Origin of the sequence: Thioclava sp. ES.031 (genome assembly GCF_002563775.1) — a bacterium.
GTDB lineage: Bacteria > Pseudomonadota > Alphaproteobacteria > Rhodobacterales > Rhodobacteraceae > Thioclava.
The window spans coordinates 1225332-1280914 of the sequence record NZ_PDJO01000001.1 but is presented as its reverse complement, the minus strand read 5'-3'; the positions used below and the strand labels follow the sequence as shown (position 1 = coordinate 1280914).

The following is a 55583-nucleotide window of genomic DNA, read 5'->3' as shown; positions in this document are numbered from 1 at the left end:
GCGGAACGCGGCCCCGCCTTGCCCGGGCACGTAGTCGATCGTGCCGCCGAGATTGGTCATGATTTCGCGGCAGATCGCGAGGCCGAGGCCCGCACTGCCGGCGCGGCTTTGATCGGTCAGGCGGGCGAATTTCTCGAAGATCAGCTTCTGGCTCTTCTTCGGAATGCCCGCGCCGTTGTCGATGAAGTCGATCTGCACCCGCTTGCCCCGGCGCTTCACCTCGATCCGCAGCACCGCCTTCTCGGCATCGCAATATTTCCGCGCGTTCGAGATCAGGTTGATCATGACCTGCACCAGCCGGTCGGCATCGGTGAAGATCGGCATGTGCTCGGTCGGGAAATCGCGCTCGACCCGGAAGGCGCGGTCGGGCCGGGTCGAGGAGGCCGATTGCACCGCGCGGTTGATCAGATCGTGCAGATTGGCGACCGAGACGTTGAGCTGTGCGCGGCGGTTCTCGAGCACGGAGAGATCGAGCAGATCGTCGAGCAGACGCGTCAGGCGGCGCGCTTCCTCGTGGATGATCTCGGCATATTGCGCGCGCATCGAATCCGGCAGATCGGGCTCCATCAGGATTTCCGAGAAGGCGCGGATCGAGGTCATGGGCGTGCGCAGCTCGTGGCTGATCTGGCTAAGGAAGCTATCCTTCTGCACCGACAGATCCTGCAGCTTGTCATTGGCCTCGCGCAGCGCGCGCGCTACCCGCGCGAGCTCCTCGGATTTCGCCTCGAGCCGCGCGGTGTATTCCTTGGCCTCCGCCGTCTCGCCCGCCACGGCGATCAGATCCTGCATCGACACGGAGGTGCCCCCGGTGAGCTGCGCGATCATCGCATGCGCCGTCGAGGCCCCGACTGAGCCCGCCAGTTTCCGCTCCAGCCGGGCAAGGAAATCGGGCGTGGTGTCGGGCAGGAACCCGGCCTTGCCCTGCCCCGCCGCCTGCGCCTGAAAGAAATGTTGCGCAGGCTCGGCGCCCAGAATCCGCTGCGACATCGACAGCAGGTCTTCGGCCTCCGCGCCGCCTTGCACCCAAGAGCGCGCGGCGGGGCTTTGATCGTAGATATTGACGAAGGCCACGCCCTGCAGCCGCTCCATCGGGCCGGGGAAAGACAGCATCGAGAAGACCAGAAAGGCCAGCGTGTTGAACAGCAGCGACCAGAACAGCGCGTGCAGCAGCGGGTCGAGCCCCGCGATCCCGAATAGCGCATGCGGACGCAGCCATTCGAACCCGAACAGCCCGTGATCCAGAACGATCTGCGGTATCAGCCCGGCATCGCCGACCGAGGGCAGAAAGAGCGTATAGGCCCAAAGCGCGAAACCGATCACCAGCCCCGCCGCCGCCCCCACATGGGTCGCGCCGCGCCAGAAGATGCCGCCGATCAGCGCCGGCAGAACCTGCGCCGCGCCCACGAAGGCGATCAGGCCGATCGCCGCCAGCGCCTCGGAGCCGCCCGACATCCGGTAATAGGCGTAACCCATCGCCAGCACCGCGATGATCGAGACCCGGCGCGAGGCCAGAACCAGCCCGCGCACATCGCCCTGGGCGCGCGGGCCTTCGCGGCGTAGCGCCAGCCACAGGGGCGTCACGATATGGTTCGAGACCATCGTCGCGAGCGCAATGGCAGCGACGATCACCATCGACGTCGCCGAGGAAAACCCGCCGAGGAAGGCCAGCAGCGCCAGCTTCCCCTGCCCCTCCGACAGCGGCAGCGTGAGCACGAACAGATCGGGATTCGCGCCCTCGGGCATCCGCTCCAGCCCCATCACCGCGATCGGCACGACGAAGAGGCTCATCAGCATCAGATAGGCCGGAAACGCCCAGCTTGCGGTCGCGAGGTGCCGCTCGTCGACATTCTCCACGACGAGCACCTGAAACATCCGCGGCAAGGTCAGGATCGCGGCGGCGGAGACGAAGGTCAGCCCCGCGAAGCGTCCCGGATTGAGATCCCATTCCGCGATCTTCGAGGCGTCGATCCGCGAGAGCATGTCCATCGGGCCGCCGCCCAGCCCCCAGACGACGAAGACGCCCACCGCGACCAGCGCGACCAGCTTCACCACCGCCTCCAGCGCAATCGCGGTGACGACGCCATGGTGCCGCTCGTTCGCGTCGAGGTTTCGCGTGCCGAAGAGGATGGTGAAGATCGCGAGCCCGCCCGCGATCCACAGCGCCGTCGCGCCTTGATCCGGCAGCGCCCAGCCCTCGGGCGTGCCAGCCGCAAAGACGCCGAAGCTCAGCGTCACCGATTGCAGTTGCAGCGCGATGTAGGGCGTGGCGGCGGCGACCGACATCAGCGTGACGATGACGCCCAGCGTGTTCGACTTGCCGTAGCGGCTGGAAATCAGGTCCGCGATCGAGGTCACGCGATGGGTGCGCCCGATCCGCACCAGCTTGCGCAGCACCCACCACCAGCCGACGAAGACCAGCGTCGGGCCAAGGTAGATCGTCAGGAATTCCAGCCCCGAGCGCGCCGCGTAGCCGACCGCGCCGTAGAAGGTCCAGGCGGTGCAGTAGATCGACAGCGAGAGCGTGTAGATCACCGGCGAGCGCAGGAAGCGCAAACGGCGGCGCTGCGCGCGGCGTTCGGCCACGAACGCCACCGAGAAGAGCACGATCACATAGGTCAGGCAGACCGCGACGAGATTATTGAAGGGCATCTCAGCCCTCCGGCGGCGGCGCGTCCGACGCGCGGCTGGCGGTTGCGGCGTCGGTTGGGCCCTCGGCCTCGCCATTGCCTTCGGGCACGTCCTCTGCGTTGAGCACCGGGCCAAGCCCGCGGGAGATGGCGAAAGCCGCGAGGATCAGCACGATCCAGACCGCGAAAAGGTAGAGCCCGCCGCGCCCGGTATCGGGCACCGGGGTCTGCGCCGGATGCCACAGACCCGGCATCATGATCAGCACCAGCCCGACAATCGGCAAAAGCCGCGCCGCATCCATCAGGCGGCGGCGGCGATAGGAACGGCGGGCAAGAAAGAGCGGCTGGCCCGTCTGCGGCATCAGGCGGGCTCCCGGCGCGCAGCGCCCCCGCCGGTGATCGCTTCGAGCTGGTCGAGCACGTCGCCATTGGCAAATGGCTTGGCGAGGAAGGCTGTCGCACCGGCGCGGGTCGCGGCATCGCGGTCTCGCCCCTGCCCGCGCGCGCTGAGCATCAGAACGGGCAAATCGCGCAGCGCGGCATCCGCACGCATATCGGCAAGGATTTCGAGACCGGAGCGCCCCGGCAGCATCAGATCAAGGATGATTGCGTCGGGCGGATCGCCGGTGATGCGCGCAATTGCCCGCGCGCCGTCTTCGAGCACCGACACCGTCCAGCCCGCACGCGTCAGGATGAACCGGATCGCCTCCGCGATATGCGGCTCGTCCTCGATCAACAGCACCTGTCTTTGCGCCATAGCCATCCCCCTCACCCGACTATCGCCACCGTGTCGCGCCCTGTCAAACCCTCACGCCCTCCCCGCCGACGCATCCGCGACGATCGAAGGCTCGCGCCGCCCCGGACACTCGCCGCGCGGACAGATCCGGCACGACGCACCGATCGGGCGCGCCGGTGCATCAGCGCTCTGTGCAGGCGCTGGCAGGATCAGCATGGTGGCGCGCATCAGCACCGGACCGTCGAACCCCGTCGGGCGCGGCTCGGAGACGGCATAGGTCAGGAAGCGTTGCGGCAAGCGCCCCGCCATATCGACCAGCGCCCGGATCGGCTGCATCGGCCGTGCTAGCGCCTCATAGAGCGGCCAGAGCGGGCAGGCGGCGGCGAAGCGCGGCAGCAGAAACCCGGGGGCTGCGCGGCGGAAGGTCAGCGTGCCCGAGCCGTCGCAGATCACCAGCCCCGGCTGCCCCAAACCCGGCGCGCCTGCTGGCAGGGCCGCGAGCCGCCGCAACACCTGCGCGAGCGGCGCCGCGAAGCGCGCCGCCAGCGCGCCCGGATCGGGGCCGAGCTCGGCCAGCGCCGCCAGCACCGGATCGAGCGGCAAGGCACGCGCATCGGCGGCCTGCCACTGCAGATGGCTGCGGGCCAGCTCCCGCGCCGCGGCAGAGGCCAGTTCCGGTGCGCCCGCAATCAGCGCCTCCGGGTCGGTCCCCGCACCCTCCAGTTCCGGGAAATGCCAGCCGCGCGCTTCGAGCCACGCCTCGAGCTGCTCTTGCGGCGAGGACAGGCCGGTCTCGGCGGTTTCCATCTCGTCGAGATAGCCGACCAAAGCCTCCGCCGTTCCCGACAGGCGCAGGCTTTCCTCCTGAATCGTGTTGAGAAACCGCGCGCGCCATTCCGGCTCGATATCCTCGGTCTCGACAAGGATCGCGGCGGTGGAGCGCAGCGAGGTCACCGCCGAGAGTACCTCATGCAGCGAGGTCAGCAGGAACGGGTCCTGCGCCATGCGCTCGGCATAGGTTTCGACCACGCGCTCCAGCTCCGCCAGCCGCGCCTGACGGTTCACCAAGAGCGCGGCCCATGCGGGAAAGCGACCGACGAATTCCTCGATGCGGTCGAGATCGGGCGCGGCTTGGCTAGCGGTGCCCGCGCCATTGCCGTTACCTGTCTCGGCCAGTTCCAGCGACGCGACCGCTTCGCGCAGCCCTGCGAACAGCGCGCCCTCCGCCCCCTCGCCCAGCGTGACCGAATCGACGCCCATCGCGCCCGCGATCCGCTCGATCAGCGCATCGCTGACCCGGCGGCGATTATGCTCGATCAGGTTGAGATAGGCCGCCGAAATGCCGGAGGCCCGCGCCAGTTCGGCCTGCTTCAAGCCAAGCGCATTGCGCCGCTCGCGAATGCGGGTGCCGGTCAGCGGGGAACGGGCCATGTAAACTCCTCCTGCACCCGTTTTTACAAACAAGTGCAGAAGAAGAAAATAGTTTTACAGCGGTTTACAGGGCCTCAGCAGGGTCCCGTTCCAGAGGGTGTGACCGTGGCCATGCCCGACATACCCCCGACACCCGGCTCGCATTCCCCGATATCGCGTTCAAGCTGCGCACAGCCTGCAAGCGCGACCAGTGCGACGACGGCTCCAAGCTGTGCGGCGGTTGCGAAAAAGCGGTTTTTCATGGCTCTCTCCAATTCTCGGCATGGGACGATTTCCCTACGTGTCATTCTACATTCCCGGCCTGTTCGCTCTATGATCGACGTCAATTTCCGGCCCGATTTGACAGCTCCGCCCGATGCGCCATCATCAATGCGGCAGCGCAGCATAGCGCGCGGCAATTTGCGGAGACCCGAATGGAGCCCGAGACGATCGAGACCGAACTGGCCAGCGCCATCGATACGGCACAGAAATTCCTGCCGGACTGGGCCGTGGCGCTGATCGCCTATGCGACGGCGGCGCTGATCGCGTTGCTGCTGTTTAGGGTGTTGTTCACAGCGCTCAACCGCGCGGTGGCCGATCGCGATCTGTTCTGGCGCTCGCTGGTTGCACGCGGGGCGCAGCCGATGCGGTTGATCCTGCTGATCGCCGCGCTTGGCTTTGCAAACGGGCTCGCGCCCGCCAGCGCCGCAGTCACCAGTGCAATCACCCATATTCTGTTGGTCGCGCTGATCCTGTGCCTCGCCTGGATCGCCTATACCGCGCTCTACATCTGGACGACGATCCACCTGCGGCGCTTCAAGCTCGACGCGGAAGACAACCTGCTGGCGCGCAAGCACGTCACCCAGACCCGCATCCTGATGCGCGTGGCCAAGGTGATGATCGTGATCCTCGCGGTCGCAGCCGCCCTGATGACCTTCCCCGCCGTGCGCCAATATGGCGTGTCGCTTCTGGCGGCGGGCGGGGCCGCGGGTATCGTCGTGGGCCTCGCGCTGCAGCCGGTTCTCAAGAACCTGTTCGCAGGCATCCAGCTTGCCCTGACCCAGCCGATCCGCATCGACGATGCGCTGATCGTCGAGGGCGAATGGGGCAATGTCGAAGAGATCACATCCACTTACGTTGTCATCCGCATCTGGGATTGGCGGCGGCTCGTGGTGCCCTTGAGCTATTTCATCGAGCAGCCCTTCCAGAACTGGACCCGCGAAAGCGCCGATCTGATCGGCACTGTCATGATCTATCTCGACCACACGGCCGACGTCGCCGCGATCCGCGCGAAGGCCGAAGAGATTACCCGCGCCGATCCGCTCTGGGACGGGAAGGTCTTTGCCCTGCAGGTGACCGATTTCCGCGAGCGGGTGATGGAGGTGCGAATCCTCGCCTCCGCACGCAACGGGCCGCGCACCTTCGATCTGCGCTGCCATATCCGCGAGGAGCTGGTGGCGTGGATTCAGGCCAAGATGCCCCTCGCCCTGCCCCGCACCCGGGCCGATCTCTCGCCAGCGGAGGCTGCATTCCTCGGCGCGTCCTCCGGCGAAGCCGCACCTTCCGAGGCACGATCCGGCGAGATGCCGTCCACATAAGCGCTTGCCCCATCCGTCTTGCGTGAAGCCTGCGCATCCCGGCGCTAATCGAAGGCCCCGAAATGCGCCCCGTAATTCACGGCCCGGTTGGAGCAGGCAGCCATCGCGTCGACGAGCCATTGGCGATCTGGCACGGGTCTGCCAATGAGATGGTGCCCGAGCGCGTCTTCGCCCTTCGCGATATTGCCCGCGACATCGCCGCTGAAATTCAGTAGGCGTTGCAGCCAGAAATCCTGCGCCTGCGCGATATATCCCCCACTTCCGCCGCCCGAGAGCCCGCGTACTACGGCAAGGCAATAGGCCGCCTCGATCGGCTGGGTCGGCGTGTCGAAGAGATAGCTCGGCGGGGCCGCGAACTGGCTTTTCCAGGCAAGGAAGAACAGTCCACCGGCAACCCCGATCACGAGGACCGCGTAGAACGCGGTCAGGGCCGGGTGTGTGCGCTGCTGGCGCCTGCGGGCCCGTGCGCGGGCTCGCGCACGTTGCGCGGTCATTGATCGATCGGCCATGCGAATGCCTCCTGCCGCTCAGCAAAACCGATTCCTCTTAAGAAACCCCGAACATGAAAAAGCCCCCCGGCGCACCGGAGGGCTTCGTGTTTCGCGAGAGCGTCTCTCTTATTCGAGGCCAGCCTTGTCGGTCACCTCATGGGTCCAAGCGCCTTCCGGCTTCTTGGTGATGACCGGGTCCGAACCGCCCGACATCAGAACGTCGACGGTGCGCTCGTAATCGGCGGGGTCGAGCGTGCCGTTCGAGCCAGCGGTCAGCTTGGCGACCTCTTCCATCATGCCCTCTTGGTGCTCCATCGTCTGCGCACCGGTCTCGTCATTGTCGAGAATGATCTGCGCAGCTTCCTTGGGATGCTCCTCGGCGTATTTCCAGCCTTCCATCGAGGCCTTCACGAATTTCGCCATCTTGTCGACGAAGGCCGGGTCCTTGAGGTTCTCTTCGAGCACGTAAAGGCCGTCTTCGAGCGTCGCGACGCCTTCGTCTTCATACTTGAAGGTCACCAGCTGGTCGGGCTGAATGCCCGCTTCGAGCACCTGCAGATACTCGTTATAGGTCATGGTCGAGATACAGGCCGCCTGCTTTTGCAGCAGCGGATCGACGTTGAAGCCCTGCTTGAGCACGGTCACGCCATCGTCGCCGCCCTCGGTCGAGATGCCGAGATGGTTCATCCAGCTCAGGAACGGGTATTCATTGCCGAAGAACCACACGCCCAGCGTATGGCCGGGGAAGTCCTCGGGGGTCTTGATGCCGCTTTCCTTGAGGCAGGTCAGCATCATGCCCGACTTCTTGAAGGGCTGAGCGATATTCACGAGCGGCAGCCCTTTCTCGCGGGCCGCCAGCGCCGCCGGCATCCAGTCGACGATGACATCCGCGCCACCGCCTGCGATCACCTGCTCGGGCCCAATATCGGGGCCGCCCGGCTTGATGGTCACGTCGAGCCCCGCATCCTCGTAGAAGCCCTTGTCGAGCGCGACATAGTAGCCCGCGAACTGGGCCTGCGTGACCCATTTCAGCTGCAGCGTTACGTCCTCGTTGGCCCATGCGGCCCCCGCCATGGTGAGGCTTGCGGCCACCCCTGCGATCAGTTTCTTCATCTTTTACTCCACTGTTGGCCCCGGATCTTTACGCCCGGGATTTTAGGTTTTTCTCAGGCTCTTCCTTGCCCTTACGTCCGGGCCCGTTGCGACGGGTGCCAGAAAGTCACCAGCTTCTCGATCAGGGCGACAAGCCCATAGAAGCCCGAGCCCGCGAGGGCCGCAACGGTAATTTCCGACCACACGAGCGGCAGATCAAGCTGCCCCACCGCGGTCGAGATGCGAAAGCCCATTCCTTTCGTCGGGCTGCCGAAAAATTCGGCAACGATCGCACCGATCAAAGCCAGTGTCGTCGCGATCTTCAACCCGTTGAAGAGAAACGGCATCGCCGCAGGCAGACGCATTTTGAAAAGCCCCTGCCAATAGCTTGCGGAATAGGTCGCCATCAGGTCGCGCTGAAGCGCATTCGTGGCCGCCAGACCCGCCACCATGTTCACGAGAACGGGGAAGAAGACCATGACCACGACGACCGCCGCTTTCGACTGCCAGTCGAAGCCGAACCACATCACGAGGATCGGCGCGATCCCGACGATCGGCAGGGCCGCGACGAAATTCCCGATCGGCAGCAGCCCGCGTTGCAGGAAGGGCGAGCGGTCGATCAGGATCGCCACCACCACCGCCGCGCCGCAGCCGATGATATAGCCCGACAGCGCGCCTTTCAGGATCGTCTGCACGAAATCCTCGCGCAGCACATCGGTCGAGGCCATCAGGCTCGCCGCGATCTGGCTCGGGGCGGGCAGGATCACCGGGCTGATATTCAGCCCGCGAACCAGACCTTCCCACAGAAGCAGGAGGGTGATGCCGAACAAAGCCGGGATCAGGAAACGCGCCCAACGCTCCGAGCCGTGATGGCGCGCAAGCCAGGTATTGAGCGCCCAGGCCGCCAGCCAGAAGACGATTGCGAAAATAAGCCAGCTCATTGCACCATCCCCATCCGCTTGAGGGTGATTTGTTCGATGATGCCGACCACCACCACGAGGATCGCCGCGAGCGCTGCCGCTGCGAACAGAGCGGACCAGATCTGCACCGTCTGCCCGTAATAGCTGCCCGACAGAAGCCGCGCGCCCAGCCCGCGGGTCGCGCCCGCCGGCAGTTCGGCCACGATCGTGCCGACGAGGCTCGCCGCCACACCCACTTTCAGCGAGGCGAAGAGGTACGGCATCGACGACGGCAGCCGCAGCTTCCAGAAGGTCGCGCCCTGGCTCGCATTATAGGTCTTCAGCAGATCGAGCTGCATGTGATCGGGCGCGCGCAGCCCCTTCACCATGCCGACGAGCACGGGGAAGAAGCTCAGGTAAGCCGCGATGATCGCCTTGGGCAGCAGCCCGGTGATCCCGAGGCTCGCGAGAACCACGATCACCATCGGCGCGATGGCGAGGATCGGGATCGTCTGGCTCGCGATTGCCCAGGGCATCACGCTCAGGTCCATCGCCCGGCTATGGGTGATGCCCACCGCCAGCAGAATGCCCAGACCGGTGCCCAGCGCGAAGCCCGCAAGCGTCGCCGAGAGCGTAATCCAGCCGTGGAAGACGAGGCTGCGCTTGGAGGTGATCTTCTGCCCGGCCACACCTTCCCACAGCCCGACAGCCACCTGATGCGGGGCGGGCAGAACGGGGCGTTTCTGGGTCAGCGTGTCGGTGACAAGCTCGGAGAACGTGACCTCTTCACCGGCGCGTGCCGCCTGATCGTAGGTCCATTGCGAATTCATCCAGACGGTGGCTGCGTACCAAAGCAGCAGGATCGCGGCCAGAACCGTCAGAACGGGTGCGATCATCTTCATCAGACCGCCCTCCACGTCGGCTTGGCCGAACGCGCCTTTGGCGAGGCCCAGAGCGGCGCGCAGTCCCGCCCGGTCCGGGTGTCGGTCATGCGGTCATTCATCATAGGCATGCCCCGCCCGAAGCCCCTCGCGCACCCGGTGCGCGATCTGCAGGAATTCCTCGCTGTCGCGGATGTCGAGCGGACGCGGCCCTTTCGGCAACGTACTCTCGATCACCTCGTGGATGCGGCCCGGACGGGGCGACATCACGACGATCTTGGTCGACAGATAGACCGCTTCCGGGATCGAGTGGGTCACGAAGCCGATCGTCTTGTTGGTGGCCGACCAGAGCTTGAGAAGCTCTTCGTTGAGCTTGTCGCGCACGATCTCGTCGAGCGCGCCGAAGGGCTCGTCCATCAGCAGGATCTCGGCGTCGAAGGCCAGCGCCCGCGCGATCGAGGCGCGTTGTTGCATGCCGCCCGAGAGCTGCCAGGGGAACTTTTTGCCGAAACCTTCGAGGTCGACGAGCGAGAGCACTTTTTCAACACGCTCTTCCTGCTGCGCCTTGGAATAGCCCATGATTTCCAGCGGAAGCTTCACATTCCCCGCGATCGTACGCCAAGGATAAAGACCCGCCGCCTGGAACACGTAGCCGTAGCTGCGCGCCTTGCGGGCTTCCTCCGGCGAGATGCCGTTCACGGTGAGCGAGCCGCCCGTGGGCGTCTCCAGTGCCGCGATGCACCGCAGGAAGGTCGTCTTGCCGCAGCCCGAAGGGCCGATGAAGCTCACGAATTCGCCCTTCTCGATATCGAGATCGATATCTTTCAGCGCGTGAACCGAACCGTCCCCCGTCTGGAAAGTCAGATTGAGCCCGCGGGCCTGAATTACCGGTGCTGCCGTCATCCGCGCCTCCACAGGGTTTTATCCGCAATCTCGACGCTGTTGCCCGCCGGGTCGCGCAGGTAGATCGACCGCGCTCCGTTCGGCCAATAGAAGTCGGCCTCAATCTCCACGTTATTGTCCCTCAAATGTCGTTCCCATTCGTTCAGTTGTTCCGCCTCCGCCGCGAGACATACATGCCCCGGTCCGACCGCGCCATGCGGTGGAACGGGCAGCGCCGCCTCCGGGTCGGGTGGCTCCCGCGTGGCCTGAGCGATGAAGGTCAGGATCACGCTGTCGCCACAGCGGAAAAAGACATGCCGCCCGTCGCGACGGGTTAGCCGCTCGAGCCCCAGCAGCCCGCCGTAGAAGGCTTCGGTCGCGTCGAGATCCTCGACATAGACCGCAGCCTCCAAAACGCCGGAACTGACCGGGGCCGCCATGAAGCCTTATACCCCGGTCGCCGGGATACCGCTGCGTTCGACCGGACGCGGCGCGGTGAGCTCTTTCCAGGTGGACAGAGCCTTGGTCACCGGCATGCCTGGATCGCGCGCGACGAATTCACCGTGGCCCTCGGGCGTCTGGATCTTGCCATCGGCCCAGGCGACGACACCGCGGCTGAGCGTGTAGCGCGGCAGACCCTTGACCTCTTTGCCCTCGAACACGTTGTAATCGATGGCAGATTGCTGGGTCTTGGCCGAGATCGTCTTGGTCGCCTCCGGATCCCAGACCACGAGATCGGCATCCGCACCAACCAGAACCGCGCCCTTCTTCGGATAGACGTTGAGAATCTTCGCGATGTTGGTCGAGGTCACGGCCACGAATTCGTTCATCGTGATCCGGCCGGTCTCGACCCCATAGGTCCAGAGCATCGGCATCCGGTCTTCCAAGCCGCCGGTGCCGTTCGGGATCTTGGTGAAATCGCCCACGCCATAGCGCTTCTGCTCGGTCGAGAAGGCGCAGTGATCGGTCGCGACCACCGAGAGCGAGCCCGAGGCGAGACCAGCCCAGAGGCTGTCCTGATGCTGCTTGTTGCGGAAGGGCGGCGACATCACGCGGCGCGCGGCGTGGTCCCAATCCTTGTCGAAATACTCGCTCTCATCGAGCGTGAGGTGCTGGATCAGCGGCTCGCCCCAGACGCGCTTGCCCTGCATCTTGGCGCGGCGGATCGCCTCGTGGCTTTCCTCGCAGGAGGTGTGCACGACATAAAGCGGCACGCCCGCCATATCGGCGATCATGATCGCGCGGTTGGTGGCCTCGCCCTCGACCTGCGGCGGGCGCGAATAGGCGTGACCTTCGGGGCCGTTATTGCCATCGGCCAGCAGCTTCGCGGACAGCTCTGCCACGACATCGCCATTCTCGGCATGGACCAGCGGGATCGCGCCCAGCTCGGCGCAGCGCTTGAAGCTCGAATAGAGCTCGTCATCGTTCACCATCAGCGCGCCCTTATAGGCCATGAAGTGCTTGAAGGTGTTGATGCCGCGCTCGGTAACTTGCTTCATCTCGTTGAAGACCTGCTCGCTCCACCAGGTGATCGCCATGTGGAAAGAGTAGTCGCAATGCGCGCGGGTCGATTTGTTGTCCCAGCGCTTGAGCGCCTCCAGCAGGCCCTCGCCCGGCGCGGGCAGCGCGAAGTCGACGACCATCGTGGTGCCGCCGGCCAGCGCCGCGCGGGTGCCGGATTCGAAATCGTCGCTCGAATAGGTGCCCATGAAGGGCATCTCGAGATGGGTATGCGGATCGATCCCGCCCGGCATCACGTAGCAGCCGGTCGCGTCGATCTCTTCGTCGCCTTTCAGGTTCGGGCCGATCTCGATGATCTTGCCGCTGTCGATCAGCACATCCGCCTTGTAGGTCAGATCGGCGGTGACGATGGTTCCGTTCTTGATGACTTTGGTCATTGCTTACCTCCCACGAAGGTCTTCCGCCTTCGATTTGGTTCAAATATCCCGGGGGTGAGGCGCATAGCGCCGAGGGGGCAGCGCCCCCTCTTCCGCCCGTATCAGCTTACGATTTCCGCGGTTTCCAGCACGGCGTGGAACAGCACATCGGCACCCGCGCCTGCCCAGTCCTTGGAAATATCCTCGGCCTCGTTATGGCTCAGCCCGTCGACGCAGGGGCACATCACCATCGCCGTCGGCGCGACCGCGTTGATCCAGCAGGCATCGTGGCCCGCGCCCGAGATGATGTCGCGATGCGAATAGCCCAGACGCTCGGCGGCGCTGCGCACGGCGCTCACGCAGGCCGGATCGAAGGTGACGGGGTCGAAGCCGCCGGTCTTCTCGAATTCCACCTCAAGGCCCATCTCGTCGCAGATTTTCTTCGCCCCCTCGCGCAGCCGTTTTTCCATATCCTCGATCACGCTCAGATCGGGCGAGCGGAAATCGACGGTGAACACGGCTTTGCCGGGGATCACGTTACGCGAATTCGGGTAGATGTCGATATGGCCCGCGGCGCCCACCGCATGGGGCTTGTGCGACCAGGCGATCTCGTCGACCAGTTCCAGCACGCGCGCCATGCCGAGGCCCGCATTCTTGCGCATCGGCATCGGGGTGGAGCCGGTATGCGCGTCCTTGCCGGTGATCGTCACCTGCGTCCAGCTGAGGCCCTGCCCATGCGTGACGACGCCGATATCCTTGCCTTCGGCTTCGAGGATCGGGCCCTGCTCGATATGCAGTTCGAACATCGCATGCATCTTGCGCGCACCGACCTCTTCGTCGCCGACCCAGCCGACACGCTTCAGCTCGTCGCCGAACTTCTTGCCTTCTGCGTCTTCGCGATCGTAGGCCCAGTCCTGCGTGTGGATGCCCGCGAAGACACCCGAGGCGAGCATCGCCGGAGCGAAGCGCGTGCCCTCTTCGTTGGTCCAGTTGGTCACGACGATCGGGTGCTTGGTCTTGATCCCGAGATCGTTCATCGAGCGCACCGCCTCCAGCGCGCCGAGCACACCGAGGACACCGTCGTATTTGCCGCCCGTGGGCTGCGTGTCGAGGTGGCTGCCCATATAGACCGGCAGCGCATCGGGGTCTTCGCCCGCGCGGGTCGCGAACATGTTGCCCATCGTGTCGACGCCCATCGTCATGCCGGCGTCTTCGCACCATTTCTGGAACAGCGCGCGGCCTTCGGCATCCGCATCGGTGAGGGTCTGGCGATTATTGCCCCCGGCGACGCCGGGACCGATCTTGGCCATCTCCATGAGACTGTCCCAAAGGCGATCGGGATTGATGCGGAGGTTTTCTCCGGGTGCTGACATTTCATAACTCCCTGTCGGCTGCGTGGGGGTTATCCCCTCTTGCGACGAATCTTTTTCTGACCGTATGGTCAGGTTGAGTGGGCCACGGTCTGACCATTCGGTCAACAAAAATCAGGACGTATTTTGAATGAAAGATGATGAGAGCGGCAAGCGCACAAAAAATGGGCAAGCGAGCCGCGGTAGCCGCGCCGAGGCGCGGCGCGCCACCGAAGAGGCGATCCTGAAAGCCGCCGAAACGGTCTTCGCCGAAGCCGGATTCGGCGGTGCCACGATGCAATTGATCGCGGATGTGGCCGGGCTGCCGAAAGCCAATCTGCATTACTATTTCGAGACGAAAGAGTCGCTCTATCGCCGGGTCGTGGAGCGTATCTTCAACATCTGGCTGGAAGCGGCGGATGTGTTCGATGAGGCCAGCGGACCGGCCGAGGGGATCGGGGCCTATATCGACGCCAAGATGGAGATTTCGCGCAATCACCCGAACGGCTCAAAGGTCTGGGCCTCAGAGGTGATGCACGGCGCACCGGTGATTCAGGATTACCTCGAGACGACGCTGCGCGACTGGACCGAGGGCCGCGCGGTGATCATCCGGCGCTGGATCGCCGAGGGGAAAATGGCCGAGGTCGACCCGCATCACCTGCTCTACATGCTCTGGGCCACCACCCAGCACTACGCCGATTTCTCGCATCAGATCGAGACGTTGAACGACGGCGCACCGCTGAGTGACGCTCAGTGGGAAGAGGCGAAGACCTGCGTGAAAGGGGTTGTATTGCGAGGAATCGGAGTCGCCTAAAAGGTGAAATGGCTGAACTTATTGTTGTATTGATGAAACAGCCTCGATGTTGAGGCTGCATCACCCGTCCATAATGCGAGCCATGTTCACAGTATTGTGTCAACTCCCCACTGCAACGAGTGAAATCTGTAGGGATTTGGGACAATGAAAAAAATAATCGCAATCGCGGCGATCGCACTGATGGGGCTCGCGCAAAGCGCGGCGGCCGAAGGCCTCTATGGCTATGTTCTCGCCAACCGGACTTTCGCCAAGCCGACCTACAACTATCTTCCGGGCGATTCGACTTCGTTCGATGCCAATGGCAACGGCGTCACGGTGGGCTTCGGTAAGAGCCTGTCTCAAAATGTCGCCATCGAAGGCGACATCTCGGCCGGGGACTACAAATCCAACCATATCGAAGGCGGCACGACCCCGTGCCTTGTCGGCGAAGGCGGCTGCGAGATGAAGGCCGACTGGCTGGCCACGCTGCGCGTCACCGCGCGCACTCAGATGGGCAAGATGACCCCCTATATCACTGCAGGCATCGCTGCTGGCCATGTCAAAGGGATCGCAGATGCTGGCGCTTGCGGGTCCACCGATTGCGGATATTCGGACACCCAGACCGGCATCGCACTTGGCCTCGGCACCGATTACGCCCTGAGCGACCGCATTTCTCTCCGGGCAGAGCTGATGAACATCGTTCTGGACAGCCCGGACTTCAGCGCACCGAGCGTGACTTCGGGCGGCTTTGCCTTCTCCCAGTTTCGTGTTGGCATGAAGATCAACTTCTGAGCCAATTACGTATTGGGTATCCGGAAGGGGCGCGGGTTCGCGCCCCTTTTCATTTCTGCACCGCGACGCCTTCAAACGCCTCCGGCGCCGGGGCTTGCGAGGCCTCCTCCGATGCCTCGGGCGCGGCGGGCAGCGTCTCGGTCTCGACCGGGCGCATTGGCGCCCCGGCCACGCCCGCGGGCAGATGCGTCTCGGGCAGTTTCGCGCCCAGAAGCTCCGCCCCATCCGAGGTCGGCTCGACCGGATCGGCCTCCAGCCCCACCGCCTCGGCGCCGATATCCGAACAGACGTAAATCGCGCCACCCACGACCACCGCCGTGGCCGCGAGGGCTGGCGCCGAGGCCCCAGCCAGCACGCCAAGCCCCGCATCGCGCAGCTTCTTTTGCAGGCTGTCGGCCTGATCCGAGACGATCATGCCGCCGATCTTCTTGCCCAGAACCTTGCTCGCCGCATCGCCCACGGCGCTTTCGGCCTCGTCGCGCAGATCGCCTGCGGCCTTCGCGGTGCCCTTGATACGTTCGCAGATGCTTTTCGACGGTTTGCGGCAGAGCCCGTAGGCGTCGCGCTCGCCCCGGTCGTAGCCCAGATAGGTCTCGGCCTCCTTGTACCATTGCAGACAGAACGGGGCGCGGCTTTCGTCGTCCATCTCGGGCGTCAGCGCGCGCAGGGTGACCAGCGCCGGGCAGGTCACCTCCCCCTTCTCGCCAAACAGCTTCTCGCGCAGCGAGCGGCTTTCCTTCAGCGCCGCGTTCTCCGCGTCATAGACGTAGGAATAGGTCTTGCCGCGAATGGAGGTCTCGCAGGGCACCAGCTCGGCCATCGCGGGCAGCGGGCAGATCAGGGCGAGGAAAAAGGCTAGGCGCAGCATCGCGAGTCTCCGGACATTGCCGTGCAACATAATCCCCGCCCCCGCCACCACAAGATCGTGCAGTTTGGCGCGGCAGCGCTCGGCGGGGTTTCGCGCGGCACCGCACAGATCCTGTTTCTAGACCTGCGCCCAGCATGGGTTAACTTGGTCGCAAGAGAGATAGGGAGAAAGACATGCGCAAGATGCAGGTGCAGGGCGTCCATCACATCACGCTGACCGGAGCGGACCGGCAGAGCTCGATCGATTTCTGGGAAGGGCTGCTCGGGATGCCGTTCATCTTCGATCAACCCAATCTGGACAATGCCGACGAGGGGCATCTCTATTTCGACCCGGGCGACGGGCGGCTGATTACCGTTTTCACCAACGAGAGCCGCAAGCCCGTCCATGACCGCACCCCCACCGATCCGGGCTGCGTGCATCACCTCGCCTTCAACGTCTCGATGGCGACGCATCGGCAGGTCGTGGCGCGGCTCGATGCGCGCGGGATCGCGCATTCCGGCGTGAAGGATCGCGGCTTCATGGATTCGATCTATTTCAAGGATCCGCTGGGGCTGCTGATCGAACTGGCGACCTACAAGTTCGAGCCGCCGCGCGGATCGTCCCATGCCGAGGTGATGATCGAAGCGCATCGCATCCGGGTGGCGAGCGGCGACAAGGCGATCGGTGAGGAACATCTGGCCGATGCGATCGAGATGATCGTGGAGCGCTCGCAGCAATCTCGGTCCGAGGATCGCAGGGCGAAGAACCCGTATTGAGGGAGGCTCCTTCTCGTACGCTGGAATGGCGCGGGGCGACCAGCCCCGGGCCGCGCCCGACCTCCCCCCGGGAGGGCGCACTGGCGACGTCATCGCGGGTACGACCGACTTGCGGGCTTGCAAGATAAAGCGCCAACCCACCATCCGCGCATAGCGCCCACCCGAGGTCGGGCGCCGCCCTCAGCACCCCAAACAGAAAACGGCCGCGCAATCCCTGCGCGGCCGTCTTGCTACCTCGGCTTGAGCCCGATCACTCGACCTCTTCGAGCACCTCTTTGAGCGTGCCGACCAGCTCGTCGATCTGCTCTTTCGAGATGATCAGCGGCGGGCTCATCGCGATGATGTCGCCGGTGGTCCGGATCAGGATGCCTTTCTCATAGGCCTTCAGGAAGGCCGAGAAGGCGCGCTTCGTGGGTTCGCCCGCGATCGGCTCCAGCTCGACCGCGCCGATCAGACCCTCGTTGCGGATGTCGATCACGTTGCGCACGCCCTTGAGCGAATGCAGCGCCTCTTCCCAATAAGGGGCAAGCTCGGCGGCCCGCTCGAACAGCCCCTCTTCGCGATAGGTCTCGATCGTCGCGATCCCGGCGGCAGCGGCGATCGGGTTGCCCGAATAGGTGTAGCCGTGGAACAGCTCGATCATATGCTCGGGGCCGTTCATGAAGGCGTCGTGAACCTCAGCCGTCGCCAGCACCGCACCCATCGGGATCACGCCGTTGGTGAGACCCTTCGCGGTGGTCATCATATCCGGCACGACACCGTATTTCTCGGCGGCGAAGGCCGCGCCCGTGCGTCCGAAACCGGTGATCACCTCGTCGAATATCAGCAGGATGCCGTGCTTCTTGGTGATGTCGCGCAGCTTCTGCAGGTAGCCCTTCGGCGGCAGCAGCACCCCGGTCGACCCCGCGACCGGCTCCACGATGACAGCCGCGATGGTCTCAGCGCCATGCAGCGCGATGATGCGCTCGAGATCGTCGGCCAGATGCGCACCATGCTCGGGGCAGCCCTTCGACCAGCGGTTCTCCTCGGGCAGATGGGTGTGCGGCAGGTGGTCGACGCCCGGCACGAGCGGGCCGAAGACCTTGCGGTTTGTGACGATACCGCCGACCGAGATGCCGCCGAAGTTCACGCCGTGATAGCCGCGCTCGCGCCCGATCAGACGGGTGCGGGCACCGTCGCCGCGTGCACGGTGATAGGCGATGGCGAGCTTCAGCGCTGTCTCGACCGATTCCGAGCCGGAATTGGTGTAGAAGACATGCGCCATCTCGTCGGGCGCGATGTCGAGGATGCGGTTGGCCAGCTCGAACGCGATCGGGTGGCCCATCTGGAAGGCGGGCGCGTAATCGAGCTCGGCCGCCTGTTTCTGGATCGCCTCGGTGATCTTCGGACGGCAATGGCCCGCGTTGCAGCACCACAGACCGGCCGTGCCGTCGAGCACCTGACGCCCGTCCGAGGTGGTGTAATGCATATCTTTCGCGCCCACGAACATGCGCGGGTTCTTCTTGAACTGGCGGTTCGCCGTGAATGGCATCCAGAAAGCGTTGAGATCGTTGGGGGACTTGCGGTCGAGCGCCATGGGAAAAACTCCGGTCGGGCGGCCGGGTCGAGACGCGGCCGGATTGTCTAGTTTGACCGAACGGTCAGACTCACGCTAGCACAGCTTAGGAACCAGTCAAGCGGCCTTCAATGCGCTCTAAAAGCGCACTCTGCTGCCCCGTAGCGATTGATCCCGCAGTAACGCTTCGGTTAACATAAAACACGAACTGGGAGACGAATATTTGGCAGACGACCTCGACCCGCGCGACTTCACCAGCGACGATGACGGCAAGCGCCCGCTGACCCGGATACAGAAGGTCAATCGCGGCAAGATTCTCGAGGCGGCGCTGGACGTGTTCTCCGCGCATGGGTTCCGCGGCGCGACGCTCGACCAGATCGCGGCGGAAGCCGGGCTGAGCAAGCCGAACGTGCTCTATTACTTTCCCTCGAAAGAGGCGATCCACGCGGCGCTGCTCGAAGGGCTTCTCGATATCTGGCTTGCGCCGCTGCGCGCGATTGATCCTGCGGGCGAGCCGCGCGAGGAAATCATGCGCTACATGCGCCGCAAGCTCGAGATGAGCCGCGAGATGCCGCGCGAGAGCCGCCTGTTTGCCAACGAGGTCTTGCAGGGCGCGCCTCGGATGGGCGCGGGATTGTCCACCGACCTCAAGACCTTGGTGGACGAGAAAGCCAAGGTGATCGAGGGCTGGATCGCCGAGGGGCGTCTTGCCCCGGTCGATCCGCATCACCTGATCTTCTCGATCTGGGCGCTGACCCAGCATTACGCCGATTTCGACACGCAGGTGCGTGCGGTGCTCGGCCCAGGCAAGGATCCGATCGAAGGGGCGGCGCCGTTCCTCGATATGCTCTTCGCGCGGCTGCTCGCGCCGTGAGCGGTTAAGCCTTCCGTAACTATCCCCCAAGTTTCCGCCTGATCTTAACGGTCCGGTAACGCCCCCGGCGCAGTCTGAGGATGCGTGGGGGCGCAGGAATATGGAGCTCGGGATGGACCGGATTTCGGGGTTGATGCCTCAGGTCGGGTGGTCGCCTCTGTTGACGGTGGCGGCCCCGAAGACAGCGCCTGCCAGCACGGTGGAGGCGGCGGCGAATGCGGCCAATACCAACGGCGGCCTCGGCGCGAATGTAGACACGCAAACGTCGCAGGATCGCGCACAGCAAGTGCGCGCCTTGGAAGCGCGCGCGGCACGCGGCGCCAGCGCGCTGAAGGAGGAAGGACAGGATCGGGGCACGGAGGATGCAAACCAACCGTCCCGTTCACTTGGCAGACGCGACGGGGGCGCGCGACCCGACCCCGATGCCTTGACCGGCCCGATCCCGACATTCGAGGTCACGCCGCTCGAGGCTCAGGCCGCTGCGCTCTGGGCAGCGCCGGACCTCGTGGAGACCTCGGATGCCCCGGCCCCGGAGCCCGTGCAGCCCGCCGACGCGATCCAGACCACCGACACAACGACGGAGGAACGCGCGGAGGTCAAAGCGCCCGACACCGCCAAGGAGGTGCGTGCCGAGCCTGCGCCGCAGGCAGAAGTTAAAAACGACGCGCCCTCCGATAATCGGAGCGGCGCGTCGCAGGAGGGATGGTCTCAGGTTGCCCCGCAGGTCGCGCCGAACCTCGACGTGACCCGCTAGGCCCCTGCCCTTACTCGGCTGCCGTCGCAGCCGAGGGGTTGTTGGGATGGCTCGTCCAGTTGGCGTAGTCGCCGACCGTCTCGCCGGTGCGCGGATCCACCTCGCCCTTGTCCATCTTGCGCATCGTGATGCACTCGACCGGGCAGACTTCGACGCAGAGGTTACAGGCCACGCATTCCTCGTCCTTGACCGAGTAGACGCGATCTTCGGTCACCGCGATCGCCTGGTGCGACGTGTCTTCGCAAGCGGCGTAGCAGCGACCGCATTTGATGCAATCGTCCTGATTGATCTCGGCCTTGGTGACGTAGTTGAGGTTGAGATACTGCCAATCGGTCACGTTCGGCACCGCGCGGCCCACCAGTTCGGAGGTCGAGGTGAAGCCCTTGCGATCCATGTAATCGCTGAGGCCCGAGATCATTTCCTGCACGACCTTGAAGCCATAGGTCATCGCCGCCGTACAGACCTGCACATTGCCAGCCCCGAGCGCCATGAACTCTGCCGCATCGCGCCAGGTGGTCACACCACCGATGCCCGAGATCGGCAGACCGGCCGTGTCGGGATTGCGCGCGATCTCGGCCACCATGTTCAGCGCGATCGGCTTCACCGCCGGACCGCAATAGCCGCCATGGGTGCCTTTGCCGTCGATGGTGGGCTCCGGCGCAAAATCGTCCAGATCGACCGAGGTGATCGAGTTGATCGTGTTGATCAGCGAGACCGCATCGGCCCCGCCGCGCTTGGCGGCCTCCGCCGGACGACGGATGTCGGTGATGTTGGGCGTGAGCTTCACGATCACCGGCAGGCTGCAATATTGCTTACACCAGCGGGTGACCATCTCGATATATTCGGGCACCTGCCCCACCGCGGAGCCCATGCCGCGCTCGGCCATACCGTGCGGACAGCCGAAGTTCAGCTCGATCCCATCGGCGCCGGTTTCCTCGACCAGCGGCAGGATCGCCTTCCAGCTATCCTCGTCACAGGGCACCATCAGCGAGACGATGATCGCGCGGTCCGGGTAGTCCTGCTTGACCGCCTTGATCTCGCGCAGGTTGGTCTGCAGCGGGCGGTCGGTGATCAGCTCGATATTGTTGAGACCGAGCAGACGGCGATCCGCGCCATAGATCGCGCCATACCGCGGGCCGTTGACGTTGACGACGGGCGGACCTTCCGAGCCCAGCGTCTTCCACACGACCCCACCCCAACCGGCTTCAAACGCGCGGCGGACATTATATTCCTTGTCCGTCGGCGGCGCGGAGGCGAGCCAGAACGGGTTGGGGGATTTGATACCGATGAATTCAGAAGTCAGATCGGCCATCTCTTAGCCCTCCATCAGGAATTGGTGGATTTCTTCAGCCGCATCGCGCCCCTGCGCGACCGCCGTCACGGTCAGGTCTTCGCCGGCATGGGTGCAATCGCCCCCCGCCCAGACCCGCTCGATCGAGGTGCGGCCTGCGCCGTCCACCTTGATCTTGCCGCCCGCGACTTCGACCTTCGGAGGCATGTCGCCCAGCGTCTGACCGATCGCCTTGAAGACCTGATCGGCGGACAGTTTGAAGGTCGCGTCGGTCATTTCCAGACCGTCGGGGCCTTTCTTCGTGTAGGCGAATTCGACCTGACGCACCGCGCCGTTGCCATGGATGGCGATGGGGGCGGAGTTCTCGATGATGTTCACGCCATGGGTGAGCGCGTGCTCCTGCTCGACCGTACTGGCGGGCATCTCGGCGCGCGAGCGGCGATAAACGAGGGTCACGTTGAGCGCGCCCAGCAGTTTCGACTGCACCGCGGCATCGACCGCCGTCATGCCGCCGCCGATCACGACCACGTCGCGCCCGATCGGCAGCTCGGCCAGATCGGAGGCCTGACGCAGCTCCGCGATAAACTCGGTCGCAGGGCGGATGCCGTCTTTATCCTCGCCCTCGAGGCGCAGCGCGTTCACGCCCGACAGGCCCATCCCGAGGAAGACCGCGTCGTAGTCGCCCAGAAGCTCGGCCAGATCGCCGTCGCCGGCGCGGCCCAGCTGCCAGTTCTCGACGATAGTGATGCCGCCGATCTGCATCAGCCAGTCGACTTCCGCCTGCGCGAATGCGCCCGGCGCCTTGTAGCTGGCGATGCCGTATTCGTTGAGCCCGCCCGGCTTCGAGCGCGCATCGTAAACGGTGACCTCGTGGCCCTTCATCGCGAGACGGTGCGCACAGGCGAGACCCGCAGGCCCGGCCCCAACGACCGCCACCGATTTGCCCGTGCGCTCGGCGCGGGTGTAGGGGTGGCTTTGCTTGGCCATCAGCGTGTCGGTCGCGAAACGCTGCAGCGCGCCGATCTCGACCGGCTCGCCTTCCGAATCCATGCGGACACAGGAGCCTTCGCAGAGATTCTCGGTCGGACAGACACGGGCACACATGCCGCCCATGATGTTCTGATCGAAGATCGTCTTCGCCGCGGCTTCCGGCGTCCCGGTCGAAATTTGCCGGATGAACAGCGGAATGTCGATCGCGGTCGGACATGCCTCCATGCATGGCGCATCATAGCAGAAATAGCAGCGATCGGCCGCGATGCGGGCTTCTTGCGTCCCCAGCGGCGGCGCGTGATCGGCGAAATTGGTGCAGTAGCTTTCCGGGTCGAGCCGTGCTGGCGCGATCCCTTCGGTGAGCTGGCTATTGGACACTTGCGGGCTCCCTGTCAGTTTTTCTTGTTCCCTACGCTCGCACAGGATTGAATTTTATCAAGTGGTAAAATATGCCGCAGTGCGGCGGGTCGCCAATTCCCGCCCGATTGCCCGGTAGTTCAGCGCCCCCTACCCCACCCTTGCTCAATTATCGGGCAATCACGAGATCGCGAAACCCTGACATCAGGACGGCCGATGCGGCTTTTCACCGCGCGTTACCTCGCGTATAACCGCCTCCAGCACCAAAGAGCCCCGCAGAATGGGCTCCATTTCAAAGCACCCTTCGAGGACCGCATGACCAAAAATACCCGTGACAACGACGTGGCCTTCATTCAGGCCCTTGCCGAACTGCTCAACGCGAACGAGCTGACGGAAATCGCCGTGACGCGCGATTACGCGCAAGATGACAGCCTGAAAGTGCGGGTGTCGAAACAGACCAACATCGTGCACGCTGCAGCCCCCGCGCCCGCAGCAGCCCCTGCTCCGGCGCCCGCAGCGGCTCCGGCCGCGCAATCCGCAGCCGCCGAGCAATCCGCGCCCGTGCCCGTCGAAGACCCCGCCGATCACCCCGGCGCCGTGGCCTCGCCGATGGTGGGCACCGCCTATCTCTCGCCCGAGCCGGGCGCATCGGCCTTCGTGAAGGTCGGCGATCAGGTCAAGGAAGGCCAGACGCTGATGATCGTCGAAGCGATGAAAACCATGAACCACATCCCCGCCCCGAAATCGGGCACGGTCAAGCGCATCCTCGTCGATGACGGTCAGCCGGTCGAATACGGTTCGACCCTGATGATCGTCGAATAAGGGGGCCGGTATGTTCGACAAGATCCTGATCGCCAACCGGGGCGAGATCGCGCTGCGCGTGATCCGTGCCTGCCGCGAGATGGGGATCGCCTCGGTCGCGGTCCATTCGACGGCGGATTCGGACGCGATGCATGTGCGCATGGCCGATGAATCGGTCTGCATCGGCCCGAATTCCTCGACGCAATCCTACCTCTCGGTGCCCGCCATCGTTGCGGCCTGCGAGATCACGGGCGCGCAGGCGATTCACCCGGGCTACGGGTTCCTGTCCGAGAATGCCGCCTTCGTGCAGGTGCTCGAAGATCACGGCATCACCTTCATCGGCCCGTCGGCCGCCCATATCCGCATCATGGGCGACAAGATCACCGCGAAGGAAACCGCGAAGAACCTTGGCATTCCGGTCGTTCCGGGCTCTGCGGGTGGCGTGCCCGACACCGAGGCTGCGAAGCAGATCGCCGGTGACATGGGCTACCCCGTCATCATCAAGGCCACCGCTGGCGGCGGCGGTCGCGGGATGAAGGTCGCGAAATCCGAAGAAGAGCTCGAGGTCGCGTTCCGCACCGCGCGCTCCGAGGCGAAAGCCGCCTTCGGAAATGACGAAGTCTATATCGAGAAATACCTGCAGAAGCCGCGCCATATCGAGGTGCAGGTCTTCGGCGACGGCAAGGGCCGCGGCGTCCATCTGGGCGAGCGCGACTGCTCGCTCCAGCGCCGCCACCAGAAGGTGCTCGAAGAGGCCCCCGGCCCCTCGATCACCCCTGAAGAGCGCGCCCGTATCGGCAGCATCTGCGCCAACGCGATCGGTGAGATGGGCTATTCCGGCGCGGGCACGATCGAGTTCCTCTACGAGGATGGCGAGTTCTATTTCATCGAGATGAACACCCGTCTTCAGGTCGAACACCCGGTGACCGAGGCGATCTTCGGCGTCGATCTCGTGCGCCAGCAGATCAAGGTCGCCGCCGGCGAGCCGATGGAATTCGATCAGGACACGCTCTCGATCCGCGGTCACGCGATCGAAGTGCGGATCAATGCCGAGAAGCTGCCGAACTTCGCGCCCTGCCCCGGCAAGATCACCCATTACCACGCGCCGGGCGGCCTTGGCGTGCGGATGGATAGCGCGCTCTATGACGGCTATTCGATCCCGCCCTATTACGACAGCCTCATCGGCAAGCTGATCGTGCATGGTCGCGACCGCCACGAGGCCCTGCAGCGTCTGCATCGCGCGCTTGGCGAGCTGATCGTGGACGGGGTGGACACCACCGTGCCGCTGTTCAACGCGCTCCTGCAGGAGCCCGATATCCAGAGCGGCAACTACTCGATCCACTGGCTCGAACGGTGGCTCGAAAAGAATCTCTGATCGGTTCGAAATTTGTGAAAACGCCCCCGGTTTCGGGGGCGTTTTTCATTTCGGGGTCAGCAGGCAGGTGCCGCGCTTTTTCTCTTTGTCCTTAGGGCGATAGTAATCCCCGATATGCTGCCGCTTGCCTTGCCCGATCTGATCCCAGTCCAGCCAGTGACAGTCGTAGTCGAGCACATCGGCCATCGCACTCATCGCCGGGAAGGACGGGATGCCGATCAGCGCCTTTTCCTGGCCCTCGATCTGCGGAATCGAGTTCAGCTCGTTATCCGTGCGCTCGCGCATCAGCAGGATGACCGGGCCGGGGCGCTGCGCGAATTCGCTGTCCACGATCACCAGTTCCGGCCCCAGTTGGCGCACCAGCTGGAACAGCCGGAAATGGTCCATGACGTGATAGAGAATACCGAGGACGCCCACGACGTCGAAGCGCTCGCCCGCGTCGATCAGCTTCTGCATCCCGTCGAAGATGTCGTCGCAGATCAGCTTCACCTTCTCGCGCAGATGCGCGCGGGGGAATTGATCGAAGCGGTCAATCAGCTCCTGTCGCCCTTCGATTCCCACCACTTCCGACGCGCCCGCCGCCGCGAAAGCATAGGCCCAGCGGCCATCATGCGCCGCCAGATCGAGCACGCGCTTGCCCGCGATCTCCTGTTCCAGCGGCTTGATGATCATCTTGTGGCGCAGGTTCATCCGCTCCACCGTGCCGGGATCTTCAGCGTATCGGTCGATCTCGGGGAGGAAATCGTAGAAACCCATATTTGCGCTCGGCCCCGCTCTGGTTCATCTTGTTGGCGAGCCTAGGCGTAACGGGAAAACCGGGCAAGATAATGACGGACAGGTTGAGCGCGGAACTACTTTTGGCGGGCTATGCGCAGGGCATCTTTCCGATGGCCGAAAGCCGCGACAATCCGCAATTGCATTGGTTCGACCCGGCGCTGCGCGGGATCGTGCCCTTGGACAAATTCCACATTTCGCGCTCTCTGGCGAAGGTAATCCGGCGCGGCGATTACAGTATTACAACAAACGCGGCATTTCGGGGCGTGGTCGAAGGTTGCGCCGACCGGGACGAGACATGGATCAACGGCCCGCTCTTCACGCTCTACGATCAGCTCCACGCCGCAGGCTTCGCGCATAGCCTTGAGGTCTGGCAGGACGGTGAGCTCGCGGGCGGTATTTTCGGGATCACATTGGGCGGCGCGTTCTTCGGCGAGAGCATGTTCTCGCGGCGGCCCAATGCCTCGAAAGTGGCGCTGACCTATCTGGTGGACCGGCTGCGCCAGACCGGGTTCACCTTGCTCGACACGCAATACATCACGCCGCATCTGGCATCGATGGGCGCGATCGAAGTGACCCGGATCGAATATCGCGCGCGTCTGGCTCAGGCGCTGACGCGGGAATGCGATTTCACGGAAGGCGCGATCCCCGCGCCTCAGTCGCTTTTGCAGCGGATGACCCAGACGTCGTAACGCGGGTGATCGAGCGCCGAGAGCGCCGGGCTGGACGCGATCATCCAGCCTGCGAAATCCGGCTGCGGCTTGTCCTCTTCGGTCACCGTCACATAGGCATAGGCATCCGAGGACGGATCGTCGGCCGGGTAGCGGCATTCGCGCAGCGTCACCGTGATGAACCCGTATTTCACGCTCTGCCCGACGTTCAGATTGATATCCGAGGCCACACCCGAGACCTTGTCGAGCCCGCGCAGCATCGCACCCGTGCCGTCGGCGAGCCCTTTCGCGGGCTCATTTTGCGGGATCTGGTCATCCGGCGTCGCTGGCGTGAAGTCCTGCGCCGCAGCGAGCCCGGGAACGAGCGCCGCGATCAAAACCAAAGCGCGGATCATTGCGCCCCCTCCCCTGCGCCGTCGCCACTGCCGCCACCTGCAAATTTCAGCATCAGGTTCAGCATCGAGACCGCGCTTTGCGTGTCGAGAATTTCATCGCCGGGCTTGAGGTCGTCGATCGCCCCGCCCGGGATCAAGTCGATATAATTCGAGCCCAGGAGCCCGTCTTGGGTCACGGCAATCACCGTATCCTCGGGCAGCGCGACGCCGTTTTTCACCGAAATCGTCGTGTCAGCGAAGAAGGTCTTCGGGTTGAGCGCGACATCCGTCACCGTCCCGACCTTCACGCCCGCAAGCCGCACGTCAGTGCCGGGCACAACGCCCCCGATCGAGCGGAAGGAGGCATGCAGCGGATAAGAGCCGCCATCGGCGCCGATGCCCATGCCGCGCCCTGCCCAGACCAGAAAGCCCAGGGCCACGACCAGCACGATCGCGCCGGTGATGATCTCGGTGCGGTTTTCGCTCATAGCGGGGTGGCCTTACTCGGGCTGCCAAGCCTCGTAATCGCGGCGCTCGACCGGATGCGCGAGGCGAATCGACCCCGGCGGCACATAGGCCGCTTCGGTGCCGGTGTGGTTCTCCTCATGCGGCTTTTCCCAAGGCTTGTGGGCCAGCGGCTTGTCGGTCGGCGGCTCGTCATAGGTGAAGTGGATCCAGCCATGCCAGTCCGGCGGGATGCGGCTCGCTTCGCTTTCACCGTTATAGATCACCCAGCGGCGCTTGGCGTCCTTGGTGCGGTAATAGATATTGCCTTGCTCGTCCTCGCCAACTTTCACGCCCTTGCGCGCGGTGAAAAGCTGCGTGCCGACGGTCGAGCCGTTCCACCAGGTGAGAATTCGAAGCAGAAACTTCATGGGGCAACCTCCGCAATGCGTCTCGCCTGTTATATCCGCTGGGGCGTCGAGGTCCAGTGCCCGTGCGGGGATCAGGGCGTCTGCGAGGCGGAATTTGCCTGCGGAATTGGCTTGCGGCGCAGAATTCTCATCGCCGGACGCTCGACCCAGTGCCAAGACAGCACCGCGAGCGCGAGGGTGATCGGCGTGGCGAGCGCGATATTCGAAAGCGGGCCCATCTCGCCCAAGAGCGCCACGACCAGCCCCTGCATCGGGAAGGCGTAGATATAGACACCGTAGGAATAGTCCCCTGCCCGGTTGAACTCGCGCAGACGTCCCGAAGGCAGCCCCGCGAGCCAGAGCGCACCGTAGGAGGTGGCGAGCGCCATCGCAGGATACGCCAGAGGGCCATGCGCGGAGATCACCGCCACAACGACGAGGCCAAATGCAATGATCGCCGAAGCGGGAATACGCGCGCGCATCAGGTAAAGCGCCATGCCAAGGAAGAAGGGCAGCCCCGGATACCAGAGCGAGCGGAGCGCATAAGCGCCTGTAAACTCGAGCCCTTCGGTCTGGCGCAGCGCGAAAAGCCCCACCGCGACAGCCCCCATCAGCGGAAGCGGTTTGCGCAACAGGCCCAGCACCCCGATCAGCGCCACGACCACATAGAGCCGCATCTCGACGGGTAGCGTCCAGAGCGAACCCTGAACGGTCGGATAGGGATTATTCTCGAACACGCCGGGCAGATGGTAGTCGAGCCGGAGCAAGCTCACATTGCCAAGCCACGCCCGCCATGTGTCGGTCGAGGCGAGATAGTCCATCGGGGACAGCCGCGTGAGAACCGGCCCCATGATGAAGGTCACCAGAGAAATCGAGACGATCAGCCCGGGGTAGATGCGCGCGATGCGGGCGCGGACGTAGCGCCACGGGCTGCTGGAGCGCTCGAAGCTCGCCGAGATCAGAAAACCCGAGATCGCGAAAAAGACGAAGACCGCAAGAGCGCCGAGGCTGAAGCCGGTGGTCGCTTCCAGCGGCTCCAGCGCCTGCGGCCCGAGGCTGATCGGCCAGGCATGCGACACGAGCACGCAGAATGCCGCGACCAGACGGATCAGATTTAGATTATTGTCCTGCCCCGTCGCGAGCGGTGCAAAGCTCTGCCTCATGATAGTGCCCTTCTGCGCGGGGATTGCGCGCGAGATTAACGCAAACCGCGCCGCGCGAGAAGAAACATGTCGCAAACGCAAAGGGGCGAGCCGAAGCTCGCCCCTTGTCCAATCTTTGGCAGCGCCGCGATCAGCTCGCCGATTTGCCTTCTTTCTTGGCTTCGGCATAGATCAGCAACGGCTTGGAGTCGCTCTGGGTCACGGCCTCTTCGTTGACCACGACCTCTTCGACCTCTTCCATGCCCGGGAGTTCGAACATCGTGTCGAGCAGGATGTCTTCCATGATCGAACGCAGGCCGCGTGCGCCGGTCTTCCGCTCGATCGCCTTGTTGGCGATGGCGGTCAGCGCATCGTCGGTGAAGGTCAGCGACACGCCCTCGATCTCGAAGAGACGCTGATACTGTTTCACCAGCGCGTTCTTCGGCTCGGTCAGGATCGTCACCAGCGCCTCGGCGTCGAGATCGGTGAGCGTCGCGATGACCGGCAGACGGCCGACGAATTCCGGGATCAGGCCGAATTTCAGCAGGTCTTCGGGTTCGAGATCCTTGAACAGCTCGCCAATGTTGCGGTCTTCGCTGTCTTTCACATCCGCGCCGAAGCCCATCGCCGAGCCCTTGCCGCGCTGCGCGATGATCCGGTCGAGGCCCGCGAAAGCGCCACCACAGATGAACAGGATGTTCGTCGTGTCGACCTGCAGGAATTCCTGCTGCGGATGCTTACGCCCGCCCTGCGGCGGCACGGAGGCCACGGTGCCTTCCATGATCTTCAGAAGCGCCTGCTGCACACCTTCGCCCGACACGTCGCGCGTTATGGACGGGTTGTCCGACTTGCGGGTGATCTTGTCGACCTCGTCGATATAGACGATGCCGCGCTGCGCCCGCTCGACGTTGTATTCCGAAGCCTGAAGCAGCTTGAGAATGATGTTCTCCACATCCTCGCCCACGTAACCGGCTTCGGTCAGCGTGGTCGCATCCGCCATCGTGAAGGGCACATCGAGGATGCGCGCCAGCGTCTGGGCGAGAAGCGTCTTGCCGCAGCCCGTCGGGCCGATCAGCAGGATGTTCGACTTCGCCAGTTCGATGTCGGTCTTCGTGCCGTGATTGAGGCGCTTGTAGTGGTTGTGCACCGCGACCGAGAGCACGCGCTTGGCATGTTCCTGACCGATCACGTAATCGTCGAGCACCTGGCAGATATCGCGCGGGGTCGGCACGCCATCGGTGGATTTCAGCCCGGCCGATTTCGTCTCCTCGCGGATGATGTCCATGCACAGCTCGACGCATTCGTCACAGATGAACACGGTCGGGCCCGCGATCAGCTTGCGGACCTCATGCTGGCTTTTGCCGCAGAACGAGCAGTAGAGCGTGTTCTTGCTGTCGGAGCCGTTCGAGTTCGCCATCTCTTACCTCTGCTGCCCGGGCTGCCCCCGGGCTTCGTGAATTGGCCTGTCCCATCAAGACTAGGACAGGCCAACCGTCACCTCAATGTCAAAATCGCCCCGAAGTTAAGCCGGGGGATCACTTTTCTCCGTCGTCGCTGACGCGGCTCTCGAGGATCTCGTCGATCAGACCCCAGGACTTCGCTTCTTCGGCGGACATGAAGTTGTCGCGCTCGAGGCCGGCCTCGATCGTGTCGTAGTCGTTGCCGGTGTGCTTGACGTAGATTTCGTTCAAGCGACGCTTGAGTTTCTCGGTCTCGCGGGCGTGGATCATGATGTCGGTCGCCTGACCCTGATAGCCGCCCGAGGGCTGGTGCACCATGACGCGGCTGTTGGGCAGCGAGAAGCGCATTCCCTTTTCGCCCGCGGTCAGCAGCAGCGAGCCCATCGACGCCGCCTGCCCGATCACCAGGGTCGAGACCTTCGGCTTGATGTATTGCATCGTGTCGTAGATCGAGAGACCCGAGGTCACCACGCCGCCCGGCGAGTTGATATACATCGCGATCTCTTTCTTCGGGTTCTCGGCCTCGAGGAAGAGAAGCTGCGCGCAGATCAGGGTCGACATGCCGTCATGGACCGGCCCCGACAGGAAGATGATGCGCTCTTTCAGCAGGCGCGAGTAGATGTCGTAGGCACGCTCGCCGCGCGAGGTCTGCTCGACCACCATCGGCACCAGCGTGTTCATGTAAAACTCGTGGGGATCTTTCATCTCGGCCCTTCCTGGTCGTTCGACGCTGTTCATAGCGTGTGATCTTTACAGAAGTCTTAGTGACCGCATCGGGGACCTTCAAGGGCGCTGACCCCGCGCGAAGTGCTGCCGCGGCGCAAATATTGGCGGTGGGCGGGTGCGTGTTAATCGCATGGAAAGGGTCTGGACGTAGCGTGTCGGCGATTTTGCGGGAATGCGCCCGTGTGGAAAAATGAGGCGGACATGTCCAAATCCGAGGCTGGTGCAAGCGCCTGGCACACCGTGATGCTCAGCGGGGATCGTGTTCGCGGCGTTGATGACGCTGCTCACGATCAATTCGAACCATCGTCGCGCCAATGAGGCGGCGCGGGCACATCTCGACCAGATCCTGCCGATGCTCGGCGATTCGGTGACGGATTCGCTGATCACGGGGCGGGTTGCGGATGCGACGCATGAGTTGGAGAACGTGCTCGCGGGCTCGGACGGCGCTGGCCAATCCGCAGTCGCGCTCAACAGACGCGGCACGGTTATGGCCGAGGCTGGCGCGCCCGATCCCGCGCTTGTCTCCCTGGCCCAAAGCGCGCTTGAGGCCAACGACAGGGCGATCTCGGCAGATGGGCTGAGCGAGGCGATTCCACTGCGCATTTCCCCGGAGGATCCGCCGATCGCCGCGATTGCCCTGCGCTGGAGTCCGGCCCCCGCCATCGCTCGCGCTCAAAAGGACATGGTGCGCAACCTCTCTTTCACCGCGTTGATTTTCGCGGGCATTCTCGGCGGTGTGATGCTGGGCGTGCGCTGGCTGATCACCCACCCCCTCACCCGCGTGACGGAGGCGATGCGTTCCGTGGCCGGGGGACAGCTCGATACGGACATCCCCGCCACCGGTCGCCGCGACGAAATCGGCGCGATCGCCCGCGCTCTGGGGACCTTCCAGTCCGAGCTCGCGACCGCCGAATCGCATAACCGTGCTGCACGGATGCATAGCGCCGCGCTCGAAAGCGCCACGGTCGCGATCATTCTTACCAACAACGACCACGTCATCACCTTCGCCAATGAGGCGGCCGCGGATTTGCTGCGCCCCTTCGCTGCGGAAATCCGCGCCCACAACCCGGATTTCGATCCCGACAAGCTCTTGGGAACGCGCGCGGATCTCATCTTGCCGGCCGGCACGACAACGGCCGCCGCCCTCGACGATGGCGCGCGCGACACGCTCACGCTCGAAGGACGGATGCGCGCCGGGGCGATTCTCGCCCTCGTCAGCCCCGTCATCGACGAGGCGGGGGAGAAAATCGGCCATGTCTCGCAATGGCGCAACATCACCGAAGAACAGCGAAACGCCTCTCTGATTTCCGCGATCGACGCCAACCTGCTGCGGGTCGACCTGCGCCCTGACGTCACGATCGACTCCGTCAACGACGCATTTGCCGAGGTCTTTGGCGCGCCCCGCGCAAAGATGGAGGGAATGTCCGTCGCCGGTCAGATCACCTTCGAAGGGCAGCCAGTCTGCGAAATCCTCCAGCGCGATCCGCAGCCCTTTGCGGGTATGCTCGTGCTGCGCTGCGCCGATGGCCGTCAGGCCTGGCTCGAAGGCTCGGTCAACCCGATCCTCGACACGGACGGCAAGATGGTCATGTTCAGCGTTCTTGCGAGCGACCGAACGCAACAACATCTGGAAGCCGAAGCCCGGCGGGCCGAGCGCAGCGCGATGATGGCCGCCCAACAGAACATCGTGGAGACGCTGAAATCGGCCTTGGCCGGGCTCTCTGCCGGGGACCTCATGGCCGAGATCACCACCGAATTCGAAGGCGACTACAAGGCTTTGCGCAGCGATTTCAACAGCGCGATCGGCGATCTGCGGGGCGCGATGCGCAAGGTGCTCGAAAATGCCGGATCGATCCGCACCGAGGCGCGGCAAATCTCGTCCAGCTCCGACGACATGGCGCGGCGCACCGAACGGCAGGCAGCCACGCTGGAAGAAACCGCCGCAGCGCTCAACGAGATCACCGCCTCGGTTGAGGCTGCCGCCCGCGCTGCCGGTCGCGCCAACGACCTCGTCGAAACCGCCCGGCGCAGTGCCGAACAAAGCGGCCACGTCGTCTCTGAAGCCGTGCAGGCCATGTCGGAAATCGAACAAAGCTCGGAACAGATCAGCCGGATCACCAGCGTCATCGACGAGATCGCCTTCCAGACCAACCTGCTCGCCCTTAATGCCGGTGTGGAAGCCGCCCGCGCTGGCGAGGCCGGGCGCGGCTTCGCCGTCGTCGCCTCGGAAGTGCGCGCACTCGCGCAACGCTCCTCGGATGCCGCGCGCGAAATCGCCGAACTGATCGCGAACTCCTCGGCGCAGGTAAAGCGCGGCGTCGGCCTCGTGGGCCAAGCGGGCGATGCACTTGGTGGCATCCAGTCCTCCGTCTCAGATCTCCTCGCCTATGTCGCGGACAGTGCAAATGCGACGCAGGAGCAAAGCGCGGGCCTGACCGAAATCAACTCCGCCGTAACGCAGCTCGATCAGGTCACCCAACACAACGCCGCCATGTTCGAAGAAGCGCTCGCCGCGAGCCAGGTTCTCGAACGCGAGGCGATGGAACTCGGCGCGGCAATGGGGCAATTCAAACTTGGCGACGCCGCTCCGGATGAGGGGGTCGATAGCACATCGCCTGCAGAAAAAGCGGCTGTGGCAGAAGCCTTGCCCGAAATGTCCGGGCCCACAGCATCCGCGCCGCACCAATCAGCCCGACCCAAATCGGCTCAGCAGGTCGGTGTGTCGGGCAACACCGCGCTGGCGGTGCCGCCTCCGCCCACAGATGACGATTGGGAGGATTTTTAAGCGAAAAGGGAACGAGCCGACCGCCTCGGCGCGGGACGGCAATCAGGACGCGTTGGGATGGGGTGCAGCGATCGTGGCCTCCGCCCGATCCGTCTCGCTTGCTCGTTGCGTCCCGGCCTCGCCCGCCCGGAACCAAGCCCGGATGGCGGCGCGCTCCTGCGGCTCCATGTAGCTCAAATTCGCGGGGGGCATCGCATCGGTCAGCCCAGCTTGCACATAGATCTGCCGTGCGGCGGCGGCGATTTCGCGCGGCGTCTCCAGCTTGATGCCCTTCGGCGCATGACCGATCCCTTCATAGCCGGGCTCGTTCGCATGGCACATCGAACAGCGCCCCATGACGATCCCGCTCACCTCGTCGAAACCGGGCGCCGCGGCGAAGCGTTGCTCGAAGGGGGTAAGCATTGCGCTGTCCTCCATGTCCTCGCCAGCATCCGCTTTCGGGATCGAGGATAGCCAAACGATCGCGACGAACAGCGCCGCGGTCGCACCCCATGTCCACCAGGGCTTTCCCTTATGGGCGTGATGGGTGTTGAAGAAATGCCGGATCGTCACGCCCATCAGGAACACCAGAGAGGCGATCAGCCAGTTATACGCGCTCGCGAAGGCCAGCGGATAATGGTTCGACAGCATCAGGAAGATGACCGGCAGCGTCAGGTAGTTGTTATGCGTCGAGCGCTGTTTGGCGATCTTGCCGTATTTCGGATCGGGCGTGCGCCCCGCCATGAGATCGGCGACCACGATCTTCTGGTTCGGAATAATGATCAGGAACACATTCGCGGTCATGATCGTCGCGGTGAAGGCGCCCAGATGCAGCAGCGCCGCACGGCCGGAGAAGACCTGCGTATAGCCCCAGGCCATCGCGACGAGAATGACATAGAGCCCCAGCATCAGCCGCGTGTTATTCTCGCCAAAGCTCGACTTGCAGATCAGGTCGTAGAGGAGCCAACCCAGCGCGAGCGAGCCGATCGAAATCAGGATCGCCTCCCAAACGGGCAGCTCCATCACCCGCGGATCGATCAGGTAGAACTGCGCCTGCGTCCAATACAGAACCACCATCATCGCAAAGCCCGAAAGCCACGTCATGTAGCTTTCCCATTTGAACCAGGTCAGCCGGTCGGGCATCTGCGCAGGTGCGACGAGGTATTTCTGAATATGGTAAAAGCCGCCGCCATGGACCTGCCAGGCCGCGCCATGCACGCCCTTGGGGGCACCGGGCTCGGGCACCAGCCCCAGATCAAGCGCGATGAAATAGAAGGACGACCCGATCCACGCGATCGCGGTGATCACATGCAGCCAGCGTACCGCGAACTGCACCCATTCCAGAAAAAACGTGTAATCCATCCGTCATCCTTCGTTTTGCGCCCAGAGTTTCCCAAGCCACGCCCGAGCGCAAGCGATGGCGCGGCGGAACCGCCCGAATTTTGTCCGGTTGCTCAAATCGCAAGCAGATGGAGGACCCGCGCTCAGCTGCCGCGATAAGTGGAGTAGCCGTAAGGCGAGAGCAGAAGCGGCACGTGGCAATGCGCCTCGGCGTCATTCATGCCGAAGCGGATCGGGATTTCATCGAGGAAAAGCGGCTCTGCCGCCCCCTGCCCGCTCGCCCTCAGATAGTCGCCCGCGGCGAAAACCAGTTCGAACTTGCCGGTGCGAAACCGCTCCACCGGCAGGATCGGCGAGTCGGTGCGCCCATCGGCATTCGTCACCATCTCGGCCAGCGGCACACGGCCTGCCTCGTCGAGCGCGAAGAGCGTGATCTTGAGCCCTTCCGCCGGGCATCCCCGTGCCGTGTCGAGCACATGGGTGGTCAGATATCCTGCCATCGCGTTCTCCTTCGCCAATCGTCGAGACCGCGACCACTATGCTTACGGGTGAAACAAACCGCAAGATATCGTGCGCTCACCGGAAGTTGCTTAGTATTTCACATCCTTATGGTTGATCACCGCACAGCTGCCTCTAGGTGACATTACAGGTTCACGGAGCCGTCACATCCATGTCACGTCGAAAGGCGATGGGCAGCGCAGCAACGAGCGGAAGGACCCTATGGGCCATAACATACAGCCTGTGATTTTCCTGACTGTTTCCGCTCCGCTTCTCCGCGCAGGCGCCGGTTGCCTGCCCCTCCCCGCAGATCCACCGGAGATGTGACATGAGCCGATCGCGCCATCACAACAAACAACGCTACCGCAGCCTTTTCCTGTCGGATTTCCACCTCGGATCGCGCGGGTGCAGCCCCGGCCCGATCCTCGATTTCCTGCAAAGCGTTCAGGCCGACGCGATCTACCTCGTCGGCGACATCCTCGATCTCTGGCATGGCGGGCCCGTGCAATGGAGCGAGATCCATGCCGAGATCATCGAGACCCTCGAAGCCCATGCCGAGGCCGGGACGCGCATCGTCTATCTGCCCGGCAATCACGATGCGGCGCTGCGTGCGCCGGGGATGAATTTCCTCAGTTTCGAGCTGACCGAGACGGCGCTGCATGTCGGCGCGGACGGGCAACGCTACCTCATCGTGCATGGCGATCAATGCGACGCGCGTATCCTGCGCTGGCACGCGATGACCCGTTTCGGGAGCCGGATGGACGCGCTGTTTCGCGGCATCGATGCGTGGCTGCGCCGTCGCCGCGACGTGTCTGAGACCGAGCGCACCCTGATCCAGCTTGCGATCGAAGGCATCAATCAGCTGATCGCGCGCGGCTCGGGCTATGAGCATCGCTTGATCGCGCTGGCCTCCGAAGCCGGGGTCGACGGGATCATCTGCGGCCACTCGCACAAGCCTGCTTTGCGCGATGTCGACGGGCTGACCTATGCCAATTGCGGCGATTGGGTGGACAGCCTGACCGCCCTGGCCGAGGATAGTTCCGGCGCATTGCAACTTCTTCAATGGGGCGCGGAGCCCGCTGCGGTCACCGAGACCGGCACCCGCCCCGCCGTCGCAAAGGTTCGCGCATGACGATCGTTCTGCTCTCCCTCGCAGCCCTTCTGGGCCTCACCCTCACGGCGCATCTTCTCAGCGCTGCGATGACCGCATGGCGCGAGTCCCGCCCGCCGAAGCCGGTGCCCGACGACCTGCCTTTCATCGCGCTGATGCGCCCGGTCTGCGGGGTCGATCCCTTCGATGCCGAGACGCTGGGCTCCTCCTTCAACCTCGACTATCCGAATTACGAGGTGATCTTCTGCGCGCCGTCGGAGCGCGACCCCGCCTGCGCACTGGTCCGCCGCCTGATCGAAGAGAACCCGCAGGTGCGCGCACGGCTTCTGACCGGGCTCGACGCGGTGTCGGGCAATCCGAAGCTGAACAATCTGCACAAGGGGCTGTCGGCGACCGAGGCGGAGTGGCTCGCGATGGCCGACAGCAATCTGCTCTTGCCGCGCGACTACCTGCAGCGGCTGGCGGCGGAGTGGCGGCCCGGCACAGGGCTCGTATCCGCCCCGCCGGTGGCCGAGCGCCCGGGCAATCTCTGGGGCGCGGTGGAGGCGGCTTTCCTCAACACCAATCAGGCGCGCTGGCAGGTGACCGCCGACATGATCGGGATGGGCTTCGCGCAAGGAAAATCGCTGTTCTGGCGGCGCGACATCCTGATGGCGGGCGGCGGTTTCGCGGCGCTCGGGCGCAACATGGCCGAAGATGTGGCCTCGACCAAGCTGGTGCGCCGTCAGGGCCTGAAGGTGCGGCTGACGCGGCACCTTTTCGCGCAACCGATCGGGATGCGCTCGGCCCGCGCGGTCTGGGACCGCCAGCTGCGCTGGTCCAAGGTGCGCCGCGACGGGTTCGTGATGATTTTCGCAGCCGAGATCGCGCAGGGCCCGTTCCTGCCCTTCCTCGCCGCGCTTGCCCTGGCCGCGTTGGGCGCGATGCCGTGGATCGCCCTGCCGCTTCTGGTGGCGCTGTGGTACGGTGCCGAGGTGCTGCTCGCCCGGATCGCCGGCTGGCCTGCCTCGGCGCGCGACATTGCGGGCTTCGCGATCCGCGACGCGATGCTGCCCGCGCTGTGGCTGATGACTTGGTTCGGGCGCGATTTCACCTGGCGCGGCAATGACATGACCCACCGGGACGTCGCCCGCAGCGACGCCCCCGTCACGGAGTAACCTGATGATCGGCCTCGAGACGATCTCCGTATTGATGGCGAAACACGGCCTGGCCGTGCTGGCGCCGATTGCGGTGCTCGAAGGGCCGATCGTGACGGTGATCGCGGCGTGGCTCGCCAGCCAGAACATGTTCTCGGTCTGGTCGGTCGCGATCATCGTGATCCTTGCCGATCTCGTCGGCGATCTGGGGCTCTATGCGCTTGGCCGATGGGGGCTGAACCGGATGCCCAAGAAGTGGCGCGACAAGCTGGGCCTGAGCCGCGCGCGGCTCGTGAGCGCGGCGCGGCACTTCCAGAACAAGGGGATCAAGACGCTGGTCTTCGGCAAGCTGACCCATTCGGCGGGCGCGCCGGTGCTGGTCGCGGCCGGAGTCGCGCGGATGAATGTCTGGGTCTTCCTGCTCACGAACCTGATCGCCACGATCCCGAAATCGCTGGCCTTCGTGGCGCTCGGCTATTGGCTCGGCTCGCATATCGGGAAGATCGACAGCTGGCTGTCGAAAGGCTCGCTGATCCTGCTGGTCGTGATCATTCTCGGTGGCACGATCTGGTTCTATCGCCGCAAGAGGTCGCACACATGACGACGATCACCTGCATTCTGCCCGCCTATAACGAGGCCCCGCGGATCGGCGCGGTGCTGGAGCGTGTGCTGGACCATCGCCAGATCGCCGAGGTGATCGTGATCGACGACGGCTCGAGCGATGGCACCGCCGAGATCGCCGAAGGCTATCGCGACGCCCATCCGCATCTGCGGGTGCTGCGCCAGACGCAGAACGGCGGGAAAACCGCAGCCGTGGCTGCCGGGATCGCGGAGGCCGCAGGCAGCCACCTGCTGCTGCTCGACAGCGATCTGCTGGGGCTGACCCATGCCGATCTGGGCGCGCTGATCGCGCCGGTGGCGAATGGGGAGGCCGATGTCACGATCAGCCTGCGCCGCAACGCGCCGCGCATCTGGCGGGTGATCGGGCTCGATTACATCTCGGGCGAGCGAGTGATCCCGCGCGAGATGCTGGACGAACGGCTGGAGGCGCTCAACGCCCTGCCCCGCTTCGGGCTGGAAGTGTTCATGAACCGGCTGTGGATCGCAGAGCGCGCCCGGATCGCCGTCGTCTCCTGGCCCGGCGTCGACAGTCCGATGAAATCCGCGAAGCTGGGCAATTGGCGCGCGGGCGTCGCCGCCGACGCACGCATGATCCGCGATATCTTCCGCACCATCGCGCCGCATCGCGCGCTCGGCCAGATCGTGGCGATGCGCAGCCTGCGGGTTCGCGGCGAGGCGCAGGCTTTACCGCGCAAGTGGTTGGAACGTATACCTCGCTGAACGGTTCGGTTCACGACAGATCAGCGGAGGTTTCATGTCACAACACGCGCGCGTCGTTATCATCGGTTCTGGCTCGGCCGGGCTGTCTGCCCTGCGCGAAGTGCGCCATGCGACCGATGACTTCCTGATCGTCAACGACGGCCATTGGGGCACGACCTGTGCCGAAAGCGGCTGCATGCCCTCCAAGGCGCTGATCGAAGCCGCCAACGCCTTCCACCGCCGCCACGATTTCGAGGCCTTCGGGATTTCCGGCGCCGAGGCGCTGCGCATCGATGTGCCCGCCGTGATGGCGCGGATGAAACGGATGCGCGACGGGTTCACGAAATCCCCGCGCAAGGTCCCCAAAGCCCTTGGCGACAAGGCGATCTCGGGCCGCGCGACTCTCCTTGGTCCGAACCGGATCGAGATCGCGGGCCATGGCGAGGTCACCGCCGATGCGATCATCCTCGCGACGGGCTCGTCGCCGGTGCTGCCGGGGCCGTGGAAGACCTTTGGTGAGCGCATCCTGACCACCGATACGCTGTTCACTCTCGACGATCTGCCCAAGCGGATCGCGGTGATCGGCATGGGCGCGATCGGGGTGGAGCTGGCACAGGCGATGGCGCGGATGGGGATCGAGGTCGCGGGCTTCGATGCATTGGAAAGCGTCGCCGGCATGACCGACCCCGAGGTCGCAGCACTCCTGCGCGACGCGATCGCGGCGGAGCTGCCGCTGCATCTGGGCGCCCCGGCAGAGATTTCCGAAGGCAATGCGGGCAGCCTGATCGTGAAAGGCGCAGGCGGCGCGGAATTCGAGGCCGACGCCGTGCTCGCCGCGATGGGCCGCCGCCCCAATATCGCGGGGCTCGGGCTGGAGACGCTGGGCGTGCCGCTCGACGATCACGGGATGCCCGAGGTCGACGCCTCCACCACCCAGATCGGCGATCTACGAGTGTTCCTCGCGGGCGACGCGAACGCGATCCGCCCAATCCTGCACGAAGCCGCCGATGAGGGGCACATCGCGGGGCGCAACGCGGTGACCGAGACCCCGCGCTGCTATCGCCGCCGGACCTCGATGGCCATCGCCTTCAGCGCGCCCAATGCGGTGCGCGTGGGGCAAAGCTTCAAGGATCTGAACGGGCAGGACATCCTGATCGGCAGCGCGGATTTCGCGACGCAATCGCGCGCGCGGCTGGCCGAGGAAGCCTATGGAATGATCCGCATCTACGCCGTGCCCGAGAGCGGCAAGCTGCTGGGCTGCGAGATGGCGCTGCCCGAGGGCGAGCATTTCGCGCATCTCTTCGGCCTCGCGATCCAGTCGGGCATGAGCGCTTATGACATGCTGGCGATGCCTTTCTATCACCCGGTGGTCGAGGAAGGCCTGCGCAGCGCCCTGCGCGACATCGCCCGGCAACTGCCCGAGGAAGACCGGTCGGACCTCGCCGATTGCCCCGAGAAAGGGCATCCGGCGCTCGATTAAAGGGCTGCGATCTCGGCCACGCGCGCGGCGTTGTCGGGCGCGGTGGTGCCGTCCGCCATCACCAGCGAGTTCTCGAACCCGACGCGCGCCTTGCCACCCTTGGCGAGCGCATTGCGCAGGCAGTCGGTTTCGCCCGAACCGAAGGCGCAGATCGCCCAGTCGGGGGTGATCGCCTCGGCCTGCATCCAGTCGAGGAAGGGGTCGAGCATCGCAGGCGTCGAGACCTGCCCGGCGATATAGCGGCCCATCACGAAGATCAGTTGCAGCTCCGGATCGCGCAGCAGGCGGTCGGGCAGGACGCGTGCCAGCGCCTCGGCATCCTCGCGGGAATAGAGGATATGCTGGACCCTGATGCCGCGCTCGGCGGCTTCCTCGTAGAATTTCATCGCCAGCAATTCATGATCGCGCAGCATCTCGCGCGCCGAGACCGAGACCATCTTAGCGCCCGAGTTCAGCGCGACATAGCGCTGGTGTCCGGGTTCGTAGCGGCCCGCAGCCTCGGTGGTGATCTGAGTCGCCATCTCACCCAGAAGCGGACGCAGATGGGCCAGCGCCTCGGCATAGGCGCCACTATCGAGCAGGTGCCCGCCCGCATCGTCGCGCAGATGCAGATGCAGCGCCCCTGCCCCGGCGTCGCGGCAGGCCAGCGCGGTCTGCGCAATCTCGTCCAAGGTGATCGGCAGCGCCGGGTGGTCGGTCTTCGTCTTGGTCGCCCCGTTCGGCGCGACCATGATATGCGGCAGGCTCACCCGAGAACCTCGCGGATCGCGGTGCCGAGCTTTTCCACCAATTCCCCGATCTGGTCGTCGGTGATGATGAAGGGCGGCGCGAGCAGGATGTGGTCGCCGCGCTGGCCGTCGATCGTGCCCCCCATCGGGTAGCAGACGAGCCCCGCCTCGAAGGCCGCCGCCTTGAGCTTCTTGTTGATCGCCTTGGCCGGGTCCATCGGCTCTTTCGTGGCACGGTCGGCCACGATTTCCAGCCCGCGGAACATGCCGCGCCCGCGGATGTCGCCGATATTGGGATGCTGGCCGAACGCCTCACGCAGCGCCGCGTCGAGCACTTCGCCCTGCTGCGCCGCCCGCGCGACGAGCCCGCCCTCGGTCAGTTTCTTCACCACGGCATCACCGGCGGCGGTTGCGGTCGGGTGGCCGATATAGGTGTGGCCGTGCTGGAAGAAGCCCGAGCCGTTGACGAAGGCGTCGTAAATCTCGGAGGTGCAGAGCGCCGCCCCGATGGGCTGGTAACCCGCGCCGAGCCCCTTTGCGATGGTGACGATATCGGGCGCGATCCCGTCCTGCTCGCAGGCGAACAGCGTGCCGGTCCGGCCCATCCCGCACATGACCTCGTCGAGGATCAGCAGGATGCCGTATTGGTCGCAGATCTCGCGGATACGCTTTAAATAGCCCTTCACCGGCGGCACTGCGCCCATCGTGGCGCCGACGACCGGCTCGGCGATGAAGCCGATCACGTTCTCCGCCCCGAGGCGCTGAATCTCGGCCTCCAGCTCGTTGGCGACGCGCAGACCGTATTCCTCGGCGGTCTCGCCTTCCTCGCGCCAGCGGTATTCATGCACGGGCGCGATGTGGCTCACGTCGATCAGCAGCGGGTTGAATTTCTCGCGGCGCCACGCATTGCCGCCAGCGGCCAGCGCGCCCAGCGTGTTGCCGTGATAGGACTGGCGGCGCGCGATGAAATGCGACCGGCTCGGCTCGCCCTTCTCGACGAAATACTGCCGCGCCATCTTGAGTGCGCTTTCCACAGCCTCCGATCCCCCGGACGTGAAATAGACGCGGTCGAGGCTCCCCGGTGCGTGAGCGATAAGGCGGTCGGCTAGCCGTTCGGCGGGTGCGGAGGTGAAGAAACCGGTATGCGCGAAGGCGATATTGTCGATCTGATCCTTGATCGCGGCAATCACGTCAGCGTCAGAGTGACCGAGGCAGGACACCGCCGCGCCCCCGGACCCATCGAGATATCGCTTCCCGTTGGCATCGAGGATGTAGATACCGTCGCCCTTTACCGCCAAGGGCGCGTTGGACTTCGTGTGGCGCGGGAATACGTGACTCATGTCGGTCCCTCCTTCGGGACAAGAATGCGTGAGGATCGCTGATTGCCCCATGAAACATATGTTTTACGCATTGACAATATATGAAACAATTGAAACGGTCACCTCGACGCGATAACTGGTGATGGAACCTGGGGAGGGGCATTGTCCGGCAGTTTCGAACAGCGATTGGCTGCGCAATATGGCAACCTTTCCGCGCGCTTGCGTGAGGCGGGAGACTATATCGCAGACAACCCGGTGAGCATCGCCACCCGTTCGCTGCGCACGCTGGCGAGCGAATCGAACCTTGCGCCCGCGACCTTCACCCGCCTCGCCCATGCGCTCGAATACGAGAATTTCGAAGAGCTGCGCGAGACCATGCGCGACCAGATCGGTCGCCGTGTGTCCCCCTTCGCGGACCGCGCCGATCGGCTGCAGAAGGATGCCGTCGATCCGCAGAGCAGCTTCCTCAACCGCTATGCCGCGGCCACGCAGGACAATATCGCAGCCCTGACCGCCGCGATCGAGCCGGGGCGGCTCGAGGCCGTGGCCGACAAGCTCGCCGCTGCGCGCCGGGTGGTGCTGCTGGGCGCGCTCGGCTCGACGGGGATCGCGGAGTACACCGCCTATATCGCCAATTTCCTAGGCGATAACTGGGAGCTGGGCGCACGGGCGGGTTCGTCTCTGGGCGCCACGCTCGCGGGGCTCGACGAGCGCGACGCGGTTCTGGTGATCACCAAGCCGCCCTTCGCGCGCTCCACCATCCGCAGCGCGATCCATGCCCATGAACAGGGCGCCTATGTCGCGCTGATTACCGACAGCCGCAGCTGTCCGGCGCTGCACGCGGCCGATGAGACCTTCATCGTGCCCACCGACAGCCCGCATTTCTACACGAGTTACGTCGCCACGCTGTTCTTGCTCGAAGCAATTCTGGCGCTGGTGGCGAAGCGCGCGGGACCCCGCGCAACCGAACGGATCGCCGAGGTCGAACGGCGTAACAGGCTTCTCGACGAAGTCTATGTGCGCTGACCGAAGCGGGCCGTATTTTTGAACCGAGACCCAAAAACGACCAACGGGAGTTACTCAATGAAAAAGTTCTTCAAACTCGGGGCCATCGCGGCCGTCGCTGGCGCGCTGCTCGCGCCCGCGGCGAACGCAGCCGACGAGACCTTCATCACCATCGGGACCGGCGGTGTGACCGGCGTTTACTACCCGACCGGTGGCGCGATCTGCCGCCTGATGAACAAGAGCCACAAAGAAACCGGCGTGCGTTGCTCGGTCGAATCCACCGGCGGTTCGGTCTACAACATCAACACGATCCGTTCGGGCGAGCTCGACTTCGGCATCGCCCAGTCGGACTGGCAGTACCACGCCTACAAGGGCGACTCGAAATTCTCCGATCAGGGTCCGTTCAAGAAGCTGCGCGCAGTGTTCTCGATCCACCCCGAGCCCTTCACCGTCGTCGCGCGTGCCGATAGCGGCATCAAGAACTTCGCCGACCTCAAGGGCAAGCGCGTGAACATCGGCAACCCCGGTTCGGGTCAGCGCGGCACCATGGAAGTGCTGATGGACGCGATGGGCTGGAAAACCTCGGACTTCGCGCTCGCAACCGAGCTGAAGGCAGCCGAGCAGTCGAAAGCGCTCTGCGACAACCAGATCGACGCGATGGTCTACACCGTGGGTCACCCCTCGGGTTCGATCCAGGAAGCCACCACCTCGTGCGACGCGACCCTCGTGAACGTCACGGGTGACGCGGTCGACAAGCTGGTCGCCGACAACCCCTACTACGCGAAAGCCACCATTCCGGGCGGCATGTATCGCGGCAACCCCGACGACACGCAGACCTTCGGTGTGCGCGCGACTCTCGTGACCTCGGCGGATGAGCCCGATGACGTCGTCTACGCTCTGGTGAAGTCGGTCTTCGACAACTTCGACGAGTTCAAGAAGCTGCACCCGGCCTTCGCGCATCTGACGCCGGAAGAAATGGTCACCAAGGGCATCTCGGCTCCGATCCATCCGGGCGCTCTGAAGTACTATAAGGAGCAGGGCTGGATTAAATAAGCCCTGCGTATAACTGGGCGGGCGCGCTTGCGTGCCCGCCTTTTTTAGTTTCAGCTTTATGATCATGCCGGAACAGGCGGACGGCCCTGTGGGCCGCTAGGGGGAACGATGGCGGAAAATCGCGCCTTGAACGAACAGGAATTACAGGAGCTCGTCCAAGCTTCTGACAGCGGGGCGCGCAGCCCCAAAGGTTGGGTCGGGCTCATGGTCGCCGTGGTGGCGCTGAGCTGGTCGATCTTTCAGGTGCTTCTGGCCTCGCCCATCGGGCCGTATGTGCTGCCGGGCGACCTGATCAACAACGCCCGCCAGATCCATCTGGCCTATGCCATCTTCCTCTCGGCGATGGCGTATCCGCTGTTCAAATCCTCACCCAAGGACCATGTGCCGTGGTATGACTGGATCCTCGCGGTCGGCGGTGCGCTGCTCTCGATGTATGGCTATTTCTTTTACCAGAAGATCGTCGACAATGGCGGGCTCGCGGATATGCAGGACGCCTATATCTCCGTCCTCGGCATCATCTTCCTCTTCATCGCAGCCTATCGCACGCTCGGCCCGATCATGGTCCTGCTGGCGATTGTGTTCCTGTGCTACGTCTTCTTCGGCTCCTCCGAGTTCTTCCCCGAACAGATCCGCTGGGCCGGCGCGAGCCTGCGCAAGGCCATGTCGCATATGTGGATCACCTCCGAGGGGGTGTTCGGCATCGCGCTTGGCGTCTCGACCAAGTTCGTCTTCCTCTTCGTGCTGTTCGGCGCGCTTCTCGAGAAAGCGGGCGCGGGCAACTACTTCATTCAGATGGCCTTTGGTGCGCTCGGCCACCTGCGCGGTGGCCCGGCAAAAGCCGCCGTCGTGGGCTCTGCCGCGACCGGCCTGATCTCGGGCTCGTCGATCGCGAACGTGGTCACCACCGGCACCTTCACCATTCCGCTGATGAAGCGCGTTGGCTTCTCGGCAGAGAAGGCGGGTTCGGTCGAAGTGGCCTCTTCGGTCAACGGCCAGATCATGCCCCCGGTGATGGGCGCTGCCGCCTTCCTGATGGTGGAATATGTCGGCATCTCCTATCTGGAGGTCATCAAACACGCCTTCATCCCGGCGATCATCTCCTACATCGCATTGTTCTACATCGTGCATCTGGAGGCGGTGAAGAACCGGATGCCGACGATCGGCGACCGCGTGGTCTCGGTCTGGCGCACCGCCTTTGGCATGTTCGCCTTCTTCGCGGGCTTCGCGGCCCTGTGCTACGCTACCCAATTCCCGGTGCGCCTCATCACCTCGATGGTGCCCGAGGGCGCGGCCTGGGTTCTCGCCCTGCTCGTCGTCGTGGTCTATCTCGGGCTCGTCTGGGTCGCTGCGAAAGCCCCCGATCTGGAGCCGGACGATCCGAATTCGGAGATCGTGAAGCTCCCCGAGATCAAGGACATCTACAAGGCGGGCCTCTACTACCTGCTGCCGATCGTCGTGCTGGTCTATTTCCTGATGATCGAGCGCAAATCGCCGGGCCTGTCGGCCTTCTGGGCCTCGTTCCTGCTGTTCTTCATCCTGCTCACGCAGAAACCGCTCAAGGCGATGTTCCGCGGCGAGAGTGCGCCCATGAGCCGCTTCCGGGAAGGCGTTCTCGACCTGATCGGCGGCATGATCGACGGCGCGCGCAACATGATCGGGATCGGTCTGGCCACGGCCACCGCCGGGATCATCGTGGGCACCGTCTCGCTGACCGGGATCGGTCAGGTGATGGCCGATTTCGTCGAGTTCCTCTCGGGCGGCAACCTGATCCTGATGCTGGTCTTCGTGGCGATCCTGTCGCTGATCCTCGGGATGGGCCTGCCGACCACGGCGAACTACATCGTCGTCAGCTCGCTGATGGTGGGCGTGGTCGTCCATCTGGGCGCGCAGTCGGGCCTCGTGGTGCCGCTGATCGCGGTGCACCTGTTCGTGTTCTACTTCGGCATCATGGCGGATGTGACGCCACCGGTGGGGCTAGCCTCCTTCGCGGCGGCGGCGGTCTCTGGCGGCGATGCGATCAAGACGGGCTTCACCGCCTTCTTCTATTCGCTGCGCACGGTCGCCCTGCCCTTCGTGTTCATCTTCAACACCGACCTGCTGCTGATCGACGTGACCTGGTATCAGGCGATCTTCGTCTTCATCGTGGCGACGATCGGCATCCTCGTCTTCACCGCAGGCACGATGGGCTGGTTCGTCACCCGTTCGAAGATCTGGGAGACGGTGGCGCTGCTTCTGGTGGCCTTCACCCTGTTCCGTCCCGGCTACTTCATGAACATGGTCGAGCCGCCCTATAACGAGGTGCCGCCTGCCAATATCACGCAGCGTCTCGACAAGGCGCCGGTCGGTCGCGAATTGCGGCTGGTCTTCTCGGGGCCCGATTATACGACGGGCGACCCGAAGGACATGACGGTGCTGGTCAAGGTGCCCGAGGGCGCGACGGGTCAGGACAAGCTCGACAAGCTCGGCCTGAGCTTCACCGAAACCGACGGCAAGATGGTCGCGGACGAGCCGATGTTCGGCACGGAGCTGCAGACCAAACTGCAGGGCTTCGACTTCTACGGCGACAATCCCGTCACCCTGTCCAACGTGAAGGTGCCGAACGATCAGCTTCCAAAAGAGCTGATGTTCATCCCCGCCTTCGCCCTTCTCGCGCTCATCGCTTTCCTGCAATATCGACGCAAGGAAGACGACGACGCGGCCTTTGCTGAAGGAGAACCGGCATGACCAATACCATTCTCTGCGCGATCGACATGAACCGCCCCAAGACCGAGCGCAAAGTGCTCGAATGGGCGGCGCGGCTGGCCAAGATGGAAGACGCACAGCTCGACGTCGTCACCGTGGTGCCCGATTACGGCTCGGCGGTGGTCGGGGCCTTCTTCTCGGACGATCACACTGCGAAGGCGAAGGAGCATGCGCATGAGCTGCTGCATGATTTCGTCGCCGAAGTGGTCGGCCCCGAGGTGAACGCGAAGGTGCGCCACATCGTGGGCGTCGGCACCGCCTATCACGAGATCCTTTCGCTGGCCGAGAAGGACGGCGCGGACATGATCGTGCTCGGGGCGCACCGCCCCGATCTCAGCGATTACCTGCTCGGGCCGAACGCCGCGCGGGTCGTGCGGCACTCGAATTGCAGCGTCTTCGTCGTGCGCTGAGCGCGCGACCGACGCCGAAGATCAGGGCGCGCCCGGGCGATGGGCGCGCCCTTTTTCTATCCCACCCCACATCACGCGGCGGTGTGCAACTGGCGCGGGGCCGACTGGGCTGCCAGCACGTAGGCCCCGGCCATTTCGCGACGCCGCTGGGTGGAGTATTCCGCAGGCATCCGCAGCGCGGCATATTGGCGCCCGTCCTCGTCGTTGCGATAGGCCGGACCCATCCGGCTCACATCGTAGCCAAGCTGGCGCAGCGCGCGCATCAGGGCGAGCGAGGAGAGGCAGATCAACTCGTCCGCTCCACGCTCCTTGGCGCGCTCAACGAGACCGTCGACGATGAGCCGCAGACAGGTCGCCCGCTCCGCCTGCTTGGTGAGCGCATCGGAAATCACCAGACGCGTGCATTCCCAGACCGTGTCGTTCGCGATTTCGGTCGGCAGAATCTCCGCCGGGATATGGGCTAGTTTCCCCAGATGCGCGTCGCGCAGCATGTAGGTATTGGGCCCCCAGATCGCTGCGGTGGACATTGCCCGTGCCCCGCCCACCACCCGCCCGTCCTTCAACACAAGCGAGTAATGCGCCAAGGGCGTATCGTATTGATCCATTTCCACTTCGTCATTATGCGGCACGTCCCATCCGAGCGTGTCGACGAAGACCTCCTTGCGCAGGCGCAGGAAGTCGTAAAAAGCGGTGCCGAAGCGGTGAAGTTGCGAGAATTCAAAAGTGCAGTTCTGCATTGGAGCCTCCTTCTGGATAGCTCCATCGAAACCACGAAATTGTGAAAAATTCACTCTTTTAGGTTGTGCGCGCCTAGATCAATCGCCTTGAGGTCGCAATCGCGAGCATCTCAATCGCGTTGCGCGCGCCCAGTTTTCGGCTCGCAGAAGACAGCCGCGCTTTCACGCCGCTCTCGGAAATTGCGAGCTTCGCGGCGATCTGTTTGATCAAGAGCCCGTCGGCCCGGTAGCGGATCGCCTCGAGTTCGGCATCCGTGAGCGAGCGTTGCGAGGCGTCGACATGCAAGGTCTTAAGCATCTGGAAAGCTTCGTGAAGTTCGGCATCGGTGAAGTCGCGATCCGACCGGAACAGGACCGCGTGACTGCGCCGCCCAGCATCGCTTGACGTGTTGTAGGAGATCGTGGCGCCGAAGAGCAGCCCCATCTGCCGCGCCATCTCGACGACGCCGCGGGGATCGTCCTTCAGGTCGGACCAACGTACGTAACCGACATTGTGGTAGATCCAGTGCATCGACGGATCCTGCACGACCAAACCTTGTTGGGTGTACATGTCGACCCAGTCGTCATTCAGACGGTTGAGTTCGGCTTCGGGGAATGCATATCCAACCCTAAGCGCGAGATAAAACCCGGCAGGGGCGATTTCATTCAATCGCGTTTCACAATCCCTCAGTTCCATAGTCTGATGGTCAATTCACTTGCACTCACTGCGGTCACAGCCTACCGTCGCGCCGGAGTCTGCCGCCCTGCACCAACAACCTAAAGACGAATTCCCGTGATGGAAACAGCAAACCGCAAGGAAATCGCCTGCCTACTCGAGCAGCTCGGTCAAACCTGCGACACCGGTTTCGCCTTCGCTCTGCACATCCGCTTTACCCGTCCGAACATCCTTTATCGAACATATCCCGAACCTTGGATCGAGGAATATAGCGAAAAGGGCATGATGATGGACGATCCCGTCGTGCTGTGGGGCATGCAACATGTCGGCATGGTGCGCTGGGACGATCTCGATGATCCCAAAGGGGTTCTCAAGGGGGCGAGATCCCACGGCCTGCGGAATGGTCTGACCTGCGCGGTTCTGGAGAACGGCTCGCGCTCGATCTCGGGCTTCACCCGCTCCGGCGAGCCCTTCTCGGAGGCCGAGGCGCAGGAGCTGCTGGAGATGACCCGGGAGCTGCATAATCTGACCGAAGGCCTTTCCGACCTCTAGGAAAAGACGGGCCGCCGCGCCCTCCCGCTTCGATTGTCCAAGTCGAATCAAGGGATAGGCGGGAAGACGCAAAGTCGAACCCGAAACGCCACACTCAACCTTAGCGTGTAAACTTCATCTAATGGAAGGTTGGATTTTTTCGGCCTTTCGATTTTCGGTCGAAAAGCTTTGCTTTCGCTTGATCGGCCCGAAAATCGCCCCCTACCCTTTTGAAATATCTGTAATCGGGATCGACGGGCCTGGTCCGGCCCAGAGCGATTAAGTTGACCTGAAACCGGACTAGGCAGTCGTTGCCGTTCTTCTGTGGGGGGAGAACATGACGCAGCTGCCACGTTTCGAGACGAGAGATATCTCTTGGACGCCGCCGCGCCGGCATAAGGGGCAGTTGCGCTGCCTGGTTGCCGGAGGGGCCGGATTCCTGGGATCGCATCTGTGCGACCGGCTGATCGAGGCCGGTCATTCGGTGATCTGCATCGACAACCTGCTGACCGGGCGGACCCAGAACATCGCTTATCTCATGGGGCATCGCGATTTCACGTTCCAGAAACATGACATCATCGCGCCGCTGCAGATCAATGGCGAGATCGACCGGATTTACAATCTCGCCTGCGCGGCCTCGCCGCCGAAATACCAGCTCGACCCGCTGCACACGTTCCAGACCTGCATCGCCGGGTCGCTGAACCTGCTCAGCCTCGCCGAGCGGACCGGCGCGCGCATCCTGCAGGCCTCGACCTCCGAGGTTTATGGCGACCCGGAGATTTCGCCCCAGCGCGAAGACTATCGCGGTCGGGTGAACACCACCGGCCCGCGCTCGTGCTACGACGAGGGCAAGCGCGCGGCGGAGACGCTGTTCCACGACCTTCAGGCCATTCGCGGCATCGACACCCGCATCGCGCGGATCTTCAACACTTACGGGCCCCGGATGGACCCCGAGGACGGGCGCGTGATCTCGAATTTCGTGACGCGGGCGATCCGCGGCGCGCCGCTCGAACTCTATGGCGGCGGCACGCAGACGCGCTCGCTGTGCTATGTCGATGACCTGATCAGCGGTCTGGTCGCCCTGATGGAAAGCGAGACGGTCGGGCACGATCCGGTCAATCTTGGCAATCCGGGCGAATATACCGTCGCCGAGCTGGCCCATATCGTGCGCGACATGTGCGAGAGCCGGGCGCCGCTCGTCGTCTCGGATCTGCCGCTCGACGATCCGATGCAACGCTGCCCCGACATCACCCGCGCCGAGACCCGGCTGGGCTGGCGTCCGGAAATCGCGCTGCGCAGCGGCCTCGTGCCGACCATCGCCTATTTCCGCGCAGAGATTGCGGGCGCCGAGACCGAAGCCGCCCCGCTCACCGCAACGGCCGCCGAATGATCCAGCGCCCCGACATACGCGCTGCGATCGAGGCTGGACACCTCGCGCCCATCCTCACACCGAGGCAGGCATTGCGCTATCGGGTGCTGTTTACACTGTGGATACTGGCGACGGTCTATTTCTGGAGCTGGTGGCTGACACCGTCGCATATCCTTGCGACGGTTCCGTATTTGATACTCACAGGAGTGCTGATCTGGCTTCTGGCAATGCAGGTCTATTTCTTCGTGATCTTCCTGCAGGCGGTGCGACCCTCGTCGCCCCTTCCGGAGCCGGGTCGGTGGCGCGTCGCGATGATCACGACGAAAACTCCGTCCGAACCCTTTTCGGTCGTTCGTCGGACGTTGGAGGCGATGCTCGCGCAGGACTATCCGCATGACACATGGCTCGCCGACGAGGCGCCCTCGCCCGAGACGCGCGCGTGGTGCAAGATCCACGGCGTGAAGATCTCCAGCCGCCACGGCATCGAGGCTTACCACCGGCAGGAATGGCCGCGCAGGACGCGCTGCAAGGAAGGAAACCTCGCCTATTTTTACGACCATTGGGGCTATCGCGAGTATGACATTGTAAGCCAACTCGACGCCGACCACGTCCCGCAACCGGGCTATCTGCGCGAGATGTTGCGCCCCTTTGCCGATGAGGCGGTGGGCTATGTGAGCGCACCGTCGATCTGTGCGTCCAATGCCAAGGAAAGCTGGGCCGCGCGCACGCGGCTCTATGCCGAAGCTGCCTTTCACGGCGTTTTGCAGACGGGCTATACGGGAGCGCTCGCGCCGATGTGCATCGGCTCTCATTACGCTGTGCGCACCTCGGCGCTGAAGGCGGCCGGTGGTCTCGGCCCCGAGCTTGCCGAAGATCACTCGACGACGCTTCTCATGAACGCGGCCAGCTGGCGGGGCGTTCACGCGGTGGACGCGATTGCGATCGGCGATGGTCCGGCGACGGTGACCGACCTGATCACCCAGGAATTCCAGTGGTCCCGCTCGCTGCTGAGCCTCCTTCTGCGCTACACCCCGGACTATGTCGGGAAAATGCCATGGCGGCTGAGGTTCCTCTTCGTGCTTTGCCAGAGCTGGTATGTCTTCTTCGCGCTCTCGATGTCGATGATGTATCTCGCCCCTATCATCGCCATCAGCTTCGACATGCGCTTTGCCGACGTGACATTCCCCGCCTTCATCGGACATGTGCTGCCTGCAGGAACGGTGGCGCTGATCTTCGCCTTCATGCTGCGCCGTGATCAGTTCTTCCGTCCGCGCGACGCCAAGATCATCGCGTGGGAGAAAGCACTTTTCGTGATGATGCAATGGCCTTGGGTGCTATGGGGCTGCATCATGGCCGTCTATGACAGGCTGTCGGGAAAATTCGTCGATTTTCGGATCACACCGAAAGGCGAAGCCGCCTCGACGATGCTACCCGAGCGGATCATCGCCGTTTACGGTGGACTGGCCCTGGGGGCCTTGCTGCCAGTGCTCTTGATCGACGACGTCATCGAGGCGCGCGGGTTTTACCTCCTCTCCATGTTCAACGCCGCGTTCTATTTCGTCTTGCTGAGCGTGATCTTCGGCGCGCGCGCGCGCCGCGTTCAGATCGACTGGCGCGGCTGGCCCCGCGATATGGCGGTTCAGATGGGCACGCTGAGCGTCATCGTCTCGCTGAGTTTCGGGGCCCTTTGGCTCCGCGGCGGCGAAAGCGTCTACGCACTCATGATCGGGCTGAAATCGGTTCAGCTCGCAAAGGTCGAATACATCGTCTCGGGGGCCGGCATGGGCGCTCCGGGACGCGCGAAGTTCCACGTCAAACCGAGCTGGAAGTAACGGGGCTTCGCACCCAAAAGGAGGAGACTGATATGGCTTATGATCTGATGACCCGTCGCGAGTTGATGGCCGGTGCCGCGGCGTTGGGACTGACAGTATCGGCGCGGCCGGCGTTCGCTGCGGATGTCAGCGTGCCGCCCGGCTCCTTGCCGTTCGGGGTCTATGATCCCGATGGTGACTTTGCGGATCTTTCGGGCGTGGTGATCGAGCACCTGTTCCTGCCCTGGGAGGACGTTTTCCTTCCGTCGCTGAACGATGCCGACAGCTATGCGCTCGAACGAAACCGCGCGCTTCTGGTGACACTGGAGCCTTGGACATGGTCGCGCTCGGAGCGCAACACGGCGCAATATCTGCGCCGCGGCATCGAGCGGGGCGAATACGACGCCAACATGATCGCGGTGGCCGATGTGCTGGCGACGCTGCAAAGCCCGGTCACGCTGCGCTTCGCCCATGAGATGGACGACAAATCCGGCCAGTTCATCTGGTCGGACTGGAACCCCGACGACTACATCGCGGCCTATCGCCGGATGACCGACGTCGCCCGCGACAGGGCGCCGAAGATCAACCTGATGTGGTCCCCGCTGGGCGACGAGAACATGGGCGACTATTACCCGGGCGACGATTACGCTGATATCGTGGGCCTCACGGTCTTCGGGCTGCAGGCTTGGGACCAGGCCAAATTCGGGCGCGATCAGACCTTCGACGACATCTTCGCGCCCCGCTACGCGCGGGCTGCAACCTATGGCAAACCGGTGGCAGTGGCCGAGCTCGGCTATGTCGGGAACCAGTCCTACGTCTCGATGTGGCGCGACCGGGTGCGTCAGGAATTGCCGGACTATCCGAGCCTCGTCGGTGTCAGCTACTTCAACCAGCGCGAGGTTTACCCGTGGCCCGAAGGCTTCGGCGCGCCGGATTGGCGAATCAAGAACCAGGTCCTGACCTGAGCCACCATAGGTAGTGGCGATTTTTCGCCTACAACACCACTGCTAGACAAGACATTGAAGCTGCGCGGGAATTTCTCCCGCGCAGCCTCTTTGCATTTCGCCACAAATCCGCCTGCTTCCCGCCACGTCACCTACCAACTTGACCCGTAGGCTGAGTTCGACCAATCCTGCTGCCATGAGGACGCAATCGGCCCTCTTCCGCGCAGACGGGAGGGGTCAGACCGCAACGTGAGCAGACAGGATTACAGTTCCGATGACGTTTTTATCCGTGAAAGCGGCCCGCCTTGTCGTGGCCGGCCTGATCTTTGCAGCCCCGCTGAGCAGCGCCCATGCGCAACAAGCTGGCATGCTGGACCTCAAACCGATCCGTGTTTCCGCCAAAAGCACCGCCGGTCAGGGCGGCGCAAAATTCGACTGGCTCGCCGGGCGTGCCAGCAAAGCGCAAGCCACTCCGCGCGTCGTTCAGACCCGGTTCATCGGCAAGGGCAAATGGATTTGCTCGCCCGCAGGCTTCAGCAAGAAGGCACGCTGCTTCCAGCGCTGAGTTCTTCTCCAGTCAATGGAAATCCCGGCTCGGGAAAAGCCGTTTCGCCTGCTCGCGCGGATGGCGCGCAGTGGTCTGCGGACGGGGGCGCGGGGCGTCGTCCGCCTGGGGTGTAGTGAGGCCCAGAACGTCGTCGAGCGGGTGCCCCAGATCGGCCAGTCGCGGGGAGAGATCCTCGATCTTTTCGGCGATCAGATGGACCACCACCCCCTCCCGTTCGAGCCGCCCCGAGACCCGCAGAAGACGCCCGCCCATCACCGCCCGGCGGAACCGTTCATAGAGCTTCGGCCAGACCACGACATTGCTCACGCCGGTCTCGTCTTCCAGCGTAATGAAGATCACACCGGAGGCCGTTCCGGGGCGCTGGCGGGTGATCACGAGGCCGCAAACCGTGACCCGATTTTGCCGCGTGCCGACCAGTTCGCAATGCGGTGTGAGGCCGGAAATCGAGGGGCGCAGCAGCTCCATCGGATGGGCGCGCAGGCTCAATCTGAGCGCCACGTAATCCTCCACGACCTCCTCTCCCAGATGCATCGCGGGCAGCTCTACAGCCGGTTCGCGCCCCCCTTCCCCGTCCATCGGATCGGCGAAAAGCGGTAGCGGCGCGGGGGCGCGGATCGCTTTCACGGCCCAGAGCGCATCGCGCCGCGTGAGGCCAATTCCGGCAAACCCATCGGCCTCGGCGAGGCGTTCGAGCACATGCGGCGGCGTGCCCGCGCGCAGCCAGAGGCTCTCGGGATCGGGGTAGCCATTGCCCCGTGCAGCGACGATCCAGCCCGCGTCCTCCTCGCGAAATCCCTTGATCTGGCGAAAGCCCAGACGCAGCGCCAAAGCCCCGTCCGCGCGGCGTTCCAGCGAGCTGTCCCAGCCCGAATGGTTGACGCAAACGGGCCGCACCTCGACCCCGTGTTCCCGCACGTCGCGCACGATCTGGGCGGGGGCGTAAAAGCCCATCGGCTGCGAATTCAGCAGCGCGCAGGCGAAGATCGCAGGGTGGTGGCACTTCAGCCAGGAGG

General features: G+C 64.1%; 55 protein-coding genes (2 of these 55 cut by a window edge). 24 read left to right on the top strand and 31 right to left on the bottom strand.

The annotated features are described in order from the left end of the window. From AXZ77_RS06210 to AXZ77_RS19530, 5 genes are all read right to left on the bottom strand, one after another. On the bottom strand, positions 1-2649 hold the 5' portion of the coding sequence (locus AXZ77_RS06210; RefSeq protein ID WP_098410469.1) for an ATP-binding protein. It extends 78 nt beyond the left edge of the window; only the first 2649 of its 2727 coding nucleotides appear in the window; it begins with the start codon at positions 2647-2649; its stop codon lies beyond the left edge, outside the window. 1 nt (position 2650) lies between these two features. Further along, a complete protein-coding gene (locus tag AXZ77_RS06205) occupies positions 2651-2989 on the bottom strand; it encodes a hypothetical protein (protein ID WP_255266426.1) in 339 nt (112 codons plus the stop codon). After that, the gene (locus AXZ77_RS06200) at positions 2989-3384 is read right to left on the bottom strand and encodes a response regulator transcription factor (RefSeq protein WP_098410468.1); all 396 of its coding nucleotides are present in this window, start codon (positions 3382-3384) and stop codon (positions 2989-2991) included. Before AXZ77_RS06200 ends, AXZ77_RS06205 begins: the two co-directional genes overlap by 1 nt. 51 nt (positions 3385-3435) lie before the next feature. Next, complete coding sequence (locus AXZ77_RS06195; RefSeq protein ID WP_098410467.1) at positions 3436-4794, bottom strand: helix-turn-helix transcriptional regulator; 1359 nt, start codon at positions 4792-4794, stop codon at positions 3436-3438. Between the two features lie 74 nt (positions 4795-4868). Next, positions 4869-5036: a hypothetical protein gene (locus tag AXZ77_RS19530; protein WP_176535975.1), complete on the bottom strand. Its 168-nt coding sequence runs from the start codon at positions 5034-5036 to the stop codon at positions 4869-4871. Positions 5037-5207: 171 nt separating this feature from the next. Here AXZ77_RS19530 and AXZ77_RS06190 point away from each other — a divergent pair, with 171 nt between their 5' ends. After that, on the top strand, positions 5208-6371 hold the full coding sequence (locus AXZ77_RS06190) for a mechanosensitive ion channel family protein (protein WP_098410466.1): 1164 nt from the start codon (positions 5208-5210) through the stop codon (positions 6369-6371). 44 nt (positions 6372-6415) lie between these two features. Here AXZ77_RS06190 and AXZ77_RS06185 read toward each other — a convergent pair whose 3' ends face one another. From AXZ77_RS06185 to AXZ77_RS06150, 8 genes are all read right to left on the bottom strand, one after another. Then, positions 6416-6880, bottom strand: a complete 465-nt coding sequence (locus AXZ77_RS06185) for a hypothetical protein (RefSeq protein ID WP_141536235.1) — start codon at positions 6878-6880, stop codon at positions 6416-6418. A 108-nt stretch (positions 6881-6988) separates the two neighbouring features. Further along, on the bottom strand, positions 6989-7975 hold the full coding sequence (locus tag AXZ77_RS06180; protein WP_098410464.1) for an ABC transporter substrate-binding protein: 987 nt from the start codon (positions 7973-7975) through the stop codon (positions 6989-6991). Between the two features lie 71 nt (positions 7976-8046). Next, positions 8047-8895 carry an ABC transporter permease gene (locus AXZ77_RS06175; RefSeq protein WP_078519524.1) on the bottom strand — a complete coding sequence of 283 codons (849 nt, stop codon included), beginning with the start codon at positions 8893-8895 and terminating at the stop codon, positions 8047-8049. Continuing rightward, positions 8892-9755 (bottom strand): ABC transporter permease, encoded by an 864-nt coding sequence (locus tag AXZ77_RS06170; RefSeq protein WP_078519525.1) that lies wholly within the window; start codon positions 9753-9755, stop codon positions 8892-8894. Before AXZ77_RS06170 ends, AXZ77_RS06175 begins: the two co-directional genes overlap by 4 nt. A 93-nt stretch (positions 9756-9848) precedes the next feature. Continuing rightward, positions 9849-10637 carry an ABC transporter ATP-binding protein gene (locus tag AXZ77_RS06165; protein WP_078603863.1) on the bottom strand — a complete coding sequence of 263 codons (789 nt, stop codon included), beginning with the start codon at positions 10635-10637 and terminating at the stop codon, positions 9849-9851. After that, positions 10634-11056: a VOC family protein gene (locus AXZ77_RS06160; protein WP_098410463.1), complete on the bottom strand. Its 423-nt coding sequence runs from the start codon at positions 11054-11056 to the stop codon at positions 10634-10636. The genes AXZ77_RS06165 and AXZ77_RS06160 overlap by 4 nt, the downstream gene beginning before the upstream one ends. A 6-nt stretch (positions 11057-11062) precedes the next feature. Next, positions 11063-12514 carry a dihydropyrimidinase gene (hydA, locus tag AXZ77_RS06155; RefSeq protein ID WP_078539617.1) on the bottom strand — a complete coding sequence of 484 codons (1452 nt, stop codon included), beginning with the start codon at positions 12512-12514 and terminating at the stop codon, positions 11063-11065. 101 nt (positions 12515-12615) lie between these two features. Continuing rightward, on the bottom strand, positions 12616-13866 hold the full coding sequence (locus tag AXZ77_RS06150; RefSeq protein WP_098410462.1) for a Zn-dependent hydrolase: 1251 nt from the start codon (positions 13864-13866) through the stop codon (positions 12616-12618). A gap of 127 nt (positions 13867-13993) precedes the next feature. Here AXZ77_RS06150 and AXZ77_RS06145 point away from each other — a divergent pair, with 127 nt between their 5' ends. Beyond that, on the top strand, positions 13994-14656 hold the full coding sequence (locus AXZ77_RS06145) for a TetR family transcriptional regulator C-terminal domain-containing protein (RefSeq protein ID WP_098410461.1): 663 nt from the start codon (positions 13994-13996) through the stop codon (positions 14654-14656). Positions 14657-14800: 144 nt separating this feature from the next. Beyond that, positions 14801-15427 (top strand): outer membrane protein, encoded by a 627-nt coding sequence (locus tag AXZ77_RS06140; protein WP_098410460.1) that lies wholly within the window; start codon positions 14801-14803, stop codon positions 15425-15427. A 49-nt stretch (positions 15428-15476) separates the two neighbouring features. Here the strand turns inward: AXZ77_RS06140 and AXZ77_RS06135 are convergent, their stop codons facing one another. Then, positions 15477-16295, bottom strand: a complete 819-nt coding sequence (locus tag AXZ77_RS06135) for a hypothetical protein (RefSeq protein ID WP_098410459.1) — start codon at positions 16293-16295, stop codon at positions 15477-15479. A 173-nt stretch (positions 16296-16468) separates the two neighbouring features. Here AXZ77_RS06135 and AXZ77_RS06130 point away from each other — a divergent pair, with 173 nt between their 5' ends. Further along, a complete protein-coding gene (locus tag AXZ77_RS06130; protein ID WP_098410458.1) occupies positions 16469-17050 on the top strand; it encodes a VOC family protein in 582 nt (193 codons plus the stop codon). A gap of 250 nt (positions 17051-17300) precedes the next feature. Here the strand turns inward: AXZ77_RS06130 and AXZ77_RS06125 are convergent, their stop codons facing one another. Beyond that, positions 17301-18626 carry an aspartate aminotransferase family protein gene (locus AXZ77_RS06125; protein ID WP_078569366.1) on the bottom strand — a complete coding sequence of 442 codons (1326 nt, stop codon included), beginning with the start codon at positions 18624-18626 and terminating at the stop codon, positions 17301-17303. A 202-nt stretch (positions 18627-18828) separates the two neighbouring features. On the opposite strand from AXZ77_RS06125, the gene AXZ77_RS06120 reads away from it, so the two are divergent. Both AXZ77_RS06120 and AXZ77_RS06115 read left to right on the top strand, forming a co-directional pair. Beyond that, the gene (locus tag AXZ77_RS06120; RefSeq protein WP_176535974.1) at positions 18829-19479 is read left to right on the top strand and encodes a TetR family transcriptional regulator C-terminal domain-containing protein; all 651 of its coding nucleotides are present in this window, start codon (positions 18829-18831) and stop codon (positions 19477-19479) included. Between the two features lie 112 nt (positions 19480-19591). Next, positions 19592-20233, top strand: coding sequence for a hypothetical protein (locus AXZ77_RS06115; RefSeq protein ID WP_141536234.1), 642 nt, complete (start codon positions 19592-19594; stop codon positions 20231-20233). 10 nt (positions 20234-20243) lie between these two features. On the opposite strand, the gene preA is transcribed toward AXZ77_RS06115, so the two are convergent. Continuing rightward, complete coding sequence (gene preA, locus AXZ77_RS06110) at positions 20244-21545, bottom strand: NAD-dependent dihydropyrimidine dehydrogenase subunit PreA (protein ID WP_098410456.1); 1302 nt, start codon at positions 21543-21545, stop codon at positions 20244-20246. A 3-nt stretch (positions 21546-21548) separates the two neighbouring features. Beyond that, positions 21549-22892: an NAD(P)-dependent oxidoreductase gene (locus AXZ77_RS06105; protein WP_098410455.1), complete on the bottom strand. Its 1344-nt coding sequence runs from the start codon at positions 22890-22892 to the stop codon at positions 21549-21551. A 294-nt stretch (positions 22893-23186) separates the two neighbouring features. Here AXZ77_RS06105 and accB point away from each other — a divergent pair, with 294 nt between their 5' ends. Continuing rightward, a complete protein-coding gene (accB, locus tag AXZ77_RS06100; RefSeq protein ID WP_098412453.1) occupies positions 23187-23693 on the top strand; it encodes an acetyl-CoA carboxylase biotin carboxyl carrier protein in 507 nt (168 codons plus the stop codon). A gap of 10 nt (positions 23694-23703) precedes the next feature. Further along, positions 23704-25047 (top strand): acetyl-CoA carboxylase biotin carboxylase subunit, encoded by a 1344-nt coding sequence (gene accC / locus AXZ77_RS06095; RefSeq protein ID WP_098410454.1) that lies wholly within the window; start codon positions 23704-23706, stop codon positions 25045-25047. 45 nt (positions 25048-25092) lie between these two features. Here the strand turns inward: accC and AXZ77_RS06090 are convergent, their stop codons facing one another. Then, positions 25093-25803: a DUF1698 domain-containing protein gene (locus AXZ77_RS06090; protein ID WP_098410453.1), complete on the bottom strand. Its 711-nt coding sequence runs from the start codon at positions 25801-25803 to the stop codon at positions 25093-25095. 71 nt (positions 25804-25874) lie between these two features. Here AXZ77_RS06090 and aat point away from each other — a divergent pair, with 71 nt between their 5' ends. Then, entirely contained in the window at positions 25875-26513 is a 639-nt protein-coding gene (gene aat, locus AXZ77_RS06085; protein ID WP_098410452.1) for a leucyl/phenylalanyl-tRNA--protein transferase, read from the top strand. Here aat and AXZ77_RS06080 read toward each other — a convergent pair. From AXZ77_RS06080 to AXZ77_RS06055, 6 genes are all read right to left on the bottom strand, one after another. Beyond that, positions 26477-26887: a DUF2155 domain-containing protein gene (locus AXZ77_RS06080; RefSeq protein ID WP_098410451.1), complete on the bottom strand. Its 411-nt coding sequence runs from the start codon at positions 26885-26887 to the stop codon at positions 26477-26479. The genes aat and AXZ77_RS06080 overlap by 37 nt on opposite strands. After that, positions 26884-27354 carry an outer membrane lipid asymmetry maintenance protein MlaD gene (gene mlaD / locus AXZ77_RS06075; RefSeq protein WP_098410450.1) on the bottom strand — a complete coding sequence of 157 codons (471 nt, stop codon included), beginning with the start codon at positions 27352-27354 and terminating at the stop codon, positions 26884-26886. The genes AXZ77_RS06080 and mlaD overlap by 4 nt, the downstream gene beginning before the upstream one ends. 12 nt (positions 27355-27366) lie before the next feature. Continuing rightward, the gene (locus AXZ77_RS06070) at positions 27367-27741 is read right to left on the bottom strand and encodes an NADH:ubiquinone oxidoreductase subunit NDUFA12 (RefSeq protein ID WP_098410449.1); all 375 of its coding nucleotides are present in this window, start codon (positions 27739-27741) and stop codon (positions 27367-27369) included. 71 nt (positions 27742-27812) lie between these two features. Further along, positions 27813-28883, bottom strand: a complete 1071-nt coding sequence (locus AXZ77_RS06065; protein WP_098410448.1) for an acyltransferase — start codon at positions 28881-28883, stop codon at positions 27813-27815. A 130-nt stretch (positions 28884-29013) separates the two neighbouring features. Beyond that, positions 29014-30279 (bottom strand): ATP-dependent Clp protease ATP-binding subunit ClpX, encoded by a 1266-nt coding sequence (gene clpX, locus AXZ77_RS06060; RefSeq protein ID WP_098410447.1) that lies wholly within the window; start codon positions 30277-30279, stop codon positions 29014-29016. A gap of 118 nt (positions 30280-30397) precedes the next feature. Beyond that, on the bottom strand, positions 30398-31027 hold the full coding sequence (locus AXZ77_RS06055) for an ATP-dependent Clp protease proteolytic subunit (protein ID WP_078519545.1): 630 nt from the start codon (positions 31025-31027) through the stop codon (positions 30398-30400). A gap of 295 nt (positions 31028-31322) precedes the next feature. Between AXZ77_RS06055 and AXZ77_RS06050 the strand changes: the two genes are divergently transcribed. Beyond that, positions 31323-33833 carry a methyl-accepting chemotaxis protein gene (locus AXZ77_RS06050; RefSeq protein WP_098410446.1) on the top strand — a complete coding sequence of 837 codons (2511 nt, stop codon included), beginning with the start codon at positions 31323-31325 and terminating at the stop codon, positions 33831-33833. A 42-nt stretch (positions 33834-33875) separates the two neighbouring features. Here AXZ77_RS06050 and AXZ77_RS06045 read toward each other — a convergent pair whose 3' ends face one another. Together AXZ77_RS06045 and uraH are read right to left on the bottom strand one after the other, a co-directional pair. After that, on the bottom strand, positions 33876-35174 hold the full coding sequence (locus AXZ77_RS06045) for a urate hydroxylase PuuD (RefSeq protein ID WP_098410445.1): 1299 nt from the start codon (positions 35172-35174) through the stop codon (positions 33876-33878). A gap of 122 nt (positions 35175-35296) precedes the next feature. Next, entirely contained in the window at positions 35297-35653 is a 357-nt protein-coding gene (gene uraH, locus AXZ77_RS06040; RefSeq protein ID WP_098410444.1) for a hydroxyisourate hydrolase, read from the bottom strand. Between the two features lie 326 nt (positions 35654-35979). On the opposite strand from uraH, the gene AXZ77_RS06035 reads away from it, so the two are divergent. Genes AXZ77_RS06035 through AXZ77_RS06015 form a run of 5 tightly spaced genes read left to right on the top strand, consistent with a single transcriptional unit; the run spans position 35980 to position 40698 of the window. Beyond that, the gene (locus tag AXZ77_RS06035) at positions 35980-36783 is read left to right on the top strand and encodes a UDP-2,3-diacylglucosamine diphosphatase (RefSeq protein WP_098410443.1); all 804 of its coding nucleotides are present in this window, start codon (positions 35980-35982) and stop codon (positions 36781-36783) included. After that, on the top strand, positions 36780-37919 hold the full coding sequence (locus tag AXZ77_RS06030) for a ceramide glucosyltransferase (protein ID WP_098410442.1): 1140 nt from the start codon (positions 36780-36782) through the stop codon (positions 37917-37919). The genes AXZ77_RS06035 and AXZ77_RS06030 overlap by 4 nt, the downstream gene beginning before the upstream one ends. 4 nt (positions 37920-37923) lie before the next feature. Beyond that, positions 37924-38499, top strand: a complete 576-nt coding sequence (locus tag AXZ77_RS06025) for a DedA family protein (protein ID WP_098410441.1) — start codon at positions 37924-37926, stop codon at positions 38497-38499. Next, a complete protein-coding gene (locus AXZ77_RS06020) occupies positions 38496-39239 on the top strand; it encodes a glycosyltransferase (RefSeq protein WP_098410440.1) in 744 nt (247 codons plus the stop codon). The genes AXZ77_RS06025 and AXZ77_RS06020 overlap by 4 nt, the downstream gene beginning before the upstream one ends. A gap of 34 nt (positions 39240-39273) precedes the next feature. Further along, entirely contained in the window at positions 39274-40698 is a 1425-nt protein-coding gene (locus AXZ77_RS06015) for a dihydrolipoyl dehydrogenase (protein ID WP_098410439.1), read from the top strand. Here AXZ77_RS06015 and AXZ77_RS06010 read toward each other — a convergent pair. Together AXZ77_RS06010 and AXZ77_RS06005 are read right to left on the bottom strand one after the other, a co-directional pair. Beyond that, positions 40695-41447, bottom strand: a complete 753-nt coding sequence (locus AXZ77_RS06010; protein ID WP_098410438.1) for a 3-keto-5-aminohexanoate cleavage protein — start codon at positions 41445-41447, stop codon at positions 40695-40697. The two genes, AXZ77_RS06015 and AXZ77_RS06010, sit on opposite strands and share 4 nt — an antisense overlap. Next, on the bottom strand, positions 41444-42766 hold the full coding sequence (locus AXZ77_RS06005; protein WP_098410437.1) for an aspartate aminotransferase family protein: 1323 nt from the start codon (positions 42764-42766) through the stop codon (positions 41444-41446). Before AXZ77_RS06005 ends, AXZ77_RS06010 begins: the two co-directional genes overlap by 4 nt. Positions 42767-42907: 141 nt before the next feature. Here AXZ77_RS06005 and AXZ77_RS06000 point away from each other — a divergent pair, with 141 nt between their 5' ends. From AXZ77_RS06000 to AXZ77_RS05985, 4 genes are all read left to right on the top strand, one after another. Further along, positions 42908-43771, top strand: a complete 864-nt coding sequence (locus tag AXZ77_RS06000) for a MurR/RpiR family transcriptional regulator (RefSeq protein WP_255266425.1) — start codon at positions 42908-42910, stop codon at positions 43769-43771. Positions 43772-43828: 57 nt separating this feature from the next. Next, positions 43829-44803 (top strand): TAXI family TRAP transporter solute-binding subunit, encoded by a 975-nt coding sequence (locus AXZ77_RS05995; RefSeq protein WP_098410435.1) that lies wholly within the window; start codon positions 43829-43831, stop codon positions 44801-44803. 108 nt (positions 44804-44911) lie between these two features. Next, positions 44912-47527, top strand: coding sequence for a TRAP transporter permease (locus AXZ77_RS05990; protein WP_218000474.1), 2616 nt, complete (start codon positions 44912-44914; stop codon positions 47525-47527). Beyond that, positions 47524-47955: a universal stress protein gene (locus tag AXZ77_RS05985; RefSeq protein ID WP_098410434.1), complete on the top strand. Its 432-nt coding sequence runs from the start codon at positions 47524-47526 to the stop codon at positions 47953-47955. Before AXZ77_RS05990 ends, AXZ77_RS05985 begins: the two co-directional genes overlap by 4 nt. A 71-nt stretch (positions 47956-48026) precedes the next feature. On the opposite strand, the gene AXZ77_RS05980 is transcribed toward AXZ77_RS05985, so the two are convergent. Together AXZ77_RS05980 and AXZ77_RS05975 are read right to left on the bottom strand one after the other, a co-directional pair. Beyond that, positions 48027-48692, bottom strand: a complete 666-nt coding sequence (locus AXZ77_RS05980; protein WP_098410433.1) for an acyl-homoserine-lactone synthase — start codon at positions 48690-48692, stop codon at positions 48027-48029. 73 nt (positions 48693-48765) lie between these two features. Next, a complete protein-coding gene (locus AXZ77_RS05975; protein ID WP_176535973.1) occupies positions 48766-49341 on the bottom strand; it encodes a LuxR family transcriptional regulator in 576 nt (191 codons plus the stop codon). 126 nt (positions 49342-49467) lie between these two features. Here AXZ77_RS05975 and AXZ77_RS05970 point away from each other — a divergent pair, with 126 nt between their 5' ends. From AXZ77_RS05970 to AXZ77_RS05950, 5 genes are all read left to right on the top strand, one after another. Next, positions 49468-49899: an autoinducer binding domain-containing protein gene (locus AXZ77_RS05970; protein ID WP_098410431.1), complete on the top strand. Its 432-nt coding sequence runs from the start codon at positions 49468-49470 to the stop codon at positions 49897-49899. 385 nt (positions 49900-50284) lie between these two features. Next, positions 50285-51268 carry a UDP-glucuronic acid decarboxylase family protein gene (locus AXZ77_RS05965; protein ID WP_369679769.1) on the top strand — a complete coding sequence of 328 codons (984 nt, stop codon included), beginning with the start codon at positions 50285-50287 and terminating at the stop codon, positions 51266-51268. Further along, entirely contained in the window at positions 51265-53079 is a 1815-nt protein-coding gene (locus AXZ77_RS05960) for a glycosyltransferase (protein ID WP_098410429.1), read from the top strand. The genes AXZ77_RS05965 and AXZ77_RS05960 overlap by 4 nt, the downstream gene beginning before the upstream one ends. Positions 53080-53111: 32 nt before the next feature. Continuing rightward, positions 53112-54023 carry a glycoside hydrolase family 26 protein gene (locus tag AXZ77_RS05955; protein WP_255266424.1) on the top strand — a complete coding sequence of 304 codons (912 nt, stop codon included), beginning with the start codon at positions 53112-53114 and terminating at the stop codon, positions 54021-54023. Between the two features lie 268 nt (positions 54024-54291). Continuing rightward, positions 54292-54567, top strand: coding sequence for a hypothetical protein (locus AXZ77_RS05950; RefSeq protein ID WP_141536233.1), 276 nt, complete (start codon positions 54292-54294; stop codon positions 54565-54567). 12 nt (positions 54568-54579) lie between these two features. On the opposite strand, the gene AXZ77_RS05945 is transcribed toward AXZ77_RS05950, so the two are convergent. Next, positions 54580-55583, bottom strand: the final stretch of a protein-coding gene (locus AXZ77_RS05945) for an error-prone DNA polymerase (RefSeq protein ID WP_098410427.1). Its footprint extends 2410 nt past the window's final position; only the last 1004 of its 3414 coding nucleotides appear in the window; the start codon falls outside the window, past its right edge; the stop codon is at positions 54580-54582.

Excerpts from the sequence above, each read along its gene's own strand:
- AXZ77_RS06205 (WP_255266426.1), bottom strand. The coding sequence starts at position 2,989 with ATGCCGCAGACGGGCCAGCCGCTCTTTCTTGCCCGCCGTTCCTATCGC.
- AXZ77_RS06200 (WP_098410468.1), bottom strand. The coding sequence starts at position 3,384 with ATGGCGCAAAGACAGGTGCTGTTGATCGAGGACGAGCCGCATATCGCG.
- AXZ77_RS06195 (WP_098410467.1), bottom strand. The coding sequence starts at position 4,794 with ATGGCCCGTTCCCCGCTGACCGGCACCCGCATTCGCGAGCGGCGCAAT.
- AXZ77_RS19530 (WP_176535975.1), bottom strand. The coding sequence starts at position 5,036 with ATGAAAAACCGCTTTTTCGCAACCGCCGCACAGCTTGGAGCCGTCGTC.
- AXZ77_RS06190 (WP_098410466.1), top strand. The coding sequence starts at position 5,208 with ATGGAGCCCGAGACGATCGAGACCGAACTGGCCAGCGCCATCGATACG.
- AXZ77_RS06185 (WP_141536235.1), bottom strand. The coding sequence starts at position 6,880 with ATGGCCGATCGATCAATGACCGCGCAACGTGCGCGAGCCCGCGCACGG.
- AXZ77_RS06180 (WP_098410464.1), bottom strand. The coding sequence starts at position 7,975 with ATGAAGAAACTGATCGCAGGGGTGGCCGCAAGCCTCACCATGGCGGGG.
- AXZ77_RS06175 (WP_078519524.1), bottom strand. The coding sequence starts at position 8,895 with ATGAGCTGGCTTATTTTCGCAATCGTCTTCTGGCTGGCGGCCTGGGCG.
- AXZ77_RS06170 (WP_078519525.1), bottom strand. The coding sequence starts at position 9,755 with ATGAAGATGATCGCACCCGTTCTGACGGTTCTGGCCGCGATCCTGCTG.
- AXZ77_RS06165 (WP_078603863.1), bottom strand. The coding sequence starts at position 10,637 with ATGACGGCAGCACCGGTAATTCAGGCCCGCGGGCTCAATCTGACTTTC.
- AXZ77_RS06160 (WP_098410463.1), bottom strand. The coding sequence starts at position 11,056 with ATGGCGGCCCCGGTCAGTTCCGGCGTTTTGGAGGCTGCGGTCTATGTC.
- hydA (WP_078539617.1), bottom strand. The coding sequence starts at position 12,514 with ATGACCAAAGTCATCAAGAACGGAACCATCGTCACCGCCGATCTGACC.
- AXZ77_RS06150 (WP_098410462.1), bottom strand. The coding sequence starts at position 13,866 with ATGTCAGCACCCGGAGAAAACCTCCGCATCAATCCCGATCGCCTTTGG.
- AXZ77_RS06145 (WP_098410461.1), top strand. The coding sequence starts at position 13,994 with ATGAAAGATGATGAGAGCGGCAAGCGCACAAAAAATGGGCAAGCGAGC.
- AXZ77_RS06140 (WP_098410460.1), top strand. The coding sequence starts at position 14,801 with ATGAAAAAAATAATCGCAATCGCGGCGATCGCACTGATGGGGCTCGCG.
- AXZ77_RS06135 (WP_098410459.1), bottom strand. The coding sequence starts at position 16,295 with ATGCTGCGCCTAGCCTTTTTCCTCGCCCTGATCTGCCCGCTGCCCGCG.
- AXZ77_RS06130 (WP_098410458.1), top strand. The coding sequence starts at position 16,469 with ATGCGCAAGATGCAGGTGCAGGGCGTCCATCACATCACGCTGACCGGA.
- AXZ77_RS06125 (WP_078569366.1), bottom strand. The coding sequence starts at position 18,626 with ATGGCGCTCGACCGCAAGTCCCCCAACGATCTCAACGCTTTCTGGATG.
- AXZ77_RS06115 (WP_141536234.1), top strand. The coding sequence starts at position 19,592 with ATGGACCGGATTTCGGGGTTGATGCCTCAGGTCGGGTGGTCGCCTCTG.
- preA (WP_098410456.1), bottom strand. The coding sequence starts at position 21,545 with ATGGCCGATCTGACTTCTGAATTCATCGGTATCAAATCCCCCAACCCG.
- accB (WP_098412453.1), top strand. The coding sequence starts at position 23,187 with ATGACCAAAAATACCCGTGACAACGACGTGGCCTTCATTCAGGCCCTT.
- accC (WP_098410454.1), top strand. The coding sequence starts at position 23,704 with ATGTTCGACAAGATCCTGATCGCCAACCGGGGCGAGATCGCGCTGCGC.
- AXZ77_RS06090 (WP_098410453.1), bottom strand. The coding sequence starts at position 25,803 with ATGGGTTTCTACGATTTCCTCCCCGAGATCGACCGATACGCTGAAGAT.
- aat (WP_098410452.1), top strand. The coding sequence starts at position 25,875 with ATGACGGACAGGTTGAGCGCGGAACTACTTTTGGCGGGCTATGCGCAG.
- AXZ77_RS06080 (WP_098410451.1), bottom strand. The coding sequence starts at position 26,887 with ATGATCCGCGCTTTGGTTTTGATCGCGGCGCTCGTTCCCGGGCTCGCT.
- mlaD (WP_098410450.1), bottom strand. The coding sequence starts at position 27,354 with ATGAGCGAAAACCGCACCGAGATCATCACCGGCGCGATCGTGCTGGTC.
- AXZ77_RS06070 (WP_098410449.1), bottom strand. The coding sequence starts at position 27,741 with ATGAAGTTTCTGCTTCGAATTCTCACCTGGTGGAACGGCTCGACCGTC.
- AXZ77_RS06065 (WP_098410448.1), bottom strand. The coding sequence starts at position 28,883 with ATGAGGCAGAGCTTTGCACCGCTCGCGACGGGGCAGGACAATAATCTA.
- clpX (WP_098410447.1), bottom strand. The coding sequence starts at position 30,279 with ATGGCGAACTCGAACGGCTCCGACAGCAAGAACACGCTCTACTGCTCG.
- AXZ77_RS06055 (WP_078519545.1), bottom strand. The coding sequence starts at position 31,027 with ATGAAAGATCCCCACGAGTTTTACATGAACACGCTGGTGCCGATGGTG.
- AXZ77_RS06050 (WP_098410446.1), top strand. The coding sequence starts at position 31,323 with ATGACGCTGCTCACGATCAATTCGAACCATCGTCGCGCCAATGAGGCG.
- AXZ77_RS06045 (WP_098410445.1), bottom strand. The coding sequence starts at position 35,174 with ATGGATTACACGTTTTTTCTGGAATGGGTGCAGTTCGCGGTACGCTGG.
- uraH (WP_098410444.1), bottom strand. The coding sequence starts at position 35,653 with ATGGCAGGATATCTGACCACCCATGTGCTCGACACGGCACGGGGATGC.
- AXZ77_RS06035 (WP_098410443.1), top strand. The coding sequence starts at position 35,980 with ATGAGCCGATCGCGCCATCACAACAAACAACGCTACCGCAGCCTTTTC.
- AXZ77_RS06030 (WP_098410442.1), top strand. The coding sequence starts at position 36,780 with ATGACGATCGTTCTGCTCTCCCTCGCAGCCCTTCTGGGCCTCACCCTC.
- AXZ77_RS06025 (WP_098410441.1), top strand. The coding sequence starts at position 37,924 with ATGATCGGCCTCGAGACGATCTCCGTATTGATGGCGAAACACGGCCTG.
- AXZ77_RS06020 (WP_098410440.1), top strand. The coding sequence starts at position 38,496 with ATGACGACGATCACCTGCATTCTGCCCGCCTATAACGAGGCCCCGCGG.
- AXZ77_RS06015 (WP_098410439.1), top strand. The coding sequence starts at position 39,274 with ATGTCACAACACGCGCGCGTCGTTATCATCGGTTCTGGCTCGGCCGGG.
- AXZ77_RS06005 (WP_098410437.1), bottom strand. The coding sequence starts at position 42,766 with ATGAGTCACGTATTCCCGCGCCACACGAAGTCCAACGCGCCCTTGGCG.
- AXZ77_RS05995 (WP_098410435.1), top strand. The coding sequence starts at position 43,829 with ATGAAAAAGTTCTTCAAACTCGGGGCCATCGCGGCCGTCGCTGGCGCG.
- AXZ77_RS05990 (WP_218000474.1), top strand. The coding sequence starts at position 44,912 with ATGGCGGAAAATCGCGCCTTGAACGAACAGGAATTACAGGAGCTCGTC.
- AXZ77_RS05985 (WP_098410434.1), top strand. The coding sequence starts at position 47,524 with ATGACCAATACCATTCTCTGCGCGATCGACATGAACCGCCCCAAGACC.
- AXZ77_RS05980 (WP_098410433.1), bottom strand. The coding sequence starts at position 48,692 with ATGCAGAACTGCACTTTTGAATTCTCGCAACTTCACCGCTTCGGCACC.
- AXZ77_RS05970 (WP_098410431.1), top strand. The coding sequence starts at position 49,468 with ATGGAAACAGCAAACCGCAAGGAAATCGCCTGCCTACTCGAGCAGCTC.
- AXZ77_RS05960 (WP_098410429.1), top strand. The coding sequence starts at position 51,265 with ATGATCCAGCGCCCCGACATACGCGCTGCGATCGAGGCTGGACACCTC.
- AXZ77_RS05955 (WP_255266424.1), top strand. The coding sequence starts at position 53,112 with ATGGCTTATGATCTGATGACCCGTCGCGAGTTGATGGCCGGTGCCGCG.